This is a genomic window from Amaricoccus sp. (assembly GCF_017993425.1).
GTDB lineage: Bacteria > Pseudomonadota > Alphaproteobacteria > Rhodobacterales > Rhodobacteraceae > Amaricoccus.
The window spans coordinates 56412-113232 of the sequence record NZ_JAGOMQ010000009.1 but is presented as its reverse complement, the minus strand read 5'-3'; the positions used below and the strand labels follow the sequence as shown (position 1 = coordinate 113232).

The 56821-nt window shown below is 72.5% G+C and carries 50 protein-coding genes and 1 tRNA gene (2 of these 51 only partly in view); 35 read left to right on the top strand and 16 right to left on the bottom strand.

Annotation, left to right across the window (positions count from 1 at the left end; genetic code table 11):
• Positions 1-482: the beginning of an NAD(+) diphosphatase gene (nudC, locus tag KBB57_RS06395; protein ID WP_290747726.1), read on the bottom strand. Its footprint begins 487 nt before the window's first position; 482 of the gene's 969 nt are visible here — the first part of the coding sequence; the start codon lies at positions 480-482; the stop codon falls past the left edge of the window.
• A 214-nt stretch (positions 483-696) separates the two neighbouring features.
• Here nudC and KBB57_RS06390 point away from each other — a divergent pair, with 214 nt between their 5' ends.
• A complete protein-coding gene (locus KBB57_RS06390; protein ID WP_290747725.1) occupies positions 697-1791 on the top strand; it encodes an FAD-binding oxidoreductase in 1095 nt (364 codons plus the stop codon).
• Between the two features lie 239 nt (positions 1792-2030).
• On the opposite strand, the gene KBB57_RS06385 is transcribed toward KBB57_RS06390, so the two are convergent.
• Together KBB57_RS06385 and KBB57_RS06380 are read right to left on the bottom strand one after the other, a co-directional pair.
• Entirely contained in the window at positions 2031-2666 is a 636-nt protein-coding gene (locus KBB57_RS06385; protein ID WP_290747723.1) for a DUF1109 domain-containing protein, read from the bottom strand.
• A complete protein-coding gene (locus KBB57_RS06380; RefSeq protein WP_290747721.1) occupies positions 2663-3211 on the bottom strand; it encodes a sigma-70 family RNA polymerase sigma factor in 549 nt (182 codons plus the stop codon). The genes KBB57_RS06385 and KBB57_RS06380 overlap by 4 nt, the downstream gene beginning before the upstream one ends.
• Positions 3212-3409: 198 nt before the next feature.
• Between KBB57_RS06380 and KBB57_RS06375 the strand changes: the two genes are divergently transcribed.
• Both KBB57_RS06375 and KBB57_RS06370 read left to right on the top strand, forming a co-directional pair.
• A complete protein-coding gene (locus KBB57_RS06375; protein ID WP_290747719.1) occupies positions 3410-4210 on the top strand; it encodes a YiiX/YebB-like N1pC/P60 family cysteine hydrolase in 801 nt (266 codons plus the stop codon).
• Between the two features lie 167 nt (positions 4211-4377).
• Positions 4378-4698 carry a DUF6280 family protein gene (locus KBB57_RS06370; RefSeq protein WP_290747717.1) on the top strand — a complete coding sequence of 107 codons (321 nt, stop codon included), beginning with the start codon at positions 4378-4380 and terminating at the stop codon, positions 4696-4698.
• Between the two features lie 554 nt (positions 4699-5252).
• Here KBB57_RS06370 and KBB57_RS06365 read toward each other — a convergent pair.
• From KBB57_RS06365 to KBB57_RS06355, 3 genes are all read right to left on the bottom strand, one after another.
• Positions 5253-6116 (bottom strand): MaoC family dehydratase N-terminal domain-containing protein, encoded by an 864-nt coding sequence (locus tag KBB57_RS06365; protein ID WP_290747715.1) that lies wholly within the window; start codon positions 6114-6116, stop codon positions 5253-5255.
• A 75-nt stretch (positions 6117-6191) separates the two neighbouring features.
• Entirely contained in the window at positions 6192-6845 is a 654-nt protein-coding gene (locus KBB57_RS06360) for a molecular chaperone DnaJ (protein ID WP_290747713.1), read from the bottom strand.
• Entirely contained in the window at positions 6842-7540 is a 699-nt protein-coding gene (locus KBB57_RS06355; RefSeq protein ID WP_290747700.1) for a VWA domain-containing protein, read from the bottom strand. The genes KBB57_RS06360 and KBB57_RS06355 overlap by 4 nt, the downstream gene beginning before the upstream one ends.
• 98 nt (positions 7541-7638) lie before the next feature.
• Between KBB57_RS06355 and KBB57_RS06350 the strand changes: the two genes are divergently transcribed.
• Positions 7639-7713: transfer RNA gene (locus KBB57_RS06350), tRNA-Asn, on the top strand.
• A gap of 59 nt (positions 7714-7772) precedes the next feature.
• Positions 7773-8669: a LysR family transcriptional regulator gene (locus tag KBB57_RS06345; RefSeq protein ID WP_290747699.1), complete on the top strand. Its 897-nt coding sequence runs from the start codon at positions 7773-7775 to the stop codon at positions 8667-8669.
• Positions 8670-8676: 7 nt separating this feature from the next.
• Here the strand turns inward: KBB57_RS06345 and KBB57_RS06340 are convergent, their stop codons facing one another.
• Entirely contained in the window at positions 8677-9228 is a 552-nt protein-coding gene (locus tag KBB57_RS06340) for a Uma2 family endonuclease (protein ID WP_290747698.1), read from the bottom strand.
• 203 nt (positions 9229-9431) lie between these two features.
• On the opposite strand from KBB57_RS06340, the gene KBB57_RS06335 reads away from it, so the two are divergent.
• The 5 genes from KBB57_RS06335 to KBB57_RS06315 are packed head-to-tail and all read left to right on the top strand — an operon-like array spanning position 9432 to position 15410.
• Positions 9432-9923 carry a formate dehydrogenase subunit gamma gene (locus KBB57_RS06335; protein ID WP_290747697.1) on the top strand — a complete coding sequence of 164 codons (492 nt, stop codon included), beginning with the start codon at positions 9432-9434 and terminating at the stop codon, positions 9921-9923.
• A complete protein-coding gene (locus tag KBB57_RS06330; protein WP_290747696.1) occupies positions 9920-11452 on the top strand; it encodes an NADH-quinone oxidoreductase subunit NuoF in 1533 nt (510 codons plus the stop codon). The genes KBB57_RS06335 and KBB57_RS06330 overlap by 4 nt, the downstream gene beginning before the upstream one ends.
• On the top strand, positions 11449-14379 hold the full coding sequence (fdhF, locus tag KBB57_RS06325; RefSeq protein ID WP_290747695.1) for a formate dehydrogenase subunit alpha: 2931 nt from the start codon (positions 11449-11451) through the stop codon (positions 14377-14379). The genes KBB57_RS06330 and fdhF overlap by 4 nt, the downstream gene beginning before the upstream one ends.
• A 1-nt stretch (position 14380) precedes the next feature.
• Positions 14381-15205, top strand: a complete 825-nt coding sequence (gene fdhD, locus KBB57_RS06320) for a formate dehydrogenase accessory sulfurtransferase FdhD (RefSeq protein ID WP_290747694.1) — start codon at positions 14381-14383, stop codon at positions 15203-15205.
• Positions 15195-15410, top strand: coding sequence for a formate dehydrogenase subunit delta (locus tag KBB57_RS06315; protein ID WP_290747693.1), 216 nt, complete (start codon positions 15195-15197; stop codon positions 15408-15410). The genes fdhD and KBB57_RS06315 overlap by 11 nt, the downstream gene beginning before the upstream one ends.
• Positions 15411-15706: 296 nt before the next feature.
• On the opposite strand, the gene KBB57_RS06310 is transcribed toward KBB57_RS06315, so the two are convergent.
• Both KBB57_RS06310 and KBB57_RS06305 read right to left on the bottom strand, forming a co-directional pair.
• On the bottom strand, positions 15707-16729 hold the full coding sequence (locus tag KBB57_RS06310; RefSeq protein WP_290747692.1) for a YncE family protein: 1023 nt from the start codon (positions 16727-16729) through the stop codon (positions 15707-15709).
• Positions 16726-17253: an SRPBCC family protein gene (locus KBB57_RS06305; protein WP_290747691.1), complete on the bottom strand. Its 528-nt coding sequence runs from the start codon at positions 17251-17253 to the stop codon at positions 16726-16728. Before KBB57_RS06305 ends, KBB57_RS06310 begins: the two co-directional genes overlap by 4 nt.
• A 225-nt stretch (positions 17254-17478) precedes the next feature.
• Between KBB57_RS06305 and KBB57_RS06300 the strand changes: the two genes are divergently transcribed.
• The 18 genes from KBB57_RS06300 to KBB57_RS06215 all read left to right on the top strand — a co-directional run bounded on the left by KBB57_RS06300 (position 17479) and on the right by KBB57_RS06215 (position 41277).
• Positions 17479-18615 (top strand): ABC transporter substrate-binding protein, encoded by a 1137-nt coding sequence (locus tag KBB57_RS06300; protein WP_290747736.1) that lies wholly within the window; start codon positions 17479-17481, stop codon positions 18613-18615.
• A gap of 11 nt (positions 18616-18626) precedes the next feature.
• Complete coding sequence (locus KBB57_RS06295; RefSeq protein ID WP_290747690.1) at positions 18627-19595, top strand: YVTN family beta-propeller repeat protein; 969 nt, start codon at positions 18627-18629, stop codon at positions 19593-19595.
• A gap of 23 nt (positions 19596-19618) precedes the next feature.
• Entirely contained in the window at positions 19619-20089 is a 471-nt protein-coding gene (locus tag KBB57_RS06290; RefSeq protein ID WP_290747689.1) for a hypothetical protein, read from the top strand.
• A gap of 14 nt (positions 20090-20103) precedes the next feature.
• The gene (locus tag KBB57_RS06285) at positions 20104-20358 is read left to right on the top strand and encodes a PepSY domain-containing protein (protein WP_290747688.1); all 255 of its coding nucleotides are present in this window, start codon (positions 20104-20106) and stop codon (positions 20356-20358) included.
• 123 nt (positions 20359-20481) lie between these two features.
• Positions 20482-21225, top strand: coding sequence for an ATP-binding cassette domain-containing protein (locus KBB57_RS06280; RefSeq protein WP_290747687.1), 744 nt, complete (start codon positions 20482-20484; stop codon positions 21223-21225).
• A complete protein-coding gene (locus KBB57_RS06275) occupies positions 21222-22028 on the top strand; it encodes an ABC transporter permease (protein ID WP_290747686.1) in 807 nt (268 codons plus the stop codon). Before KBB57_RS06280 ends, KBB57_RS06275 begins: the two co-directional genes overlap by 4 nt.
• The gene (locus KBB57_RS06270; RefSeq protein WP_290747685.1) at positions 22025-22624 is read left to right on the top strand and encodes a hypothetical protein; all 600 of its coding nucleotides are present in this window, start codon (positions 22025-22027) and stop codon (positions 22622-22624) included. The genes KBB57_RS06275 and KBB57_RS06270 overlap by 4 nt, the downstream gene beginning before the upstream one ends.
• Positions 22625-23171: 547 nt before the next feature.
• The gene (locus KBB57_RS06265; RefSeq protein ID WP_290747684.1) at positions 23172-23870 is read left to right on the top strand and encodes a response regulator transcription factor; all 699 of its coding nucleotides are present in this window, start codon (positions 23172-23174) and stop codon (positions 23868-23870) included.
• A gap of 14 nt (positions 23871-23884) precedes the next feature.
• On the top strand, positions 23885-25051 hold the full coding sequence (locus KBB57_RS06260; RefSeq protein WP_290747683.1) for an FIST N-terminal domain-containing protein: 1167 nt from the start codon (positions 23885-23887) through the stop codon (positions 25049-25051).
• Positions 25035-26423, top strand: coding sequence for a hybrid sensor histidine kinase/response regulator (locus tag KBB57_RS06255; RefSeq protein WP_290747682.1), 1389 nt, complete (start codon positions 25035-25037; stop codon positions 26421-26423). Before KBB57_RS06260 ends, KBB57_RS06255 begins: the two co-directional genes overlap by 17 nt.
• A gap of 64 nt (positions 26424-26487) precedes the next feature.
• Positions 26488-27948 (top strand): sensor histidine kinase KdpD, encoded by a 1461-nt coding sequence (locus KBB57_RS06250; RefSeq protein ID WP_290747681.1) that lies wholly within the window; start codon positions 26488-26490, stop codon positions 27946-27948.
• 2 nt (positions 27949-27950) lie between these two features.
• Positions 27951-28634 carry a response regulator transcription factor gene (locus KBB57_RS06245; protein ID WP_290747680.1) on the top strand — a complete coding sequence of 228 codons (684 nt, stop codon included), beginning with the start codon at positions 27951-27953 and terminating at the stop codon, positions 28632-28634.
• Positions 28631-29242: a hypothetical protein gene (locus KBB57_RS06240; protein WP_290747679.1), complete on the top strand. Its 612-nt coding sequence runs from the start codon at positions 28631-28633 to the stop codon at positions 29240-29242. Before KBB57_RS06245 ends, KBB57_RS06240 begins: the two co-directional genes overlap by 4 nt.
• Positions 29243-29279: 37 nt before the next feature.
• Positions 29280-29612 carry a hypothetical protein gene (locus KBB57_RS06235; RefSeq protein ID WP_290747734.1) on the top strand — a complete coding sequence of 111 codons (333 nt, stop codon included), beginning with the start codon at positions 29280-29282 and terminating at the stop codon, positions 29610-29612.
• 133 nt (positions 29613-29745) lie between these two features.
• Entirely contained in the window at positions 29746-30486 is a 741-nt protein-coding gene (locus KBB57_RS06230) for an ATP-binding cassette domain-containing protein (RefSeq protein WP_290747678.1), read from the top strand.
• Positions 30476-31573, top strand: coding sequence for an ABC transporter permease (locus KBB57_RS06225; protein ID WP_290747677.1), 1098 nt, complete (start codon positions 30476-30478; stop codon positions 31571-31573). Before KBB57_RS06230 ends, KBB57_RS06225 begins: the two co-directional genes overlap by 11 nt.
• 47 nt (positions 31574-31620) lie before the next feature.
• The gene (locus tag KBB57_RS06220; protein ID WP_290747676.1) at positions 31621-32625 is read left to right on the top strand and encodes a substrate-binding domain-containing protein; all 1005 of its coding nucleotides are present in this window, start codon (positions 31621-31623) and stop codon (positions 32623-32625) included.
• Between the two features lie 252 nt (positions 32626-32877).
• Positions 32878-41277: a glucoamylase family protein gene (locus KBB57_RS06215; protein WP_290747675.1), complete on the top strand. Its 8400-nt coding sequence runs from the start codon at positions 32878-32880 to the stop codon at positions 41275-41277.
• A 572-nt stretch (positions 41278-41849) separates the two neighbouring features.
• Here KBB57_RS06215 and fabI read toward each other — a convergent pair.
• The 7 genes from fabI to KBB57_RS06180 all read right to left on the bottom strand — a co-directional run bounded on the left by fabI (position 41850) and on the right by KBB57_RS06180 (position 49317).
• Positions 41850-42635, bottom strand: a complete 786-nt coding sequence (fabI, locus tag KBB57_RS06210) for an enoyl-ACP reductase FabI (RefSeq protein ID WP_290747674.1) — start codon at positions 42633-42635, stop codon at positions 41850-41852.
• Between the two features lie 17 nt (positions 42636-42652).
• On the bottom strand, positions 42653-43825 hold the full coding sequence (locus KBB57_RS06205; RefSeq protein WP_290747673.1) for an acetate/propionate family kinase: 1173 nt from the start codon (positions 43823-43825) through the stop codon (positions 42653-42655).
• 7 nt (positions 43826-43832) lie between these two features.
• Positions 43833-46022: a DUF3141 domain-containing protein gene (locus KBB57_RS06200; protein ID WP_290747672.1), complete on the bottom strand. Its 2190-nt coding sequence runs from the start codon at positions 46020-46022 to the stop codon at positions 43833-43835.
• Between the two features lie 357 nt (positions 46023-46379).
• Positions 46380-47030, bottom strand: a complete 651-nt coding sequence (locus tag KBB57_RS06195; protein ID WP_290747671.1) for a 3-oxoacid CoA-transferase subunit B — start codon at positions 47028-47030, stop codon at positions 46380-46382.
• A complete protein-coding gene (locus KBB57_RS06190) occupies positions 47030-47683 on the bottom strand; it encodes a CoA transferase subunit A (RefSeq protein ID WP_290747670.1) in 654 nt (217 codons plus the stop codon). Before KBB57_RS06190 ends, KBB57_RS06195 begins: the two co-directional genes overlap by 1 nt.
• A 144-nt stretch (positions 47684-47827) precedes the next feature.
• A complete protein-coding gene (locus KBB57_RS06185; RefSeq protein WP_290747669.1) occupies positions 47828-48103 on the bottom strand; it encodes a DUF2277 domain-containing protein in 276 nt (91 codons plus the stop codon).
• Positions 48104-48177: 74 nt separating this feature from the next.
• A complete protein-coding gene (locus KBB57_RS06180; protein ID WP_290747668.1) occupies positions 48178-49317 on the bottom strand; it encodes an aminotransferase class I/II-fold pyridoxal phosphate-dependent enzyme in 1140 nt (379 codons plus the stop codon).
• A 108-nt stretch (positions 49318-49425) separates the two neighbouring features.
• Between KBB57_RS06180 and KBB57_RS06175 the strand changes: the two genes are divergently transcribed.
• The 7 genes from KBB57_RS06175 to KBB57_RS06145 all read left to right on the top strand — a co-directional run.
• Complete coding sequence (locus KBB57_RS06175; protein WP_290747667.1) at positions 49426-50802, top strand: M48 family metalloprotease; 1377 nt, start codon at positions 49426-49428, stop codon at positions 50800-50802.
• 257 nt (positions 50803-51059) lie between these two features.
• A complete protein-coding gene (locus KBB57_RS06170) occupies positions 51060-51806 on the top strand; it encodes a DsbA family protein (protein ID WP_290747666.1) in 747 nt (248 codons plus the stop codon).
• Positions 51807-51935: 129 nt separating this feature from the next.
• The gene (gene accB / locus KBB57_RS06165) at positions 51936-52433 is read left to right on the top strand and encodes an acetyl-CoA carboxylase biotin carboxyl carrier protein (protein ID WP_290747665.1); all 498 of its coding nucleotides are present in this window, start codon (positions 51936-51938) and stop codon (positions 52431-52433) included.
• 23 nt (positions 52434-52456) lie between these two features.
• Positions 52457-53803: an acetyl-CoA carboxylase biotin carboxylase subunit gene (accC, locus tag KBB57_RS06160; RefSeq protein ID WP_290747664.1), complete on the top strand. Its 1347-nt coding sequence runs from the start codon at positions 52457-52459 to the stop codon at positions 53801-53803.
• Positions 53804-54037: 234 nt separating this feature from the next.
• Positions 54038-54910, top strand: a complete 873-nt coding sequence (locus KBB57_RS06155; protein ID WP_290747663.1) for a calcium-binding protein — start codon at positions 54038-54040, stop codon at positions 54908-54910.
• Between the two features lie 166 nt (positions 54911-55076).
• Positions 55077-56357, top strand: coding sequence for a hypothetical protein (locus KBB57_RS06150; protein ID WP_290747662.1), 1281 nt, complete (start codon positions 55077-55079; stop codon positions 56355-56357).
• Between the two features lie 84 nt (positions 56358-56441).
• Positions 56442-56821, top strand: the start of a protein-coding gene (locus KBB57_RS06145) for a hypothetical protein (protein ID WP_290747661.1). The gene runs 763 nt beyond the window's last position; only the first 380 of its 1143 coding nucleotides appear in the window; it begins with the start codon at positions 56442-56444; the stop codon falls past the right edge of the window.

The following is a 56821-nucleotide window of genomic DNA, read 5'->3' as shown; positions in this document are numbered from 1 at the left end:
GCGCCGCAGGCGGCGCAGAAGCGGTGGCTGGCGTGCCAGGCAAGGATGCCCTTGGCGGCGGCGGCGACGCCGGCGTCCTCGGCGCCGAGGCCGCCCATGACGGCGCGGAGGTCGGCGAAGACCTGGCCCGGGGGCAGCGCGGGATGGGGGGTGCGGCTGTCGTCGAGGAAGCCGCCGGCCCCGGGCGCGCCGCCCTCCGGCCCCGGCCAGGAGGCGAGGTCGCGGGCGAAGCGCGGCCGGTCGCCGAGGAGGCCGAGGAACACGCTCTCGCCGGTCTCGCCGGCGAAGACCGGGTGGCCCGGTGGGGCCCAGGCGAGGCGCATCTCCGCGGAGACGTCGAAGAGCGGCCGCCCGCGCCAGACCGGCAGCGCCAGCGCCGCCGGGTCGGCGGCGAGCGCCGCCTGCGCCGCGGGGTCGCCGCGCAGGTGCGCGGCGCGGTCGAGCGCGGCGGCGGCGAAGGTGACGGCCTCGGCGTTGCGCATGGGGTCTCGCGGTTCTTCGGGAGGCGACCTTGCCGCAGCCGCGCGGCGGGGGCAATCTGCCGCGCGCAGCCGCGCGGCGGGGGCAATCTGCCGCGCGCAGCCGCGCGGCGGGGGCAATCTGCCGCGCGCAGCCGCGCGGCGAGGGCGATCCGCCGCGCCGCCGCGCGGGCGGGGGCGGTCTGCCCTGCGCGGGAGGCGGGAGCGGGGGAGAGACATGCCGAAGGCGGTCGTGGTGGGCGCGGGGATCAACGGGCTCTGCGCCGCGCGGGCGTTGCTGCGGCGGGGCTGGGAGGTGGAGGTCGTCGACAAGGGGCCGATCCCAAACCCGGAGGCGGCCTCGTTCGACCGGCACCGGCTGATCCGCGGCCAGTACGGCGACCCCGGCTACGCGGCGCGGCTGCCGGCGGCCTTCGCGGCCTGGGAGGAGCTGTGGGACGACCTCGGGGCGCGCCACTATGTCGAGACCGGGGTGCTGGCGCTGAGCCGCGTCGCCGGGGACTGGACCGACCGCGGGCGCGCCGGCGCAGCGGCGGCCGGGGCGGCGGCGGAGACGCTGGCGCCGGCGGAGGTCGCGGCGCGCTGGCCGATGCTGGAGACGGCGGGGGTGCGCTACGGGCTCTTCACCCGGACGGGGGGCGCGCTTCTCGCCGACCGCATCCTCGCCGGCCTCGCGGACTGGCTGGCGGCGCGCGGGGCGCGGCTGCGGCCGGAGGCGCCGGTCACGGCGCTCGACGCGGCGGCGGGGGTGGTCGAGGCCGGAGGGGCGCGGCTCGCGGGCGACGTCGTGCTGCTCGCCGCGGGGACGGGCCTGCCGCGGCTCGCGCCGGCGCTGGCGGGCGACCTGGCGCCGCGGCGCCCTGTCGTGGTCTATGCGCGGCCGCCGGCCGAATGGGCGGGGGCCTGGGAAGGGGGGCCGTGCTGGGTCGACCTCGGCGGCGAGGACGACCTCTGGGGCTTCCCGCCGGTGGCGGGGATCGCGATGAAGCTCGGCGCCGGCAGGCTGACCCGCCCGGGCGACCCGCTGACCGGGCGGGCGGCGGGGCCGGAGGAGGGGGAGGCGATCCTCGCCGCCTATCGCGGCCGGTTCCGCGACGCGGACGCCTACGTCGCCGCGGAGGTGGTCGCCAACTTCTACCTGATGGCGCCCGAGGAGCGCTTCGTGCTGCGGCGGTCCGGGCGCGCCGTGCTGGTCTCGGCCGATTCGGGCCACGGCTTCAAGTTCGGGCCGCTGACCGGCGAGGACGTCGCCGACGCGCTCGCCCCGGGCGGCTTCGAGGCGGCGGCGAGGCGGCTGGCCGGGCGGGGCTGAGCCGCCGGCCCGCGAGGACGTGGCCGACGTGGCCCGCCCGCAGGTCCGTCGTGGCCGAGCTGCCAGCGCCGGGCGCGCCGGCCGATCAGCCGCCCGGGGCGAGTACGGCGGCGTGCCGGACGCCCCCCGGCATCGGGCTGTCGTCGGCGCAGCGGAGCGCAAGGACGCAGGCCCGCGAGGCGCCCGCCGACCGCGCCGGCGCGCCGTTCCCGGCGGGGATCCGGCAGGGCGCGGCCGAGCTACCAGCGCAGGACGCGGCGGCCGATCAGCCAGCCGAGGCCGGTCATCGCGAGGAGGGCGGCGGCGTACCAGACGCCCCAGAACATCGGGCTGTCGTCGGTGCAGTAGAGCGCGTAGACGCAGGCCCCCGCCGAGCCGGCGAGGAGCCCGGCGACGGCCCCCGCAAGGCCGGGCCGCGCCGGGGCGCCGCGGCGCAGCGCCCAGAGCGCGGCGGCGAGGATCGGCAGGCCGTTCGCGGCGATGCCGGCGAAGCAGGGCAGCACCCCGTGGCCGGCGATCCGCGTCGGCCACAGCGCCGGCGGGGTGGCGAGGGCGGTGGCCCAGAAGGCGGCGACCGCGATCGCCGGGGCGAGGAGCAGCGCCCAGCCGCGGCGGCCGAGCCCCGCCTCCGGCCGCGCCAGCCGCAGGCTCGCCCCGAGGGCGGCGCCGGCGGAGACGAGGACGAAGAGCTGCTTCAGGCCCGAATCGGCGCGCAGGAGCGCCGCCCCGAGGTCGGGCCGCGGCCCCGCCGCCAGCAGGAAGAGCCCGCCCGCGACGGCCCCGGCGAGCAGGATCGCCGCCGGCAGCAGCCGGCGCAGCGGCGGCCCGGGGCGGGCGTCGGCGGCCATGGCGCGGATGAGGTCCTCGGTCCTCATTCCACCATCCCCCCGCGCAGCGCGGCGAGGCGGCGCAGCGCGCGGTGCAGGGCGACGCGCACCGCGCCCTCGCTCATGCCGAGCGCGGCGCCGACCTCGGGCACGCTCGCGCCGTCGAGGCCGATCGCCCGCACGATGCGGGCCGAGCGCGGGTCGAGCCGGCCGATCATCCGCTCGGCGTCGCGACGCTCGGTCGGATCGGGGCCGGGCTCGGCCGGGAGCGCGTCGGCGAAGTCGGCGATGTCGACATGGACGCGGCGGCCGCGGGCCCGGAAGGCGTCGACGACCTTGTGGCGCACGATGGCGAAGAGCCACGGCCGCACCGGGGCGTCCTCGCGCCAGGTGCGGCGCTTGTCGTGAAGGGCGAGCAGGGTCTCCTGCACCACGTCCTCGCAAGTCTCGGGGCCGAGCGCGCCGCCGCGCGCCCGCGCCACGGCGCGGATCATCGGCGCCACCGCCGCCAGGAAGGCGGCGTAGGCGCGCGCGTCGCCGCGGTTGGCGGCGCGCAGCAGATCCTCGAGCGGCGGGTCGGTCTCCCGGCCCATGTCGTCTCCGTTTCGGCGCGGCGCCCGGTTTCGTTACGCCGCGGTGACCACCACCATGATACTGGACCGCTGGCGGGCCGGCGGAAAGCGGTCGCGCGGGGCCTTGCGTCGCCGGCGACGGGAGAGCCCGGACGGGAGAGCCCGGACGGGAGAGCGCAGACGGGCGGCGCAGGTGGCAGGGAAGGCGACGGAGCGGGGATGACGGCGGCGCAGGAGAGCCTCAAGGACCGGGTCGGGCGATACCTCGTCGCGAAGCTCGAGCGGCCCTCGCCGGGGTTCAAGCCCTATGCCTACGGCGACCCCGAGGCGCTGCGCCGGACGCTGCGGCCGGGCGACGTGCTGCTGGTCGAGGGCTCGACCCGGGTCTCGATCGCGATCAAGTACCTCACCCAGTCGACCTGGTCGCATTCCGCGCTCTATGTCGGCGACGTCTTCGGCGACGGCGGCGCGGATCCGCGCTGCCTCGTCGAGGCGAACCTCGGCGAGGGCGTGGTGGCGGCGCGGCTCGGCAAGTACGACCACGCCCATGTGCGCATCTGCCGCGCCAGGAACCTGACGGCGGCGGACCGCGACCGGGTGGTCGGCTTCATGCTGGCGAGCATCGGCAAGCGCTACGACGTCAAGAACGTCGCCGACCTGCTGCGCTACTTCCTGCCGACGCCGCCGGTGCCGATTCGCTGGCGGCGGCGGATGCTGGCGCTCGGCGCCGGCGATCCGACCCGGGCGATCTGCTCGACGCTGATCGCCGAGGCCTTCGCGCAGGTGCGCTATCCGATCCTGCCGCGGATCACCCGCGAGCTGCGCCACGCCGAGAGCGCCCAGTTCCAGCGCCGCGAGATCCTGCACATCCGGCACCATTCGCTCTACGCGCCCCGGGACTTCGACATCTCGCCCTATTTCGAGATCGTGAAGCCGACGCTGGCGGAGGGGTTCGATTACCGCCGGCTGCACTGGTCCGACGCGAGCGAGGATGGAACTTCTCGCGCGGAAGGGAATTGATCCAACGGCGGGCGAACACTATGTGACGGTCTCCGGAGCGGATCTCCGCGGGCCATTCGGCCAGCGCATGGCCGCCATGAGGAATTGGCAGACCCCGATCCGTCACGCAGCCGTCATAGTGCGCGCGCCGAAAAAGGGTGAAGGGCAAGGGAAAGAGGACGGGCGGAGTGTTCGACTACGTGGATGAGGTGGCGTTCACCAACGACCAGGGCGCGCGCGCCCAGAAGCTGTTCGCGGCGGTGGTCCTGGCGGCGCTCGACGATGCCATCGCCGACGACAAGAAGTACGGCAACGGTCCGGACGTGATCGCCCGCTGGGCGCGCTCGCGCGACGGGCGCGAGGTGCTGATGTGCGCGGGGATCGACCCGAACGAGCGCACGGTGAAGGGCATGATGGATTTCGTGCGCCGCGGCGTGCGCACCTCGGTGGCGCTGAGCCGCGAGGAGAGCGAGCGGCAGCACGCCCGCAACGAGGCCGAGGCGGCCTGACGCTTTTTCCCCCGAGCCTTCGGCGGGATGCAGGAAGCCCTCCCCTTCGGGGAGGGCTTTTGCGTTTGGGGCGTCGGTTCTCACGCGGCATGTCAGGCGCACACGCAGACTGCACGACAGTGGAGAGAAACCCCGGTCGGGAGAGTGCGGGACGGTGACGCCAGACGGATTTGACCCGTGGCAAATCCGTCCGCGATCGCCCCTCGGGGGGCGAGCGCGATTCCGCGCTCGCCGGGGCAATCACGGACGGATTGCGCGCGACGGAGAAATCTTCACCCCTGACGACCTCCGCGCCAACGCGCTCCGGTCGTCGGCGCGGCGAAAGCAATGCTTTCGCTTGTCGCGCCGCAGCCTCGCGGGCAGAGCCCGCTTCGGTCGGGGGGAGCGACGCGGCCTCGGGCGGCGACCGGCTCCTGTCGTGCAGTGTGGCGCACACGCCGCGGTAATCTCTGGTTAACCCGGAAATCAGTGGGTTAGCGAATTTTCACGCGTGAACACGGCGTGGGGTTCACACCGGGCGCCCCGCCTCCCGGCAGCCGGGGGAGCGCCGGCGGTCACGCCTCCCAGGTGATCCGCGCCTGCAGGCAGAGGCCGCCCTCGGCGTCGAGGGTGGCGGCGTCCTGCCCGCCGCCGGACTCGGGGCCGGCGACGAGGCGGGCCGGGGCGCCGGCGACGAGGGGGCGCAGGCCGCGGAAGGCGAAGGCGGCGGGCCAGGCCCCGCCGCGCCGGCGGCGCGCCGCCTCGAGGAGCAGGATCGCCTGTAGCCGTCCCTGCGCCAGCAGCCCCGGATAGCCGGCCGCGTCGCGGGCGTAGGCGAGGTCGTAGTGCAGGCGCTGGGCGTCGAAGGTGGCGGCCGCGAAGCGGAAGAGCAGGGCGCCGTCGAGCTCCATCGGCTCGGACCAGTCGGGACTCGCCGGGGGGGCGTCGACGGCGAGGGGCGGAAAGCGTCCCGGGCGGGGCAGGAGGAGCAGCTCCTGCGTCTCGCTGACCGCGAGGCCGCGCGCGGTGGAGATCTCGTGGGCGACCGAGACGAGGGTCGCGTCGCCCTCTGGCCCGGCGCGCCCGGCGACCGCGAGGATCTCGGAGCGGCGGTGCAGGGTCTCGCCGATCAGCAGCTCGCCGTGGAGCCGCAGCCGCGCTCCGGCCAGCACCCGCCTTGCGTGCGGCGCCGGGGGCAGCAGCTCGCCCTGCGCCTCGCGGCCGTCGGGGGCGAGCGCCGCCATCGGCGCTTCGGGCAGGAAGGCGAGCCAGTGCCAGAGCGGCGGCAGCCGGCCCTCGGGGGCGATCTCGGCGGCGGCGCGCGCCGCGGCGTCCATGCCGAGCGCCGCCGCGAGGGCCCGCGCCGTCTGCGCCGGAACGCTGTCCTCGCCCTCGACAACCCGGCCGACCCAGTCGGCGTAGGGGCTCCCGTCCGTCATGCCCGCCCTCCCCGCTGCGTCCGTGCTTGCCCCTCCCGCCGCCCGGCGTCAATCCGAGGCGTTCGCGGACGTCGGTCAGGGGTCGAGGCAGGCCTTCGCCGCGTTGATCATCGCGGCCAGCGCGTCGGAGCCGCCGAGGTCGGGGTGGACCCGCTTCATCAGCCGGCGGTGCGCGGCGCGGATCTCGTCGAGGCTCGCGCCGGGGGCGAGGCCGAGGATGCGGAGCGCCTCGGCCCGCGTCATCGGCCCCTCGGCCGCGGGGGCCTCCGTGCCGGCGCCGCCGCCGCGGCGGCGGTCGAGATAGGCGAGGAGGAGGCCGAGGCTGTCGGGGTCGTCCTCCAGCGCCTGCGCCAGCGCCTGAAGCTCGTCGGCGCTCATCTGCGAGAGCATCCGGCCGCTGAACCGGCCGGCGAGCACCTCGCCGTCCATCTCGCCGGTGTCGTGGTCGAGGCTCATCGCCAGCGCGTCGGTGCGCGCCTCCGAGGTCTGGCCCGGCGTCGGCGTCGCCCGCGCGGCCGCCGCGGCGGCGCGCAGGAAGCCGAAGGCGGCCGCCGCGGCGGGGGCGGCGAGCGCGAACTGCCGCGCCAGCGCGAGGCCGCCGGCGATGACGAGGAGCGCCCATCCCGCCGTGGCCCGCCACGGAAGCCGCGCCGGCGCGCCGCGCCCGCCGGCGAAGGCGAGCGCCAGCGCCAGTCCGGCGACGAGGCCGGCGAGGAGCGCCAGCGTCACGGCCGGAGATCGGCGAGGAGCCGCCGCGCCGCCCCGGTCCGCGCCGCCTCGAGCGCCGCCCGGCCGCCGGCCGCGTAGGTCGCCACCGCGCCGAGCAGCGCGCGCAGCTCGTCCGCGGCGCCGCGGTCGAAGGGCAGGAGCGCGCCGCCGGTGATGCGGGCGATCTCGCCGAAACCGCGCCGCGCCGCCGGGTCGGCGCCCTCGAGGAACATGAACGCCCGCACCCCGCGCAGCGCCAGCGGCCCGGCCCCGGCGGCGAGGACGTCGATCTCCTCCTCCATCGCGTCGCCGACATAGGCGAGCGCCGCGACGGGGGCGCGGGCGGCGGCGCGGCCGACATGGTCGAGCACCCGGCCGATCTGGGTGAGCCCGCCGCGGCAGGCGATGCCGGACATCGCCCGGCCGAGCGCGCCGGCGTCGCGGACCCAGGGCGAGGCGCGGGCCTCGCCGAGGCCGCGGAAGTAGACGAGTTGCACCTCGAGCCCGCCGGCGCGGCGGGCGGCGTCGAACATCTCGCCCTGCAGCGTGCAGGCGAGGTCCCAGGTGGGCTGGCGGCTGAGGGTGGCGTCGAGCGCGAAGACGAGGCGGCCGCCGGTCCCGGCCTGCGGCGGCGCGACGCGGCGGGCCTGGTCGAGGAACGCGGCGACGTCGGCCCGGCCGGACCCGTCGCGTCGGTCGATCTCGCTGCCGGACATGGACGCCTCCCGGGGAAGAGTTTGTTCGCGGGGGACGGATTTGCAAGCCTGCGGGCTGGACGCCCGGAATCGGCTTTGCTATAGGCCGGCCCGGGCGGTCCGGCGTAGCTCAGCGGTAGAGCAGTTGACTGTTAATCAATTGGTCGTAGGTTCGATCCCTACCGCCGGAGCCAATCTTTCCTTAACCGCGGGAATACAATAGGTTGACGGGGACCTGCCCGGAGGCGGCCCCGTGATCGACAAGCTCGAGATGTTCATCGCGCTGGCGCGGGAGCAGCATTTCGGCAAGGCGGCGGACAGTCTCGGGATCACGCAGCCGACGCTTTCGGCCGGCATCCGGCAGCTCGAGGGGCAGCTCGGGGTGATGCTGGTCTGGCGGTCGTCGCGCTTCGGCGGGCTGACGCCGGAGGGGCAGCGGGTGCTGCACTGGGCGCGGCGGATCGTCGGCGACACGCGCACGCTCAAGGAGGAGATGCGGGCGGCAAGGCACGGGCTTTCCGGGGATTTGCGGCTCGCGGTGATCCCGACGGCGCTGACGGTGGCGGCGGGGCTGACGGTGCGGTTCAGCCGGGCGCATCCGAACGTGCGCTTCACGGTGCGGTCGCAGACCTCGATCGAGATTCTGGAGATGATCGAGAACCTTCAGGTGGATGCGGGGATTTCCTATCTCGACAACGAGCCCCTGGGGCACGTGACGGCGGTGCCGCTCTATCGGGAGCAGTACCGCTGGGTCTGCCACGAGAGCCATCCGCTGGCGGGGCGGGCCGAGGTGGGGTGGGAGGAGCTGGCGGGGGTGCCGCTCTGCCTGCTGACGCCGGACATGCAGAACCGGCGGATCGTGAACCAGAACCTCTACGAGGCGGGCATCCCGGCGGATTCGGCGATCCAGTCCAACTCGACCGTGGTGCTGATGGCGCATGTCGAGGCCGGGGACTGGGGGACGATCCTGCCGCGGCAGCAGGCGGAGTTCCTCGCCGCGGGGCGGGCGATCCGGGTGATCCCGATGAAGGCGATCCGGCCGCCGCATGCGGTGGGGCTGATCGCGCCGTATCGCGAGCCGCATACGCCCATTCTGGAGGCGCTGGTGCAGATGAGCCGGACGATGGGGGAGGAGCCGCCGGGCCGATGAGGCTCCGTCAGGACTCGCCGAGCACGTCCTTGACCGCGATCGTCAGCCCCGGCGGATCCGGCGTCAACGGGCCGTCGCGCAGCATCCGGACGGCGATCTGGCCCTCCTCGTCGCGCCGGTGATGGATGACGACGCGCTTGTCGGCGTCGACGATCAGGTAGTGCCGCACGCCCGGCGACGAGAAATAGCTCGCGAGCTTCGAGCCGGCGTCGATGCCGCGGCTGGACGGCGAGACGACCTCGACCAGACGATCGGATCGGGGACCTCGATCGCGTCTCCAGGCGGCGGCGGGCCGCAGCGGACCAGCGCGTCGGGCTCGTAGACCGTGCGGTCGTCGATCCTGACCGTGGCGCCGTCGGGATGCGCCTCGCAGCCGAGGCCGCGCGATGGCCGCCTCCAGCGCCCGCAGGGTCCGGTTCTTCGCGCGGCCATGGCCGATCCGCTCGGGCGCCATGGCCACGATGGCGCCGTTGTCGAGCTCGAAGCGTTCCTCGGGCCGCTCGAGCGCCCGGGCGATGAACTCGTCGGCCGTGAGCCGGGTCCGTTTCGGCGGCTCCATCCGGGTTGCGCTCCTGTCGCGGGAGGAGGATGCTGCCACCGCCACGCGTCGCATGCGACACTGCGCCGGCCGCCGTTCCGCGACCGACGGGGGGGAAGTTCGTCGATAGGAAGGGCCTATCGATCCACGAATCATTCATATTGAGATTCGCATGGATCGGGCCCAGATAAGGAACAAAGAAGGAGCCACCGGGAGGGTCGTGCGTGCGACCGCATCAGGCAGCAGCGCCGGCGGCGGAGGAGATCGCCGCCGTAATCGAGGAGCATGTCGGCCGGGAAGGTCCGCTCCTGCCCATGCTCCACGCCATGCAGGAGACGTTCGGCCACGTGCCGCAGGCGGCGATCCCGATGATCGCGGCGGCGCTGAACCAGACGCGGGCCGAGATCCACGGGGTGGTGTCGTTCTACCATGATTTCCGCGAGGCGCCGGCGGGGCGGCACGTGCTGCGCATCTGCCGGGCCGAGGCCTGCCAGTCGGTGGGCGGCGAGGCGGCGGCGGCGGAGACGCTGGCGCGGCTCGGCGTCGACTGGCACGGGACGACGGCCGACGGCGCGGTGACGGTGGAGCCGGTCTATTGCCTCGGGCTCTGCGCCTGCGGGCCGGCGGCGCAGCTCGACGCGGCGCTGATCGGGCGGGCGGGGCCGGAGCGGATCGCCGCGGCGCTGGCCGAGGCAGGCGCGGGGGCGGGCGCATGAGGATCTACGTTCCCCGCGACGCGGCGGCGAAGGCGCTGGGCGCCGAGGCGGTGGCGCGGGCGGCGGCCGCCGAAGCGGCGCGGCGCGGCATGGTCGTCGAGATCGTGCGCAACGGCTCGCGCGGGATGGTCTGGCTGGAGCCGCTGGTCGAGGTGGAGACCGCGGCCGGGCGGACGGCCTTCGGGCCGGTGGCGGCCGGCGACGTGGCGGGGCTCTTCGACGCGGGCTTCGGGGCGCATCCGCTGGCGCTGGGGCCGGTCGAGGCGATCCCGTTCTTCGCGAAGCAGACGCGGCTGACCTTCGCGCGCTGCGGGCTGATCGATCCGCTGTCGCTCGCGGAATACGAGGCGCATGGCGGGCTAGCCGGGCTGCGCCGGGCGCTGGCGATGGACGGAAAGGCGATCGTCGACGAGGTGACCGCGAGCGGGCTGCGCGGGCGCGGCGGCGCGGGTTTCCCGACCGGGATCAAGTGGGGCACGGTGCTGGCGGCCGCGGGCGCGCAGAAATACGTCGTCTGCAACGCCGACGAGGGCGACAGCGGCACCTTCGCCGACCGGATGATCATGGAGGGCGATCCCTTCGTGCTGGTCGAGGGGATGGCGATCTGCGGGATCGGCGTCGGGGCGACGCAGGGCTATGTCTACATCCGCTCGGAATATCCCGACGCCATCGAGCAGATGCGCGCGGCCATCGCCATCGCGCGGCGCGCGGGCGTGCTCGGGGCCTCGGTGCTCGGCTCCGGGCGGGCCTTCGACATGGAGGTGCGGGTCGGCGCCGGGGCCTATGTCTGCGGCGAGGAGACGAGCCTCCTCAACTCGCTGGAGGGCAAGCGGGCGGTGGTGCGGGCGAAGCCGCCGCTGCCGGCGATCGCGGGGCTGTTCGGCAAGCCGACGGTGATCAACAACGTGATCTCGCTCGCCTCCGTGCCGGCGATCTTCGAGAAGGGCGCGGAATTCTACAAGGATTTCGGGCTCGGGCGGTCGCGGGGGACGATCCCGTTGCAGATCGCCGGGAACGTGAGGTTCGGCGGGCTGTTCGAGACGGCCTTCGGCATGACGCTCGGCGAGATCGTCGAGGGGATCGGCGGCGGCACGGCGTCGGGGCGGCCGGTGAAGGCGGTGCAGGTCGGCGGGCCGCTCGGGGCCTATATGCCGGTCGAGAAGTTCGACACGCCGTTCGGCTACGAGGAGTTCGACGGGCAGGGCGGGCTGATCGGTCATGCCGGGCTCGTGGTGTTCGACGATACGGTCGACATGCTCGGAATGGCGCGCTTCGCCATGGAGTTCTGCGCGGTGGAGAGCTGCGGGAAATGCACGCCCTGCCGGATCGGGGCGGTGCGGGGGGTGGAGACCATCGACCGGATCGCGCGCGGCGACGCGGCGGCGGTCGAGATCCTGACCGACCTCTGCGACACGATGCGGGACGGCTCGCTCTGCGCGCTGGGGGGCTTCACGCCCTTCCCGGTGATGTCGGCGCTGACGCATTTCCCCGAGGACTTCGCCGCCCGGAAGCTGGAGGCAGCAGAATGAAGGACTTCGTCATTCCCTACGAGGACGACCGCGACCTCGGCACGCCGGCGGCGCGGTCGGGCAGGACGGTCCGGCTCACCATCGACGGGTTCGAGGTGGTGGCGCCGGAGGGCACCAGCATCATGCGCGCGGCCGCGATGGCCGGGATCAAGGTGCCGAAGCTCTGCGCCACGGATTCGGTCGAGGCCTTCGGGTCGTGCCGGCTCTGCGTGGTGGAGATCGAGGGGCGGCGGGGGACGCCGGCCTCCTGCACGACGCCGGTCGCCGAGGGGATCGTCGTCCACACCCAGTCGGACAAGGCGCGCAAGGTGCGCAAGGGGGTGATGGAGCTCTACATCTCCGACCACCCGCTCGACTGCCTGACCTGCTCGGCCAACGGCGACTGCGAGTTGCAGGACATGGCCGGGATGGTCGGCCTGCGGAACGTCCGCTACGAGGCGGGAGCGAACCACTACGATCCGTCGGGCAAGGGCTCGCTGGCGCAGGGCGACGCGCGGGCGCGGGCGGTTCCGGGCGATCTGGGCAATCCGCTGTTCATTCCGCGCGACGACAGCAACCCGTATTTCAGCTACGATCCGCAGAAATGCATCGTCTGCTCGCGCTGCGTGCGGGCCTGCGAGGAGGTGCAGGGGACCTTCGCGCTGACCATCCAGGGGCGCGGCTTCGACAGCCGGGTGTCGGCGGGGATGGCGGGGGACACGTTCCTGTCGTCGGATTGCGTGAGCTGCGGCGCCTGCGTGCAGGCCTGCCCGACGGCGACCTTGCAGGAGAAGTCGATCGCCGAGCTCGGCACGCCGACGCGGTCGGTGGTGACGACCTGCGCCTATTGCGGGGTGGGCTGCTCCTTCAAGGCGGAGATGAATGGCGACCGGCTGGTGCGCATGGTCCCCTACAAGAACGGCAAGGCCAACCGCGGGCATTCCTGCGTGAAGGGGCGCTTCGCCTACGGCTATGCGGCGCACAAGGACCGCATCCTGAACCCGATGATCCGCGACAAGATCGACGAGCCGTGGCGCGAGGTGAGCTGGGAGGAGGCGCTCGGCTTCGCCGCGGGGCGGATGCGGGCGATCCAGGAGGCTTACGGGCGGAAGTCGATCGGGGTCATCACCTCGAGCCGCTGCACCAACGAGGAGACCTATCTGGTGCAGAAGCTCGCGCGGGCGGTCTTCGGCAACAACAACACCGACACCTGCGCGCGGGTGTGTCATTCGCCGACGGGCTACGGGCTGGGGCAGACCTTCGGGACCTCGGCGGGGACGCAGGACTTCGACAGCGTCGAGCAGGCGGACGTGGTGGTCATCATCGGGGCGAACCCGACGGACGGGCATCCGGTCTTCGCCAGCCGGCTGAAGAAGCGGCTGCGGCAGGGGGCGAAGCTGATCGTGGTCGATCCGCGGCGGATCGACCTGGTGCGGCAGCCGCATGTCGAGGCGGCGCATCACCTGCCGCTGCGGCCGGGGACGAACGTGGCGGTGGTCTCGGCGATGGCGCATGTCATCGTGACCGAGGGGCTGGTGAACGAGGCCTTCGTTCGCGAGCGCTGCGACTGGGACGAGTTCCAGGACTATGCCGAGTTCATCGCCGAGGAGCGGCACTCGCCCGAGGCGACGGCGGCGATGACCGGGGTCGACCCGGCGGAGTTGCGCGCGGCGGCGCGGCTCTATGCGACCGGGGGGAACGGGGCGATCTACTACGGGCTGGGGGTGACGGAGCACAGCCAGGGCTCGACCACGGTGATGGGGATCGCCAACCTCGCCATGCTGACCGGCAATATCGGCCGCGAGGGCGTGGGGGTGAACCCGCTCCGGGGCCAGAACAACGTGCAGGGGTCGTGCGACATGGGCTCGTTCCCGCACGAGCTGCCGGGCTACCGCCACGTGAAGGGCGCCGAGGTGCGGGCGATCTACGAGGATCTCTGGGGGGTCGAGATCGACCCGGAGCCGGGGCTGCGCATCCCGAACATGCTCGACGCCGCGGTGGCGGGGACGTTCCGGGGGCTCTACTGCCAAGGGGAGGACATTCTGCAGTCGGACCCGGACACGCATCACGTGGCGGCGGGACTGGCGGCGATGGACTGCGTGATCGTCCATGACCTGTTCCTGAACGAGACGGCGAACTACGCGCATGTGTTCCTGCCGGGGTCGTCGTTCCTGGAGAAGGACGGGACCTTCACCAACGCCGAGCGGCGGATCAACCGGGTGCGCAAGGTGATGGCGCCCAGGAACGGCTACGAGGACTGGGAGGTCACGCAGCTGCTGGCGAACGCCATGGGGGCGGCGTGGAGCTATACCCATCCGGCGCAGATCATGGGCGAGATCGCCGCGACGACGCCGAGCTTCGCGGGGGTGACCTATGAGTTGCTGGAGGAGAAGGGCTCGGTGCAGTGGCCCTGCAACGCCGAGCATCCCGAGGGGACGCCGACGATGCATGTCGACGGCTTCGTGCGGGGCAGGGGGCGGTTCATCGTCACGGAATATGTCGCGACCGACGAGCGAACCGGGCCGCGTTTCCCGCTCCTGCTGACCACGGGGCGGATCCTCAGCCAGTACAACGTCGGCGCGCAGACGCGGCGGACGGAGAACGTGGTCTGGCATGGCGAGGACGTGCTGGAGATCCATCCCCACGACGCCGAGACGCGCGGGATCAAGGACGGCGACTGGGTGCGGCTCGCCTCGCGGGCGGGGGAGACGACGCTCCGGGCGAAGATCACCGACCGGGTGGCGCCGGGGGTGGTCTACACGACGTTCCACCATCCGGGGACGCAGGCCAACGTCATCACCACCGACTTCTCGGACTGGGCGACGAACTGCCCAGAATACAAGGTGACGGCGGTGCAGGTCGCGCCCTCGAACGGGCCGAGCGAGTGGCAGGAGGACTACGCCGCGCAGGCCGAGCGGTCGCGGCGCATCCTGACGGCGGCGGAGTAGCATGGAGCCGGTCGTCCGGGTTCCCGGCCTCGCCGTGCGCGGCGGCGAGGCGCGCCCTATCACGCGGGCGCTGCCGGAGGAGGCGGCGGTCGCCATGGTCTATGACGGCTCGACCCAGGCGGTGCTGATGGCGACGCCGCGCGACCTCGAGGATTTCGGCGTCGGGTTCAGCCTGACCGAGGGGATCGTGAGCGCGCCGGACGAGATCGACAGCCTCGAGGTGGTCGAGCAGGGGCCGGGGATCGAGGTGCGGATGTGGCTCGCCGGCGACCGCGGGGCGGCGCTCGCGGGGCGGCGGCGGTTCATGGCCGGGCCGGTCGGCTGCGGCCTGTGCGGGCTCGACAGCCTCGGGGCGGCGCTGCGGCCCGTGCCGCCGGTGGCGGGCGAGGCGCGGCTGTCGGCCGCGGACGTCGAGGCGGCGGTGGCGGCGCTGCGCTCGTTCCAGCCGCTCCACGACGAGACGCGGGCGGTCCATGCCGCGGCGTTCTGGCGGCCGGGGGCCGGGATCGTCGCGGCCTTCGAGGACGTGGGCCGGCACAATGCCCTCGACAAGCTGGTCGGGGCGCTGGCGCGGCGCGGCGAGGCTGCGGCGGGGGGCGCGGTGGTGCTGACCAGCCGGATCTCGATCGACATGGTCCAGAAGGCGGCGGTGGCCGGGGCGGGGGTGGTCGTGGCGGTCTCGGCCCCGACGGCGCACGCGGTGCGGCTGGCCGGCGAGGCGGGGATGACGCTGGTGGCGCTGGCGCGGGAGGACGGGTTCTGCGTCTTCACCCATCCGGGCCGCATCGGGACGCGGAACGAGACGGAGCGCCGGGATGTCGCATGACCGGACGGTGATGATGGCGAACCAGATCGCCACCTTCTTCGCCACGCAGCGCCGGGAGGACCAGGCGGGCCGGGTGGCGGGGCACCTGCGCGACTTCTGGGCCCCGGAGATGCGGGCGGCCTTGCTGGCGAAGATCGCCGCCGGCGAGCCGGGGCTGCATCCCTTGGTGCTGGAGGCGGCGGAGCAGCTGCGGGAGCGGGCCTGAGGCGCGGGCGGCCGGCCTCGCCGGGGGCGGTTGAGCCTTGGCCGGCGACATCTCGAGCGAGCATCGGCGGGGCCTGCCTTGGCGGGCGCGAAGCGCCTGCCGGGGGGCAGGGTGGGCGCTGCCGATGCCGGAGCATCGGCGGGGTCCGGGTGGTCGGCGCGCCCGGCTGGCGACGGTGCGAGCGCGGGCGACGGCGAGATGTCCACGCGTGAACAGGGGTCAAGTCATTGAAATGTCGTCGGTGACTGCACGAATCTGCACGATCTTGCACGTTTGTGCCGGGTTTGGATCCGCCGCTAGCGGCCGCCGATGAAGGCGCCGAAGGCGCGGGGGCCTTCCGGCAGATCGGTGGTGGCGGTGACCGCGAGGGCGATGGGGTCGAGGGCGACGACGACGTCGTCGAACCAGCAGGCGACGAGGAGGCGGCCGTCGGCGGCGGCGGCGATGCCTTCGGGGTATTCGCCGACGGGGATCTCGGCGAGGACGGCGAGGGTGGCGGCGTCGAAGGCGGTGACGCTCGCGCCGTACTGGTTGGTGACGAAGCCGCGCCCGGCGGCGAAGGCGACGGCGTAGGGGCGCGCGCCGACCGGGATCGTGGCGACCCGCTCGGCGCGGGCGAGGTCGACGACGCTCACCGTGTCGTCGAGGACGTCGGCGGCGAAGGCGCGGCCGGCCTGGACGGTGACGCCGAAGGGGTGATGGCCGACCGGGACCGTGGCGCGGACCTCGAAGGTGGCGAGATCGACGAGGGAGAGGCTGTCGGCGTCGCGGTCGGCGGTGACGGCGAGGCGGTCGTCGGGCGTGACCGCGACGCCGGAGGGCACGGCGCCGACGGCGACGCTGCGCAGGACCGCGCCGGTCGCGGGGTCGACCTCGTGGAGGCGGCCTTCCCAGTCGGTGACGAGGGCCGTCCCGGCGGCGGGGCGGACGGCGACGCCGAAGGGCGCGCCGGGCAGGGGGTGGGCGGCGAGAGGGCGGCCGTCGAGGTCGAGGACGTGGAGGCGCGCGGTTTCCACCGCGACGACGAGGATGCGGCCGCGGGCGGCGTCCACGGCGACGGCGGCGGGCTTGCCGGGCAGCGGCGCCGTCGCGACCGTGGCGAGCGTCGCGGGATCGAGCAGGGTGAGGGCGCCGGCGTTCTGCGAGGTGATCGCGGCGATCTCCCCCGCGCCGGCGGGGCCGGCGGCGAGGAGGAGCGCGGCGGCGAGGAGCCGGCGGATAGCCTTGGCGCCCGCGGGTTCGGGCGCGGGCTGGAATGGGGTGGAGAGGTGGCGCGGCGGAGGCGGCTCCGGGCGGGGGCGCGGAGCAGGGGGGATCACTGCACGATGCCGAAGCGGGCGACGAGGGCGTCGATGCCCGTTTGATGAAGCGCGGTGATGGCGGCGATCGCGGCGTCGTCGTTCTGCGCGGGCGGCGGGTCGTTGAGCGGGAAGGCGCGGTAGAAGGCGCCCTTCCATTCGAGCCTCGCCTTGCCGGCGTCGTCGCCGACGACGATGTGCGAGGCGTATTGCGTGGCCGGGATCGCCGCGACGTTGTCCTCGGTGACGCGGACGGAGATGGCGCGCCTGGCCGGGTCGAGCTTGGTCAGCTCCTCGGTCACGCTCTGGCCGTCGGCCATGGTGACGACGCGGGTGGCGCCCTTCTCCGCGCCGGTGGCGGCGACCGAGGCGACGCCGGGGAACCAGGACATGTCGGCGAAGTCGCCGACCACGGCCCAGACCTCGTCGGGGGTGGCGTCGAGCGTCACGCCCTGGTCGGTCTTGAGCCGCGAGGGCCCGTGCGCGGCGACCGGTCCCGCGGCCAGCCACAGGCCGGCGGCGAGGGCTGCGGCGAGTTTCAGCATCGCGACCTCCAGTTCATTCGGGCAATGGATCGCGGCGGACCATACGGGCGGCAAGGTGCGCGACAATCAGCCATAAGTATGGTCCGCGACTGAATTTCTGTCCTTATCAGATTCTTATGACGATATTTTCCTTAACCCCCGGCGGGGCGCGTGTCTGAATGGCCCGAGGGAGGAAACAAAGTGAAAACCAGCGGATGGCTCCTCGCCGCCGCCGCGCTTGTCGCGTTGGCGACGGGGGCCGCGGCCGAGACGGAGTACCGGGCGGCCGTGCTGCGCGTGGACGTGCCGAACCGGCCCCTGCCGATCTCGCGCCTCGACGAGCCGCCGGCGGACCTGGGCTTCGCGGGGGCGGCGCTCGGCACGGCGGACAACGCCACCACCGGCAGCTTCATGAAGCAGAAGTTCGCGACCGAGACGGTGGTCGCCACGCCGGAGACGGCGGAGGCGGAGATGCGGAAGCTCATCGACGCCGGGGTCTGGTGGATCGTGACGATGGCGGACGCCGACACCACGGTGCGGCTCGCCGACATGGCCGGCGACAAGGCGATGGTGATCAACGCGGCGGCGACGGACGACATGCTGCGCGCCGAGGGGTGCCGGGCGAACCTGCTGCATGTCGCGCCCTCGGACGCGATGCTGGCGGACGCGCTGGCGCAGTATCTCGTCTGGAAGAAATGGGACGACTGGTTCCTGATCGAGGGCAGCCACCCGGAGGACAAGGCGCTGGCCGAGGCCTACAAGCGGGCGGGGACGAAGTTCGGGGCGACGATCGTCGAGGAGCGGGTCTTCGAGGACACCGGCGGCGCGCGGCGGTCGGATTCCGGGACGGTGCAGGTGCAGGGGCAGATGCCGGCCTTCACCCAGCGGGCGCCGGAGCACGACGTGGTGGTGGCGGCGGACCGCTCGGACGTCTTCGCGGTGCATCTGCCCTATCACACCTGGGAGCCGCGGCCGGTGGTGGGCTCGGCGGGGTTGACGCCGTCGAGCTGGCACCCCTCGCACGAGGCCTGGGGGGCGACGCAGTTCCAGACGCGGTTCGAGAAGCAGGCCGGGCGCTTCGCGCAGGACGAGGATTACCAGGCCTGGATGGCGATGCGCGTGCTCGGCGAGGCGGCGACGCGGACAAAAGGCGGTGATTTCGCCACGATTCACGACTTCGTGCTGTCGGATCAGTTCGATCTCGCGGCATTCAAGGGCCAGAAGCTGACATTCCGGGACTGGGACGGCCAGCTGCGGCAGCCGATCCTGCTCGCCTACGACAAGGTGGTGGTGTCGGTCTCGCCGCAGGCGGAGTTCCTGCACCAGACGAGCCAGCTCGACACGCTCGGGATCGACCGTCCCGAGACGCAATGCAAGAAATGACGGGAGGGAACATGCGCTCAGCGCGATTTGGCGTCCTGCTCGCCTCGGCGGCCTTCGCGGCCGGGCCGGCGCTGGCCGAGAAGATCTTCGTCTCGAACGAGAAGGGCAACACGGTCAGCGTGCTCGACGGGGAGACGCTGGAGATCATCCACACCATCGAGGGGATGCAGCGGCCGCGGGGGATCACCGCCTCGCCGGACGGCAAGCACATCTATGTCTGCGCCTCGGACGACAACCTGGTGCGGGTCTACGACAGCGAGACCTACGAGGAGCTGCCGAGCCTGCCCTCGGGGCCGGACCCGGAGCTCTTCGTGCTGCATCCGAGCGGCAACCCGCTCTACATCGCCAACGAGGACGACAACATCGTCACCGTGGTGGACGTGAACACGCGGCAGGTGCTGGCGGAGGTGCCGGTGGGCGTCGAGCCGGAGGGGATGGGCGTGAGCCCGGACGGCAGGATCGTGGTCAACACCTCCGAGACCACGAACATGGCGCATCTCATCGATACGACGAGCTTCGAGATCGTCGAGAACGTGCTGGTCGACAGCCGGCCGCGGTTCGCGCAGTACACGCCGGACGGGAAGTTCCTGCTGGTCTCGGCGGAGATCGGCGGCACGGTGAGCGTGATCGACCCGGAGAAGCAGGAGGTCGTCCACCGGATCACCTTCGAGGTGCCCGGGGTGCTGCCCGAGGCGTTGCAGCCGGTGGGCGTACGGGTGACGGCGGACGGCAAGAAGGCCTATGTGGCGCTCGGGCCGGCGAACCGGGTGGCGGTGGTCGACACCGCGACCTGGGAGGTGACGGACTATCTGCTGGTCGGGCAGCGGGTGTGGCAGCTCGGGTTCTCGCCGGACGAGAGGTTCCTCTACACGACGAACGGCAATTCCAACGACATCTCGGTGATCGACGTGGCGAGCGACAAGGTCGTGAAGTCGGTGCAGGTCGGCCAACAGCCATGGGGGGTGGTCGCGGTCCCGTGAAGAACAGGAGAGGGAGGGGAGAGATGAGGACGATCGCAGCCTTGGGGGCGTTGCTGGCGCTGGCGGCGCCGGCATTGGCGCAGGATGCGGCGAAGGTCGAGGTTCCCGTGCCGAAGGGGCAGCACGACTTCGGCGTTGCCGGGCTGATGGCGCGGGACAACCGCGCGGACTTGCCGCCGCTGACGCTGGCTTCGGGGAAGCCGGTGGCGGAGGGGGTGTATAACCTGAAGTCGGGGACGTATTATCGGATCGACATCGTGGCGGACGGATCGGCGGAGCTGGCGTTGTCGGGGGGCGACTTCTTCCGGGCGATCTGGATCAACGAGATCGTGGTGAACGACATCGAGATCCGGCCCATGGGGGTGCATTCGATCGAGTTCGACAGCGCCGGCACGGCGCAGATCAGCTTCATCCCGATTGTGCCCGGCACCTACAAGCTGTCGATTCCGGGCTCGCACAGCGAGACGCAATCGGCTACGTTCGTGATACAATGACGGGAGGGAAGTCCATGAAAGGCTTGCTGATTCTTGCGGCGCTCGCGTTTGCGCCGATGGCGGCGTCGGCGGAGGAGTCGATGACGGCGACCGCCGAGCAGATGGCGCAGATCGACCATACGCTGAAGGGGCGGTCCTGCGAGGTCGATCCGGTGAACGTGGTCGTGGAGGGGGGCGTGTTCGACCTCGACGACGTGATGTGCGCGGACGGGCAGTACGACATGAAGCTCGACGCGGGCTATCAGATCATCGAGGAGCGCAAGGAGTGACCGCACGGCCGCGGAGGCGATGAACCGGCCGGGAAGGCTCGGAGAATCCGGGCTGGAACGCGGCTGGAATCCGGCTGGAATCCGGCTTGCCGCTTTTTCATCTCCCGTTGACGGACGGCGCCGGTGAGCGACGCCCCGGCGCTGGCCGTCGAGGGGGTGAGCCACCGCTTCGGCCGGGTCGAGGCGCTGCGCGACGTGAGCTTCACGGTGCCGCGCGGCGCCTTCGCGGCGCTGCTGGGGGTGAACGGCGCGGGCAAGACCACGCTCTTCTCGCTGATCACCCGGCTCTACGACTCGACCTCGGGGCGGATCGAGGTGGCGGGGTTCGACGCGCGCCGCCAGCCGGGCGAGGCGCTGGCGCGGCTCGGGGTCGTGTTCCAGAGCCGGGCGCTCGACGGGGACCTGACGCTGGGGCAGAACCTGACCTATCATTCGGCGCTGCACGGGATCGGCGGGCGGGCGGCGAAGGCGCGCATCGCCGAGGTGCTGCGGCTCGTCGGGCTCGCCGACCGGGGCGGGCTGAAGGCGAACGCGCTCTCGGGCGGGCAGCAGCGGCGGGCGGAGATCGCGCGGGCGCTGCTGCACGGGCCGGAGCTTCTGCTGCTCGACGAGGCGACGGCCGGGCTCGACCTGCGGTCGCGGGCCGAGGTGCAGGCGCTGGTGCGGCGGCTGATCGCCGAGGAGGGCGTCTCGACGCTCTGGGCGACGCATGTCTTCGACGAGGTCGAGGCCGGCGACGAGGTGGTGATCCTGCACAAGGGCGCGGTGCTCGCCGTCGGCACCGCCGCGGAGGTCGCCGGCGGCGAGACGCTGGCCGGGCGCTTCCTCGCGATGACGGGCGAGGACATGGAGGCGGCGGCGGGATGAGGCCGGGCTGGGGCACGGCGTTCGCGGGGATCACCCGGCGCGAGGCGCTGCGCTTCGCCAACCAGCGCGAGCGGTTCCTCGCGGCGCTGGTGCGGCCGCTCGTCTGGCTCTTCATCTTCGCCGCCGGGTTCCGCTCGGTGCTGGGGCTGTCGATCACGCCGCCCTACCAGACCTATGTGCTCTACGAGGTCTACGTGACGCCGGGGCTCGCGGGGATGATCCTGCTCTTCTCCGGGATGCAGTCGTCGCTCTCGATGGTCTACGACCGCGAGACCGGGGCGATGCGGACGCTGCTGGTCAGCCCTTATCCGCGCTGGTTCCTGCTCGGCTCGAAGCTCGTCGCCAACGTGCTCGTCTCGGTGCTCCAGGTCTATGCGTTTCTGCTGATCGCCTGGTTCTGGGGGGTGGAGGCGCCGCTCCTCGGCTATGTCACCGTGCTGCCGGCGCTGATCCTCGCCGGGATCATGCTCGGCTCGCTCGGGCTGCTGATCTCGTCGGCGATCCGGCAGCTCGAGAACTTCGCCGGGGTGATGAACTTCGTGATCTTCCCGATGTTCTTCGCCTCGACGGCGCTCTATCCGCTGTGGCGGATGCGGGATTCGAGCGTGCTGCTCCACGACATCTGCGCGGCGAACCCGTTCAGCCATGCGGTGGAGCTGATCCGCTTCGCGCTCTACGGCCAGTTCAATCCGCTCGCGTTCGCGGTGACGCTCGGCTGCACCCTCGTCTTCTTCGGGGGGACGATCTTCATGTATGATCCGGCCAAGGGCCTCTGGCGAGGCCGGATGGGAGGAAAGGCATGATCCGCGCCACGCTTCTCGGCCTTCTCGTCGCCGCCCCGGCCTGGGCGGCGGGGCCGCCCGACCCGGACTGGCCGTGCATCCAGCGCCGCCAGCCGCATCTGTCGCTGGCGCAGGTCTGGGGCGGGCCGGTCCCGGACGCGGCGGTGACGGAGCTGGCGGCGAGCCCCGAGGTGCAGAAGCTGGCGCAGGCGCTGGCGCTGCGGCGCACGCCGCTGGAGACGGCGGAGGCGGAGATCGCCGCCTTCGCCGCGGACCACGACGCCGGGGCGCTGACGGCGCTCTTCGTCGCGACCTTCGAGCACATCAACCTGGCGCGCGACCGGGTGATGGACGGGATCACCCGCTACGCGCACAAGCAGGAGGGGCTGGAGACGCGGATCGAGGATCTGCGGCGTCAGTTCACGGCGCTGGAGGCGGCGGAGCCGAAGGACTTCGACCGGATGGACGCGGTGGAGAAGGATCTCGACTGGTCGATGCGCATCTTCCAGGACCGCCAGCAGTCGCTGACCTATGTCTGCGAGACCCCGGTGATCCTCGAGCAGCGCGCCTTCGCGCTGGGGCGGGCGGTGGAGGCGCTGCTGCCGAAGGCGGAGTGAGGTCGGCAAGTGGTCGAGGAGCGGCGCCGTCTCGCCTCGCGACGGCTCCTGCAGGTTGACAGGCGCATGTCAACCTGCTCGACGCGGAGCGGTTGGGGCGGAGAAGGCGCCAGTTCGAAGTGAGTCGAACGGCGCCGCGAAATGCGGCGCTGATGATTATGCAATGATTTTCACCGTTTATATTCAAAATATTTGCAAATATATTTCAAAATATATTTGCGCGCAAACAAGCATGGCCGAGATGTCGCTCGCTCGCATCTGTCCGAGCTCGTCAAGCATCGCGGGCGATTGGTCATGAGGGTGCGCCCCCCTCGTGTCGTGCAGTATGATTTCGTTGGACTGGCGGGATCGGCAGGTCGAGCCGGGAGACCTGCGCACGTCTCCCAACGGCGCTTTCGAGGAAGGACCTTGCCGCTCCGCCGGGACGGAGCGCGGGCGATCGTAAGAAGATCGTGAGGAAAAAGGCGTGGGAATCCCCCGCCCGACGCACTAGTATCCCTTCCAGCAGCGCAGGCGCAGAATCCTGCCGCCATAAGGGAGCGAAGTCTTGGAACATGGTCCCGTCCGAGCCGTCGCCGGCGACTTGACCCAGGGAGAGGACGACGCGGTCGCCGACGTTCTGGTCGTCGACGATCATCCGCTGATGTGCGACGCGCTCTCCGCGACGGTCGCCTTCGCCTTCGGCCTGCGCAAGGTGCGCGTGGCGTCGAGCATCGCCGCCGCGCTCGCCAGCGTGCATGACGAGGGCGCGCCGGATGCGGTGGTGCTCGACCTCAACCTGCCGGACGCCGAGGGCGTGGCCGGGGTTATCGCGCTGCGGCGGGCGGTCGGCGCCGCGCCGATCGCGGTGATCTCGGCGGATCTGGAGCCCGAGGTGGTCTCGGCGGCGATGGGCGCGGGGGCGAGCGGCTATGTCGGCAAGCTGTTGCCGCGGGCCAAGATGATCGACGCCTTCGGGCGGATCTGGGCGGGCGAGACGGTGGTGCCGGAGGGGGTCGAGGTCGAGGCGGCCGGGGCCGGCGAGGCGGCGGCGCTGGCGCGCGGCTTCGCCTCGCTGACGCCGCAGCAGATGAAGATCCTGCGGCTGATCTGCCAGGGGCGGCCGAACAAGATCATCTCCTACGAGCTCTCGATCGCCGAGGCGACGGTGAAGACCCACATCGCCGCCATCATGACCAAGATCAACGTGCGGAACCGGACCCAGGCGGCGCTGCTCGCCAGCAAGGCCCGCCTGTTCACGCACTGAGCGGGCGGCGGGCCGTGGCTGCGCGGGCGCGGGAGCTGTCGGGCCCGCGGCTGCGCCCGCGGGTGGTGTCGGTGCCGGGCGAGCCGCGGGCCGCGGCGGCGGAGCTGCGCGCGGCGCTGGGGGGCGTGGCGCCGGCTCTGGTGCTGGTCTTCGTCGCCGAGGGCGCGACGCTGGCGCAGATCACCGGGGAGTTGCGCGAGGCGCTGGGGCCGGGGGCGCGGGTGCTGGGGTGCTCGTCGGCGGGCGGCTTCGCGTTCGGGGGCTATCGCGACGACCGGGTGGTGGCGATCGCCTTTCCGGCGGCGTCGTTCCGCGCCGAGGCGGTGTGGCTGCGCGACCTGCGCCAGCACATGGCGCTCGACTGGATCCGGGCGCTGAGGAAGATGGCGGGCGGGTTCGGGCCGGTGGCGCCGGGGTGGTCGCGGTTCGGGCTGCTGATGATCGACGGGCTGTCGCGGCGCGAGGAGGTGGTGGCGGCGACGGTCGATGCGGCGCTCGGCGACCTGCCGGTGCTCGGGGGCTCGGCGGGGGACGGGCTGAGGTTCGGGCGGACGCATCTGGCGCTCGACGGCGAGAGCCATGCCGAGAGCGCGATCTTCTGCCTCGTGGCCAGCGCCTTTCCGGTCGAGGAGGTGGTGTTCGACCATTTCACCCCGGCGAGCGGGCGGATGGTGGTGACGGAGGCGCTGCCCGAGGAGCGGGTGATCCTGACGATCAACGCCGAGCCGGCGGCGGAGGAGTATGCGCGGCTGATCGGGGTGGCGGAGGCGGAGCTGGGGCCGCGGGCGTTCGCGGCGCATCCCTTGCTGACGCGGATGGGCGGGCGGCATGCGGTGCGGGCGATCCAGGCGGTGACGCCGGAGCGGGGGCTGAGCCTGATGTCCTCGGTGGAGACCGGGACGACGATGACGCTGGGGCGCGCCGGCAGCATGACGGAGGGGCTGGAGGCGCGGATGGCGGGGCTGGGGCCGGCGGCGCTGATCCTCGGCTTCGACTGCGTGCTGCGGCGGATCGCGCTGGAGCAGGCGGGGCTCGGGCAGGCGGTGGGGCGGATCTACCGGCAGCACCGGGTGGCGGGGTTCAACACCTATGGCGAGCAGCATGGCGGGCTGCACGTCAACCAGACCTTCGTGGGGCTCGCCTTCCTGGAGCCGGGCGGGATCCATGCTGCGGGCGACTGACGACGAGGCGCGGCGGATCGAGAAGCTGACGCGGATCAACGACGCGCTGATCCAGCGGCTGGAGCGCATGGACGACGTGCGCGGCTCGTCGTGGTCGCTGACGCGGACGGCGGCGATGCTGGAGCGCGAGATCGTCGAGCGGAACGCCGATCTGGAGCGGGCGCTGGCGGAGCTGGGCGCGCGGAACGCGGAGCTTGCGGCGGCGCGGGAGACGGCGGACGAGGCGAACCGGGCGAAGTCGCGGTTCCTGCGGGCGGCGAGCCACGACCTGTTGCAGCCGCTGAGCGCGGGGCGGCTGTTCCTGGGGCAGCTCGAGGATCTGGCGGGCGATACGGTGCAGGCGGATCTCATCGGGCGGGTGATCGCGAGCTTCGAGAGCGCGGAGGAGCTGATCCGGGCCTTGCTGGACATTGCGCGGCTGGACAGCGCGGCGTTCGAGGCCAATCCCGGGCCGGTGGCGATCAGCCGGCTGTTCCAGCGGCTGGCGATCGACCTGCAGCCGCTGGCGGCGGCGCGGGGGATCGACCTGCGCTTCGTGCCGTCGACGGAGACGGTGCTGAGCGACCCGGTGCTGCTGCGGCAGATCGCGCAGAACCTGATCATCAACGCGCTGAAGTACTCGACCGGGCCGAAGGTGGTGGTCGGGCTGAAGCGGGACGGTCCGGGGGCGTGGCTGACGGTGCAGGACGGAGGCCCGGGGATCGGGCCGGCGGATCACGACCGCATCTTCAACGAGTTCGAGCGGCTGTCGCGGACCGACGCGCCGGGGAGCGGGCTCGGGCTCTCGATCGTGCGGCGGGCCTGCCAGCAGCTCGGGCACGAGGTGGCGCTGGTGAGCGCGGTGGGGCGGGGGTCGCGGTTCCGGGTGCGGCTGCCGCTGATGCGCGGGGTCTGCCTCGCGCCGGAGGAGAGCGTCCCCGCCGGCGGGGCGGCGGCGGGGGCGGATGCGCTGGCGGGGCGGCGGGCGCTGATCGTCGAGAACGACCGGGGGATGCGCGAGGCCTTCGGGATGCTGCTCGGGAGCTGGGGGATGGAGGTGGCGGACGCGGGCAGCATCGCCGAGGCGCGCGCCGTGGTCGCCGCAGGCTGGGAGCCCGACGTGGTGCTGACCGACTTTCGCCTCGACGGCGAGGAGACCGGGGTGCAGGCGATCGAGGCGGTGCGGCGCCGGCTGGGGCGGGCGGCGCCGGCGCTGGTGGTGAGCGCCGAGGGCGGGCCGGAGATCCGGGCGCTGGCCGCGCCGTTCGGCGCGCCGCTGCTCGAGAAGCCGGTGGGCGAGGGCGAGCTGCGCCGGGCGCTCGCCGCGCTGCTCGGCGCGCCGCCGGCGGCCGCGGCTCCGGCGTCCCGCGAGCGGCGTCGCGGCGGGGCCTGAGGCGGTGCGGCGCCTTTGGGGCGGAGGCGGCGCGCGCTGCCGCGCGGGGCTCCGCGCGCGGCTGATGCTGGGCGCGCTGGCGCTCGCCGCGCTCGCCGTCGCCGGGGCGGGGCTGGCGGTTTATGGCCTCGCGCGGACGCAGGCGCTCGCCGCCGAGGCGCTGGCGGCGCAGCGGCGGATCGAGGCCTATGGCGCGCTGTCGTCGCGGATGAACGAGTGGATGCTCGGCTGGCTCGCGCCGAACGGCCCGACGCCCGACCCGTCGCAGCTGCGCGCGGCGATCGAGGCGATCGAGGCGCTGGTCGCGTCCGACGTGGCGGCGGCGCCCAGCGAGACCGAGGCGGAGATGCGGGTGCGCGGCGCGGTGACCCCGGCGCGGATCCGGGCGCTGGTCGACCGGCTGGAGGAGCAGCTCGCCGGCAAGCGGCCGGGTAGCCCGGAATGGGACATGGCGGCCTACAACGCCGCGCAGGTGCCGGCGCTCGCCGCGGCGCAGGCGGGGCAGGAGACCCGCCGCCGCGACGAGGCGATGGCGGCGATGGACGTGCTGCGCCGCCGGCTGCACCGGCTCGCCATCGCCGTCGGGCTCGCCGCGCCGCTGGCGCTGGCGGGGTTGTGGCTCTGGACGCTGCGGCCGCTGTTCCGGCGGCTGACCTCGGCGACCGCGGCGGCCGAGGCGCTCGCCGCCGGCGCGCCGGGGCTGCGCGGGCATGACGAGCTCGGCCTGCTGCTGGCGCGGGTCCGGCTGGCGGCGGCGCGGGTCGCGCGCGACCGGGCGCGGCTCAACGCCACGGTGGCGGAGCGCACGGCGGAGCTGAGCCGGGCGAACCTGCGGCTCTCGCGCGCCGACGCCGAGCGGCGGCGGTTCTTCGCGGACGTCGGCCACGAGCTGCGCACGCCGCTGACCGTCATCCTCGGCGAGGCGGAGCTCGGGGCGCGCCATTCCGACCCGGCGTTGCAGGCGAGCTTCGCCACCATCCGCGGCCGGGCGCTGCGGCTGACGCGGCGGATCGAGGACCTGCTGCGGGTGGCGCGGTCCGAGAGCGGGCAGCTGGAGCTGGAGCGCGCGGCGCTCGACCTCGCCGTGGCGGCGGACGCGGCGCTGGCCGATGCGGCGCCGCTCCTGGCGCGGGCGGGGGTGACGGCGCGGCGGGCGGAGATGCCGGAGCTGCCGGTGACGGGCGACGCGGAATGGCTGCGGCAGGTGATCGGCGGGATCCTCGAGAACGCCACCAAGTACGCGGGGCGCGGCGCGACGGTGACGATCGCCGGGCGCGCCGGGGGCGGGCGCGCGGTGGTCGAGATCGCGGACGACGGGCCGGGGATGCCGGCGGCGCGGCTCGGGGCGGCGTTCGACCGCTTCGCGCGCGGGGAGGGCGCGGCGGCGCCGGGGTTCGGCGTGGGGCTTGCGCTCGCCCGGTGGGTGGTCGAGGCTCACGGCGGCGACCTCCGGGCGGAGGCGCCGGCGGCGGGCGGGCTGCGGCTCGTGATGACGCTGCCGCTCGCGGGGACGGAGGCGGCCTGAGGATGGTCTGCGTGCTGGTGGTCGAGGACGATCCCGACATCGCGTCGCTCCTGCGCCGCGGCCTCGGGGCCGCCGGCTATGACGTCGACTGGGCGGAGACCGGCGAGGCGGCGCTTGCGCGGGCCGGCGCGGGCGGCGTCGACGCGGCGATCGTCGACATGATGCTCGGGGCGGAGAGCGGGGCCGCGACGCTCGCCGAGATGCGGCGGCGCGGCTTCCGGGCCCCGGCGCTGATGCTGAGCGCGCTGGCGCGGGTCGAGGACCGCGCCGAGGGGCTGGACGCCGGGGCGCAGGACTACGTGGTGAAGCCCTTCCAGCTCTCGGAGCTGCTCGCGCGGCTGGAGGTGCAGCTCCGCCGCGCCGCGCCGCGGCAGGAGCCGATGCGGCTCGCGGGGCTGGTCTACGACCCGGCGACGCGGATGGTGACGGGGGGGCCGCGGCCGGTGCCGCTGACCGAGCGGGAGGGCGAGCTGCTCGCCTGGCTGATCGCGCGGGGCGGCGAGGTGGCGACGCGGGGCGAGATCTTCGATGCGCTCTGGGCCCCGCACGGCGGCGCCACGGAGAACGTGGTCGACGTCTATGTCGGCTACCTGCGGCGCAAGCTCGGGGCGCTGGCGGATTACGGGCTCACGCTGCGCACCCTGCGCGGGCGGGGCTTCCAGCTGACGATGAAGGATGTGGAATGAGACATGCTGTGCTGGCCCTGGCCTGCCTCGCCGCCGCGCCAGCGGGGGCCGCGGCGCTGAGCGACCTGCTGATGGCCCCGCGGCTCTTCGCCGGCGCCGAGGTGGGAAGCGCCGTGGTCTATGCCGAGACGCGCGACGTGCCCGAGGCCGAGGGCATGACGGTGACGGACGTCGCGGACGGGCGGATCCGGCTCGAGGTCGTGAGCCCGGACGAGCTGCGGCTGGTGCGTGAGACGGGCGACGGGGCGGCGCAGCCGGTCGGCACGTTCGGCCCCGGCACGGCCAACCCGTTCCTGCTCTATTTCCTCGAGAACAACGTGCGGGCGATGGCCGAGGCGACCGGCGGCAGCCCGTTCTACATCCGCAACCGCATCCGCGAGGCGCTGGTCGCCGCCGATCTCGGCGCGGCGGACGGGGCGGTGCGGGAGGTCGAGCTGGCGCCCTTCGCCGGCAACCCGAACCGCGGCCGGATGGGGCCCTTTGCCGATCTCGTGATCCGGCTGCGCTTCGATCCCGCCGATCCGGCGCGTATCCTCGAGCTTTCCGCCGATACCGCGGACGGCGAGGGCGGATATCATGAGCGGATGACGCTGGTGGCGGAGGAGTGAGATGCGGCTTCGTGGTCTCGGGCCTTTCGGCGCGCTGATGGCGGCGCTCGCCGGGGGGGCGGCGGCGCAGACGGTTCCCGTGGCGCCGGCGGTCAACGACTATCCGACCTCGGCGCGGGCGGAGTACGTCTTCGCCTGCATGGCGACGAACGGGCAGACCCAGGACGCGCTGACGCGTTGCTCCTGCTCGATCGACCAGATCGCCGGGATCGTCTCCTACGACGACTACGTGGAGGCGGAGACGGTGCTCCGGATGCGGCTCGCCCCGGGCGAGCGCGGGGCGATGTTCCGCGGCGGCGCGCCGGTGGTGCGCGAGATCACCGCGGAGCTGCGCCGGGCGCAGGCGGAGGCGGAGATGCTCTGCTTCTGACGGGGCGGCGGGGTTTTCCGTCGCGCGGAAACCTTTGCGCGCCATGCGGCTTGATTTGGCGGCCGGCCGCATGGCAGAAATGGCCGCCAGGGCCCAGCGCGCGACAGACGCGACCGGCCCGAGGGAGGATGCGATGCCGGTGCTGCAGCTGCACGGCGTGACCAAGAGCTTCGGCGCGATTCACGCGCTGAACGGCGTCGACATGCGGGTGGACCACGGCGAGGCCGTGGGGCTCATGGGCGACAACGGCGCCGGCAAGTCGACGCTGATGAAGATCATCGCCGGCAACTTCCCGCCCACCTCGGGGGAGATCGCCATCGACGGCGCCCCCGTCACCTTCGCCCGGCCGGTCGAGGCGCGGGAGAAGGGGATCGAGATCGTCTATCAGGACCTCGCGCTCTGCGACAACCTGACGGCGGCGGAGAACGTCTTTCTCGGGCGGGAGCTGCGCAAGGGCGCCTGGCCCTTCGACACGCTCGACAAGCAGGCCATGATCGACCGCTCGGCGCAGCTCTTCGAGGAGCTGAAGTCGGAGACGCGGCCGCGCGATCTCGTGCGCAAGATGTCGGGCGGGCAGCGGCAGGCGGTGGCGATCGCGCGGACGCGGCTCTCGAACGCGAAGCTCGTGCTGATGGACGAGCCGACGGCGGCGATCTCGGTGCGGCAGGTCGCCGAGGTGCTGGCGCTCATCCGGCGGATGAAGTCGCAGGGCGTCGCGGTGGTCCTGATCAGCCACCGCATGCCGGACGTCTTCGAGATCTGCGATCGCATCATTGTCCTGCGGCGCGGCAAGAAGGTCGCCGACAAGCGCACCGTCGAGACGACGCCGGAGGAGATCACCGGCCTGATCACGGGAGCGATCCATGCCGCCTGAGACCGCACGGACCTCCGCCGATCACGCGCGCATCTCCGACGTCACCGGCATCTCCGAGCGCACGCTGCGCCAGAAGCTCTTCGCCAGCCAGGCGTTCTGGGTGACGCTGGCGCTCATCGCGCTGTCGGTGGTGATCGGGCTCTACCAGCCCTCGTTCATGACGGCGCAGAACATCTCCAACATCACCCGGAACTTCGCGCCGTTCGGGATCATGGCGCTGGGGATGACCTGCGTGATCGTCACCGGGGGCATCGACCTGTCGGTCGGCTCGATCATGGGGCTCGTCGCCATCGTCGCGGGGCTGTTCCTGACCTGGGAATACCCGTGGTACGTCGCGTTCGCCATGGGCATGGTCGCCGGCCTCGCCTGCGGCGCGGTCAACGGCTTCTTCGTGGCCTATGTCGGCATGTCGTCCTTCGTGGTGACGCTCGGCATGATGTCGATCGCCCGCTCGCTCGCGGTGGTGTTCTCCGGCAACCAGATGCTCTACAAGTTCGGGCCGGACGCGCCGATCGTGAAGGCGATCGGGCAGGCGAAGTTCCCGTCCGGCCATCCCGACAGCATCTTTCCGCACTGGATCCCGGCGTTCTCGTCGCATTTCTGGGTGATGGTCCTGCTGGCGCTGATCGTCGGCTACGTCTTCATCTACAAGCCCTGGGGCAAGCATCTCTTCGCCATCGGCGGCAACGAGCAGGCGGCGCGGATGACCGGCGTCAACGTCGACCGGATCAAGTTCCAGACCTATGTGTTCTCGGCGTTCTGCGCCTCGGTGGCCTCGCTGCTGATCCTCGGCTACGCCGGATCGGCGATCAACGCGCTCGGGCAGAGCTATGAGCTGCGCGTCATCGCCGCGACGGTTATCGGCGGGGCGAACCTGATGGGCGGCGTCGGCACCGCCTATGGCGCCATCGTCGGCTCGGCGCTCCTCGAGGTGATCCGCAACGCGCTGCTGATGGCGGGGATCGACTCGAACTGGCAGGGCGCGTTCGTCGGCGCCTTCATCATTCTCGCGGTCCTGATCGGCATGGAGACCCGCGGCTTCAGCCTCACGGCGCTGCTGCGCTCCATGTTCCGCAAGGGCGGCTAGATAACCCGCCGCGGGCGAAACCGCGGCGTCAACCTGGGAGGAAGACCTTGAAACGACTGCTTGCGACCTCGGCCATCGTGCTCTCCGCGGCGACCTTCGGGTCGGCGGCGATGGCGCAGAACATCTTCGCGCTCGTGCCGAAGAACATGAACAACCCGTTCTTCGACCAGGCCCGCGACGGCTGCATGAAGGCCGAGGCGGAGTCCGGCGGCAAGTTCAAGTGCGAGTACATCGGCCCCGGCGAGCACGGCGGCGGCGACGAGCAGGTGCAGATCGTGCAGGACCTCGTCGCCCGCGGCGACGTGAAGGGCATCGGCGTCTCGCCGGCGAACGCGGCCGCCATGGCGGTGGCGCTGCAGGCGGCCAAGGACGCCGGGATCCCGGTCATCACCTGGGACTCGGACCTGCTGCCGGAGAACCAGGACCTGCGCGTCGCCTATATCGGCACGCACAACTACGACATCGGCGTGAACATCGCCAAGCTCGTGCAGGAGATCAAGCCGAACGGCGGCACGATCTGCATCCAGTCGGGCGGCGCGGCGGCGGCCAACCACAACGAGCGCATGCAGGGCATCCGCGACACGCTCGGCGGCAAGACCGGCACGACCTCGCCGGGCGAGGCGCTGGCCGGCGAGAACGGCTGGACCGAGGCGCAGGGCTGCCCGCTCTACACCGACGACGACTTCCCGAAGTCGGTGCAGCAGTTCGAGGACTTCATGGCCGCGAACCCGGACGTCGACGCGTTCACGCCGACGGGCGGATTCCCGCAGTTCATCCCGGACGCCAACCGCGCCGCCGTCGAGCCCTACAAGGGCAAGATCGCCGACGGCTCGCTGGCGCTCGTCGTCGCCGACACCCTGCCGATCCAGATCGACCAGATGAAGGAAGGCTTCTCGGCCGGCCAGGTCGGCCAGCGGCCCTTCGAGATGGGCTACAAGGTGATGCTCGCCTTCGAGCAGATGGCCGAGGGCGGCGCCGCGCCGGAGGATCCGACCTATACCGGCCTCGACGTCTGCACGCCGAAGAACGTCGACACCTGCATCGCGCAGTAACCGCGCGAGCGGATTGAGAAAGTCGGGCGCGCGCGGGTGACCCCCGCGCGCGCCCGACGCGTTTCAGGACGGGCTGCGGCCCGCGCCTGCGCCCGGCCTGTCGCCCGCGCTTCTGCCGCGGCGCGTTGAAGCGGCCGATCGCCAGCCTAGGTTGTGTTGCAACTGCTTCGTCCGGGGTGGCTGCCGCGCGTCGGGCGGACCGTATTCCGGTCCGGGACGGCGAGAGGGAGCCGGTGTGAAAGGTCGCGCCGCGTGTTCATCCGACCGATCGTCGACGGGTTCACGGCGGAGGAATACGCCGCCATCGACGCCGACTACCTGTCCGAGGAAGAGCTCCGGGAGCGGGGCGCGCAACTCGCGGAGGAGGAGCCGGCCACGCTGCCGGGCTTTTCCGCCATGCAGTTCGAGGCGCGCCGCAACGAGAACATCGCGGCCATCTCCGACGCCTACCTCGCGACGCTGCGCAGCGCCGAGGCGGGCGAGCTGATCACCCCCGCGGCGGAGTGGCTGATCGACAACTTCTACCGCGTCGAGGAGACGGCGCGGCAGGTGAAGCGCGACCTGCCCCGCCGCTACTTCCGCAGCCTGCCGGTCATCCCGGTTCGCGACGGCGGCCTCGTGCCGCGCGCGCTGGCGCTCGCCTGGGTCTATGTCTCGCATTCGCGCTGCGAGGTGACCGCGGAGCGGCTGACCGCGCTGGTGGAGGGCTCCCAGCAGCGGCAGGGACTGCGGATCGGCGAGCTGTGGTCGGTGCCGTCGCTCCTGCGCTTCGTGCTGCTCGACGACCTTGCGCGGCTGGCGCGCCGGATCGACCGGGCCCGGGAGATGCGCGACCGGGCCAACGCCGTCGCGGACAAGCTGCTGGCCGCGCCGTCTCCGGAGGCGCGGCTGGCGCTGCTCCGGGCGTCGGAGGCCGAGGCGGACAACAACACCTTCGCCAGCCAGCTCCTCTACCGTCTGAGCGACGAGGGCGCCGCTGACGCGATCGCCTGGATCGAGGCGCGACTGGAGGCGCGCGAGAGCGACGCCGACGAGGTGCAGATCGTCGAGCAGAACCGCATGTCGGCCGGCAACGCCCGCATCGGCAACATCATCCGCAGCCTGCGCGCCATCGACGACATCGACTGGAAGGAGTGGTTCGTCTCGCTGGCCCGCGTCGATGCGGTGCTGCGCGCGGGGTCGAACTTCGACGCGCTCGACTTCACCTCGCAGGACCAGTACCGCGGCGCCGTCGAGCAGCTGGCGCGCTGGTCCTCGGGCGAGGAGGAGGCCGTCGCGGGGCGGGCGCTCGACATGGCCGGGGCCGCCGGCGCCGATGTCGGCGAGACGCTGGTGGGGGCGCGCCGGCCCGAGCTCGAGGCGGCGCTCGGCTGCCGGCTGCCGGTGCGGGTCCGGCTCGCCCGGGCCTGGCGGCGGCTGGGCTGGGTGGGGATCGCCGTCCCGGTCGTTGGCCTGACGCTCGCCCTGCTGGCGGCGCTGCTCCTGGCGTTGCAGGCCGCCGGCGTGGCGCCCGGGGTCGCCGTCCTGCTGACGCTGCTCGCGGCGCTGCCGGCGAGCGAGGCGGCGGTGGCGGTGTTCAACAGCGTGGTCACCGCCATCGTCCGGCCGTCGCGGCTGGTCGGCTTCGCCTTCGAGGACGGGGTGCCGGCGGAATGCCGGACGCTGGTGGTCATCCCCTGCCTGCTCGACTCCCACGACACCATCGACGACCTGACCCGGGCGCTGGAGGTGCATTACCTGTCGCAGACACGGGGCGAGCTCTGCTTCGCGCTGCTCAGCGACTGGCCCGATGCTCCTGCCGCGCGCGACGGGCGCGACGACGAGCTGCTGGACCACGCCCGCGCCGAGATCGCGCGGCTGGCCGAGCTCTACGCCTATGACGGCAGGACACGGTTCTTCCTGCTGCATCGCCGCCGGCTGCTCAACGAGGCGGAGGGCGCGTGGATGGGCTGGGAGCGCAAGCGCGGCAAGCTCCTCGAGCTCTGCGACGCGCTGCGCGGCGAGATCGAGCACACCACCTTCCTGCCGCCCGACGTGCCGCTGCCCGAGGGCATCCGCTACGTGATGACGCTCGACGCCGACACGCGGCTGACCCGCGATGCGGTGACGAAGCTCGTCGGCAAGCTCGCGCATCCGATGAACCGCCCGGTGGTGGACGAGCGCGCCGGGCGGGTGGTCGAGGGCTATGCGATCCTGCAGCCGCGGGTCACGCCGTCGCTGACCGCGGGGGCCGAAGCCTCGGCGTTCCAGCGCATCTTCTCGGCGAACCGGGGGCTTGACCCTTACGTGTTCACCGTGTCGGACGTCTATCAGGATCTGACCGGCGAGGGGAGCTTCACCGGCAAGGGCCTGTTCGACGTCGACGCCTTCGAGCAGGTGCTGGGCGGGGTCCTTCCCGACAACGCGATCCTCAGCCACGACCTCCTGGAGGGGACGCTGGCGCGCGCCGCGCTGGTGACGGACGTCGAGGTGGTCGAGGACTTTCCGGTCCGCTACGAGGTCGAGGCGTCGCGGCAGCATCGCTGGGCGCGGGGCGACTGGCAGCTCGCGCCGTTCCTGTTCTTCCACGGCGTGACCAATCTCGGCCGCTGGAAGATGCTCGACAACCTGCGGCGCTCGCTGGCGCCGATCGCTTGGGTGGCGGCCTCGGCGCTCGGCTGGGCGCTGCTCTCGCCGGGGGTTGCGGTGGGGTGGCAGGCGGCGCTGGTGCTGAGCCTCTTCGTCGCGCCGATCCTCGGGCTGCTGCGCCAGCTCCGGCCGCTCGGCGGCGACGTGGTGCTGAAGGCGGAGGTCTTCGGCTGGTCGCGCGACGCCGCCTCGGCGCTCGCGCAGGGCGGGTTGCAGCTCGCGTTCATGGCCGACAGCGCGGCGCTGATGGCCGACGCGATCCTGCGCACGCTCTACCGGATGCTGGCGAGCCGGCGGCATCTGCTGCAATGGCGCAGCGCGGCGCGCGTCGCGGCGCAGGGGCGCGGCGCCCCGCTCGACTACGCCCGCGCCATGGCCCCGTCGATCGGGATCGGCGCGGGCGGGATCCTGCTCGCCTGGGCGACCGGTGGCGCGGTCGGGGTCGCGGTGCTGTTCGGCGGCCTCTGGATCGCCGCGCCGGCGATCGCCTGGTACGTGAGCCGGACGGCGGAGACGGAGGACCTGCTGCGCGTCAGCCCGGAGGAGGTCGCGGCGCTGCGCCGCGTCGCCCGGCGGAGCTGGGCCTACTACGAGGAGTTCGTGACGGCGGAGCACCACTGGCTGCCGCCGGACAATTTCCAGGAGATCCCGCATCCCGTCGTCGCCGGCCGCACCTCGCCCACCAACATCGGCTGCTACCTGCTGTCGGTGGTCTCGGCGCGCGACTTCGGCTGGATCGGGCTCGCCGCCACCGTGTCGCGGCTGGAGGACACGCTCGCCGCGGTGCAGGCCCTGCCGAAGCACAACGGCCATCTCTACAACTGGTACGACACCCGCCGGGCCATGGCGCTGGAGCCGCGCTACGTCTCGACGGTCGACAGCGGCAACCTCGCGGGGCACCTGATCTGCCTCAGCGCCGCCTGCCGCGACTGGGCGGAGGCGACCTTCGCGACGCTGCTCTCCGACCCGGCCGGGATCGGCGACGTGATCGGCGTACTGACCGAGGAACTGGCGAGCGTCCCGAACGAGCGGCGCGCCCACCGGCCGCTGCGCCGGCGGCTGGAGGAATGCCTCGCCGACCTCGACCGCTCGCTGCGCGCGCTGGACGAGCAGGCGGAGTTCCCCTCGGCGCGCATCCTCAACCTCTCGATGCTGGCGAACGAGTTCGACAAGCTGGCGCGGGAATACGACCGCGAGCTCGGGTCGGAGCGGACCCGCTCGGTGGTGCGCTGGGCCGGGCGGCTGCGGCAGACCTGCGAGGCGAGCTTCGCCGACGCTACGCTGGAGGCGGAGGCGGCCACCGACCTGAGCCGGCGGCTGGCGAACCTCCGCGACGTGGCGCGCGGCCTCGCCTTCTCGATGCAGTTCGGCTTCCTGCTGAACGAGCGCCGGCAGCTGCTCTCGATCGGCTACCGCGCCGACCCGGGGCAGCTCGACGAGAACTGCTACGACCTGCTCGCCTCCGAGGCGCGGCTGACGAGCTTCTTCGGCATCGCCAAGGGCGACCTGCCGACGGAGCACTGGTTCCATCTCGGCCGGCCGCTGACCACGATCGACGCGCGGGGCGCGCTGCTCAGCTGGTCGGGGTCGATGTTCGAGTACCTGATGGCGCCGCTCGTCATGCAGGAGCGGCAGGGCGGCATCCTCAACCAGACCAACCGGCTGATCGTGCGCTGCCAGATCGGGTATGGCCGCCTGCGCGGCGTTCCGTGGGGGATCTCCGAGGCGGGGCTCAACGCCCGCGATCCCGAGATGACCTACCAGTACCGCAACTTCGGCGTGCCGGCGCTCGGGCTGAAGCGCGGGCTGGGGCGCGACCTCGTGATCGCGCCCTACGCCACGCTGCTCGCGGCCCAGATCGACCCCGCCGCGGCGCTGCGCAACCTCGCGACGCTGCGCGGGCTCGGCGCGCTCGGGGAGTTCGGCTACTACGAGTCGGTCGACTTCACGCCGGCGCGGCTGCCCAAGGGGGCCGACCATGCGATCGTGCGCAACTACATGGCCCACCATGTCGGGATGTCGATCCTCGCCGTGGCCAACGTGGCGTTCTGCGGCCTGCCGCGCGACCGGTTCCACAGCGATCCGGTGATCGAGGCCGCCGAACTGCTGCTTCAGGAGAGGGCCCCGCGCAGCGTGCCGGCGCTGGTCTCGCGCGACAGCGCCACGCCGGTGACGCATCGCGGCGAGGAGGAGACGACCGATCTCCGGGTGATCGACGATCCCCTGCGCGCCGACCGCGCCACGGCGCTGCTGTCGAACGGGCATTATGCGCTGATCCTGACCGCGGTCGGCTCGGGCCGGGCGAACTGGAACGGCCTCGCGGTGACGCGCTGGCGGCCCGATCCGACCGAGGACCGCTGGGGGTCCTTCGTCTTCCTGCGCGACGTGCAGACCGGAGACTGGTGGTCGACGACGGCGGAGCCCCGCCAGGCCGAGGGCGAGGTCGCGCGCACCGTGCTCTCCGACAGCAAGGTCGAGTTCCACAAGCAGGTCGGCCGCCTGCGCTCGCTGGTGGAGGTGGTGGTCGCGAGCGAGCACGACGCCGAGGGCAGGCGGCTGACGCTGACCAATGACGGGCCGCGGGACCGCGTGATCGAGGTCACCTCCTACGCCGAGCCGGTGCTCTACCGCGCCGAGGCCGACGCGGCGCATCCCGCCTTCGCCAAGATGTTCCTCAGGACCGAGGTCGATGCGGCCGCCGGCATGATCCATGTCGAGCGCCGGCCGCGCGGGCCGGGCGAGCCGGACATGAGCGTCGCCCACATCATCGTCGCCGGCGACGCGGCCGAGGGCGAGATAGAGGCGGAGACCGACCGGCGCGCCTTCATCGGGCGCGGCCGCACGCTCGCCGCGGCGGCCGCGTTCGACCGCGGCGCAAGGCTGAGCGGCGCCGACGGGTTCACGCTGGACCCGATCCTGAGCCTGCGGCGGCGGGTCCGCGTTCCGGCGGGCAAGTCGACGACGGTGATCTTCTGGACCATCGCCGCCCCGAGGCGCGCCGAGGTCGATGCGGCGATCGCCTACCTCGCCCACCCGGAGGCCTTCGAGCACGCCGCCATGCAGAGCTGGACGCGCTCGCAGATCCAGCAATACCATTTCGGCATGGGCGCCGAGGAATCCTCGGTGTTCCAGAAGCTCGCGCGCTATCTGATCTATCCGGACGCCGCGCTGCGCGCCGAGATGCCGCCGGGCGCCGCCGCGCCGCAATCGGCGCTGTGGTCGCTCGGCATCTCGGGGGACTTCCCGATCTTCCTGCTGCGCATCGACGCGGAGGCGGACCTGCCGATCGCCCGAAAGGCGCTGCGGGCGCAGCAGTATTTCCGCGCGCGCGGCCTGCACGCCGACCTGGTGCTGATGAACGAGCACGCGACCTCGTATTCGCAGGATCTGCAGAACGCGCTGGAATCGATGTCCGAGAACGCCCGGCTGCGGGCGTTGAGCCATGGCGGGCCGCCGGAGCATATCTTCGCTTTGCGCCGCGACCTGATGGACCCGGCCACCTATGCGGCGCTCGTCGCCGCGGCGCGCGTCGCCTTCCATGCGCGAAACGGCAAGCTCTCCACCCAGATCGAGCGCGCCGAGGCCATTGCGGCGCAGGCGGCCGCCCCGGTGGCGCCGCGGCCGGCGCCGCGCGGCCCGGTGCGGCGCCTGGTTGCGGCGGGGCCGGCGGCGTCGGGAGACCTCGTGCGCTGGAACGGGTTCGGGGGCTTCGACGCGGACGGCCGCGAGTACGTGCTGCGCCGGGCGGCGGACCGGCCGACGCCGCAGCCGTGGATCAACGTGGTCTCGAACGGCGCCTTCGGCTTTCATGTCGCGGCCGAGGGCGGGGGGTTCACCTGGAGCGTCAACTCCCGGGACTACCAGCTCACGCCGTGGAGCAACGACGCCGTCGTCGATGCGCCGGGGGAGGGGTTCTTCGTCGTCGACCGGGACAGCGGCGCGGTGGCGACGCCGTTCTCGGCGATGGCGACGCATTCCGGGGCGGTGTTCGAGACGCGCCACGGCATGGGCTACTCGGAGTTCCGCTGCGAGGACGACGGGCTGGAGATCCGGCTGACCCAGACGGTGCATGCCGCCGACCCGGTGAAGCTGTCGCGTCTGCGGATCGTCAACCGTGGCGCGGTGGCGCGGCGGTTGCGGGTCTATGGCTATGTCGAGTGGGTGCTCGGCAACAGCCGGGAGCGGACGGCGCCGTTCGTGGTCACCACGCGCGATCCCGCGACCGGCGCGCTGGTCGCCCGCAACACCTACGGGATCGAGTATCGCGGCCGGGCGGCGGTCTTTCACTGCGACGCCGCGGCGACCACGTTCACGGCGAGCCGCGCGGAGTTCGTCGGGGACGGATCGACGCGCCGACCGGAGGCGGCGATGGCGGCGAGGGCGCTGTCGGGGGAACTTGCCGCGACGGGGGATCCGTGCGCGGCCATCGCGGCGGACGTGGCGCTGGGGCCCGGGGAGACGGCGGAGCTCGTGTTCACGCTGGGCGACGCCGCGGGCGAGGCGGAGGCGCGGGGGCTTGCCGTCCGGAGGGACTTCGAGGGGGTGCTGGCCGATGTCCGGGCGGGGTGGGGCGACTTCCTCGACGTGCTGCAGGTGGAGACGCCGGATCCGGCGTTCGACCTGATGGTGAACGCCTGGCTGCCCTACCAGACGCTGGCCTGCCGGTTGCGGGCGCGATCGGCGTTCTATCAGGCGAGCGGGGCGTTCGGGTTCCGCGACCAGCTCCAGGATTCGCTGGCGCTGATGCTGCATGATCCGGGGCTGGCGCGCGCGCAGATCCTCAATGCGGCGGGTCGGCAGTTCGAGGAGGGCGACGTCCAGCACTGGTGGTTGCCGGCGACCGGCGCGGGGGTGCGGACGATGATCTCGGACGACGTGGTGTGGCTCGCCTATGCGGTGCTGCTCTATGTCGCGACGACGGGGGAGAGCGGGATCCTCGACACGCCGCTGCGCTTCCTCCGCGGGGCGGAGCTGGCGCCCGGGCAGCATGACGCCTTCTTCGCGCCGGACGTATCGGACGAGACGGGGTCGCTCTACGAGCACTGCGCGCGCGCGCTCGACCTTGCGGTGGCGCGGACCGGGGCGAACGGGCTGAGCCTGATCCTCGGGGGCGACTGGAACGACGGGATGGACCGGGTCGGGGTCGAGGGGCGGGGGGAGAGCGTCTGGCTGAGCTGGTTCCTCGCGGCGGCCCTCGACGGGTTCGCGCCGGTCGCCGAGGCGCGGGGCGAGGCGGAGCGGGCGGGGCGCTACCGCGGGCATCTGGAGGCGCTGCGGGCGGCGATCGAGACGGCGGGCTGGGACGGGGAGGCGTATCGGCGGGGGTACTACGACGACGGGGCGCCGCTCGGGTCGGTCGAGAGCGACGAGTGCCGGCTCGACTCGATCGCGCAGTCCTGGGCGGTGCTGTCGGGGCAGGGGCCGGCGGATCGCGCGAACCGGGCGCTCGACCGGGTGCTGGACGTGCTGGTGGACCGCGAGGCGCGGCTGGTGCGGCTGTTCACGCCGCCCTTCGCGCACACGCCGCGGGACCCGGGCTATATCAAGGGCTATCCGCCCGGGGTGCGGGAGAATGGCGGGCAGTACACCCATGCGGCGACGTGGGTGGTCTATGCGCTCGCGCGGCTCGGGCGGGCGGATGAGGCGTATCGGCTGTTCTCGATGCTGAACCCGATCGGGCATTCGAGCGATCCGGCGTCCGCGGAGACCTATCGGGTGGAGCCCTATGTGGTGGCGGCGGACATCTACTCGGTCGGCGAGAAGCGCGGCCGCGGGGGGTGGACGTGGTACACGGGGTCCTCGGGGTGGATGTACCGCACGGCGGTGGAGGCGATCCTCGGGGTGACCCGGCGGGGCGACCGGCTGCATGTCCGGCCGGCGCTGCCGGGCGACTGGCCGGGATACGACCTGCGCCTGCGGATCGGGGGCAGGCTGCGGCGGATCGAGGTTCGCCGCGAGGGCGAGGGGTACCGCGTCACCGTCGACGGCGAGGCGGTCACGGAGAGGGAGGGCGTCGCGCTGTGAGGCCGGGCGCACACTGCACGACACCTGTCTGCTCTGCTGGATCCACGGGGGGCGCGCGCGAGCGCCGACCGACCGAAGCGGGCTTGCCCGCGAGGCCCGGCGCGACAGGCGAAAGCACGGCTTTCGCCGCGCCGACGGCTGGAGCGCGTTGGCGCGGAAGCCGTGAGGGGCGCCGATTTCTCCGGAAGCGCGCCATCCGTCCGTGATCGCCCCGGCGAGCGCGGCAACGCGCTCGCCCCCCGCAGGGGCGATCGCGGACGGATTTGCCGCGGGTCAAATCCGTCTGGCGTCGGCGTCGCGGCCAGCCTCGGGCCGGGCTTCCTCTCCATCGTCGTGCAGTGTGGGCCGGGCGAGCCGCCGGAGAAAATGTCCCACAGCGGGACAGGGGTCGAGGTTCCGCCGTCCCCGCCCGGCCGCTCCGCGTCGGGCCGGGAGACATGCGCATGTCTCCCGGCGGGCGCCGCCGCGGGGCCGGCCTTGCCGCTCGCGAACCCGGTGTCGCCGGGCGCAGCCGCCGACGCCGACGCGGAAGGTCGGGCGCGGCGGCCGTCCGAGGCGACCCGGAGACGGGCTCAGTCGATGATGTTGTATCCGCCGTCGATGTAGAGGGTCTGGCCGGTGATCAGGCGGGCGGCGTCGTGGGCGAGGAAGGCGCAGGCGGCGCCGACGTCGTCGATGTCGACGAGGGCGCGCGCCGGGGATTTCACCTTGGCCTTCTCGAGCAGCTCGTCGAACTCGGGGATGCCAGAGGCGGCGCGGGTGGCCAGCGGCCCGGGGGAGATGGCGTGGACGCGGATGCCCTTGGGGCCGAGCTCGGCGGCGACGTAGCGCACGGCGGATTCGAGGGCGGCCTTGGCGACGCCCATGATGTTGTAGTTCTCCACCACCTTCTCGGAGCCGTAGTAGGTCATGGTGAAGAGCGCGCCGCCCTCCGTCATCAGCGGCTCGGCGAGATGGGCCATGCGCAGGAAGGACCAGACCGAGACGTCCATCGTCGTGGCGAAGCCGTCGCGCGGGCAGTCAGTGACGCGGCCGCCGAGGGCCTCCTTCGTCGAGAAGGCGATCGAGTGGACCACGAAGTCGAGCCGGCCCCACTCGGCGCGGATGCGCTCGAACACCGCCTCGAGCTGGCCCTCGGCCATCACGTCCATCGGCAGGAAGATCGGGGCCTCGACCTCGCGGGCCAGCGGCTCGACATGGGGCTTCGCCCGGTCGTTGAGATAGGTGACGGCGAGCTCGGCGCCGAAGGCGCGGAACGCCCGGGCGCAGCCCCAGGCGATCGAGCTGTCGTTGGCGATGCCGACGACCAGCCCGCGCTTGCCGTCGAGGAACTTCGCCTTGGCGGCGGGAATCGACATTCGCGTCTCCTCGTGACTCAGCCGACCAGCGCCAGGGTGTGGCGGGCGATCATCAGCTCCTCGTCGGTCGGCACGACGAGGAGCGCGACCCGGCTCTCCGGGGTCGAGATGCGGAGCGCGCCGGCCTCGTTCGCGGCCGCGTCGAGGGTCGCCCCGAGCCAGCCGAGCCGGCCGGCGATGCGGGCGCGGATCTCGGGCGAATGCTCGCCGATCCCGGCGGTGAAGACGAAGGCGTCGAGGCCCTGCAGCGCCGCGGCGAGCTGCCCGGCGAGGAGGCCGCAGCGATGGGTGAAATGCTCGATGGCGAAGGCGGCGCCGGGCGCGTCGCTGGCGAGGAGGTCGCGCATGTCGTTGGAGACGCCGGAGAGGCCCTTGAGGCCGGAGGCGTTGTAGAGGAGCCGGGTGACCTCGGCCGGCGCCATCCCCTTCTCCTCGATGAGGTGCAGCACCACGCCGGGGTCGAGCTGGCCGGGGCGCGTCCCCATCGGCAGGCCGTCGAGGGCGGTGAAGCCCATCGTGCTCTCGACGCTGCGCCCCTGCGCCAGCGCGCACATCGAGGCGCCGCTGCCGAGATGGGCGACGATCACCCGGCCGTCGGCGACCTCGGGGGCGACCTCGCGCAGGCGCTCGGCGACGTATTCGTAGCTGAGGCCGTGGAAGCCGTAGCGGCGCACGCCCTCGTCGTAGAGCGCGCGGGGGATCGCGTAGCAGTCGGTGTAGTCGGCATGGCCGCGGTGGAAGGCGGTGTCGAAGCAGGCGACCTGCGGGACCTCGGGCGCGATCTCCATCGCGAGCCGGATCGGCGCGAGGTTGTTCGGCTGGTGCAGCGGCGCGAGGGTCTGGAACCGCGCCAGCCGCTCGAGGATGGCCTCGTCGATCCGCACCGGCCGGTCGAAGTCGGGGCCGCCGTGCACGACGCGGTGGCCTATCGCTTGCAGCTCGAAGCCGCCGAGGCTCGCGAGCCATTCGCGCGTCGCCCCGATCGCCGCGGGGAGGTCGGGGATCTCGGCCGGCGCCTGGGCGCGGTCGATCAGCACGACGCCGGCGGCGTCGGCGGCGCGCAGCCGCGGGCGCACCCCGATCCCGTCGACCTGCCCGCGGACCCGGCGCTCGAGCGCGCCGGCGCGGACGCCGAAGATCTGGAACTTCAGGCTCGACGAGCCGGCGTTGACGACGAGGATGGCGTCCATGCCGCGATCAGGAGGCCCGGCGTCCCGGCAGGCGGACCACCTCCGGCGCCACGCCGAAGAGGGTGGCGATCTGCCTGAGCCGCGCCGCCGGCGCGTCGCCGGGCGCGCCGCTCGCCTCGATGACCTCGCGCACCACGGCGAGGCCGGCGCGCCGCTCCTCCATCGATTCCGGCAGCAGGCCGGGCAGGGCGGCCAGCGCGGCGTCCTCGTCGATCAGCAGCATCAGATACTGCTCGCGGATCAGCTGCTTGAAGTCGGCGAGCGTCATGCGGCGGTGCTGCGGCGTCGCGTCGCGCATCCGCACGATCGCGGCGAAGCTCCGCTCGTCGACCGACTTGCGCGGCATTGCGACATAGATGAGCGCGCGGGCCAGCGCCGCGGCCATGCCGCCCTGCGGGATGGCCGCGCGCAGCTCCTCGATGCGGCGGGCGGTCAGCGCCTTGTGGAGCGCGCTCCGCGCCGCCTTGCGCGGCGGTTCGGCGTCGGCCTCGACCCCGAGCGCGGCCTGCACGGCGGGCGCGCCGTAGAAGGCGTGGAAGGCTTCCTCCGACACCTTCTCGGCGCAGCGCCGCCAGGCGTCGAGGCCGTCGACGATCTGGCGCGAGATCGCGTCCTGCGCCGCGACGAGCGGGTTGTCGGGCCGCACGGCGCGGCGGTGGTCGCGCACCCGCGCCGCAAGCTCGCCGATCCGGCTCAGCCAGGGATTGCGCGGGCCGAACACCTCGTAGGACATGCGCAGCGGATGCATCCGCCGCATGGCCTCGGCCGCGGGCGGCGAGGCCAGGGCGCGGACGGCGGGCTGGGCGAAGGCGCGGTAGAGCGCGAGGTTGATCTCGGAGAGCCGGGCGGCGGCCTCGAACTTGCGCTCGTCGGCGAGGTCGTTGCAGCCGAGCGCCCGGATGTCGTCGAGGGTGCGCGCCTCGCAGCGCATCACCCATTCTCCGGTCACGAGGTCGGGATTGGCGACCGCCTCGCCCTTGGGCGTCAGCACCGCCTCGTAGAGGCCGGGGGGCAGGCAGTCGATCAGGTCGATGTTGGAGGCGAACTCGTCGTGCTCCTTCCGGGCCACGCCGCCGGAGACGAAGATGCCGAGATGCCCGACCTGGTCGTGGATGGTGTAGACGATGGTCTGGCCCCAGGCGCGGATGTCGTCGACGTTGTCGTAGAGGTCGAGGATCCAGTCGAGCGCCTGCTGGGGAGGCGTGATGTTGTCGCCTTTCGAGCAGAAGACCACGATGGGCGAGCGGATCGAGCGCAGGTCGATCGCCGTCCCGTCCGTGTCGCGGATGTCGCCGGCGGCGAGGTGGTTGCCGACGAAGAGGTTGTCGACGATCCACTGCATCTCGGCGGCGTTCAGCGTGACGTGGGCGTTCCACCACTTCTCGAACTCGAGGTAGCGCTCGGGCTCGGTGTCGATCCTGGACCAGAGGTTGTACTGCTTGGTCCAGAGCGTGTTGGCCGGGTTCTGGTTCTCGAAGTTCTGCACCAGCGCCGCGCCGTCGAAGACGCCCGCGCCGAGATCGCCCGCGAGCGCCGTCAGCCACGAGCCGCCGAGGAGGCCGCCCGAGTAGCGCATCGGGTTCTCGCCGCGCACGCCGGCCCAGTAGGAGAGCGGCGCGCCGGCGACGATGATCGGCCCGAACAGCTCCGGCCGCAGCGCGGCGAGCAGCATGACCGCCCAGCCGGCTTGGCAGTTGCCGATGACGCAGGGCTTGCCGTCGGCCTCGGGGTGGCGCGCGATCACGGTCTCGAGGAAGACGGCCTCGACGGCGGCGACGTCGAGGATGGTCTGGCCGGGGACCGGATCGGGCAGGAAGCCGATGAAGTAGGCCGGGTGGCCGGCGCGCATCGCCACGCCGATCTCGCTGTCGGCCTTGAAGCCGCCGATGCCCGGCCCATGGCCGGCGCGCGGGTCGACGATGACGAAGGGGCGCTTCCTCGGGTCGATCTCGACGCCCTCGGGCGGCGTGATCCGGGCGAGGAGGTAGTTGGCGGGCCGCTCCAGCCGCCGGCCGTCGAGGACGAGCTCGGCGTCGTAGGAGAGGACGTTCGGGGCCGCCTCGGCGGCGTGCGCCTCGTACTGGACGGCGCGCTGGCGCATCACGTCGAGAAAGAGGACCGAGCGCTGCCACGCGTCCATCCAGTATTCCGCGACGGCCATCGGGTTCGGCGCGGTCGGCGGCGGGGTCGGGGCCATCCGCTCTACTCCTTCGTGATGCCACGGGCGGGCCTTTGTCGGCGCGGCGCGGGCCGGGGTCAAGGGACCGCGGGCCCCGCCCGGGTCATTTTCGCGCGAACGGCGAAAGCCGGCCGTTTTGGTCGGAATTTCAAGGCGCTTTGGGGCGAAGTTTGCAGCGGGGGCTCAGAGAGAACCCTGCAAACCCCGCGTCCTGAAGGTTTCCGGCGCCTCAACCTTTCTTGCCATCGGATGAACAGGAATCGGAACATCAATATATTCCAGTGTGTTGATCCTGATAACACGCGTGTTGGCCGCGCGCCCCCGCATCCTCGCCCGCTTCGGTCCGCTCCGCGTCAGGCCTTTCGCTGAGGCCTCTCAGAGGCGCATCTCCGGCACCTCGTCGCCGACGATCAGCCGGGCAGCGGTGGCGGCGAGGATGTCGGCGACGGCGACCCCGGGGCCGCGCTCGCGCAGCACGAGGCCGGCGTCGGTGGGCTCGATCACCGCCATCTCGGTGACGATGAGGCTGACCCGCCGCGCCGCGGTCAGCGGCAGCGCGCAGGCGGGCACGATCTTAGCCTCGCCCCTGGCGCTGTGGACCATCGCCACCACGACGCGCTTTGCGCCCGCGACGAGGTCCATCGCGCCGCCCATGCCGGGGACCATCCGGCCCGGCACCATCCAGTTGGCGAGATAGCCGCGCTCGTCGACCTGGAGCCCGCCGAGGACCGTCATGTCGAGGTGCCCGCCGCGGATCAGCCCGAAGCTGATGGCGCTGTCGATCGAGGCCGCGCCCGGCAGCGCGGTGACGAAGCCGCCGCCGGCGTCGGTCAGGTCGGGCTCCTCCATCCCCTCCGGCGGCCGGGCGCCGAGGCCGATCACCCCGTTCTCGGCCTGGAAGTAGACGTCGCGCTCGCGGGGGACGTAGTTGGCGACGAGGCTCGGCAGGCCGATGCCGAGGTTGACGAGCATCCCCGGCCGGATCTCCGCCGCCACCCGCCGCGCGATCAGCTCCTTGGCGTCCATCACGCCGCCCTCCCGACGAGATGGTCGATCAGCACCCCCGGCGTCCTCACAGCGTCGGGGGTGATCATGCCGACCGGCAGGATGTGGGTCGGCTCGGCGATCACCACGTCCGCCGCCATCGCCATCACCGGATTGAAGTTCTGCGCCGTCAGCAGGTAGCTGATGTTGCCGGCGTAGTCGGCCTGGTGGCAGCCGATCAGCGCGACGTCGGCGCGGATCGGCGTCTCGAGCAGGAAGCGCCGGCCCTCGACCTCGACGACCTGCTTGCCGTCCTCGACCGGCGTCCCGAGCCCGGTCGGGGTCAGCACGCCGCCGAGCCCGACGCCGCCGGCGCGGATGCGCTCGACGAGCGTGCCCTGCGGGACCAGCTCGACCTCGATCTCGCCGGCGATCATCTGCTTCTGCGTCTCGGGATTGAGCCCGATATGCGAGGCGATCACCTCGCGGAGGGCCCGCGCCGTGACGAGCTTGGCGACGCCGACGCCCGGCATCGCCGTGTCGTTGCAGATGAGCGTCAGCCCCTTCGCCCCGCGCGCGACCAGCGCGTCGATGACCCGGTGCGGCGAGCCGACCCCCATGAAGCCGCCCACCAGCACGCGGGCGCCGTCCGGCACCAGCTCCGCCGCCTCCTCCGGTCTGATCGCCCTCTTCATGCCGCCTCCTCGTGCGCCCCGCGAGTCGCCCGGCACGATGGCGCCTGTCGCGGCGCAAATCCACCGGTCCGGAGGGCCTGCGGCCGTCGGGCCGGCGCGCGAAGCGCAACCGCGCCAGAGTCCAGCCTCGTGCGTCGGCGCTCCTCAGGCCTCGCGGGCGAAGCGGAGGCGCGAGCGCTCGCGGGCCCGCGCGGCCTCGACGTCGCGGTCGCGGGGGGCGGCGGCGGTGGTCAGGCCGGCGAGGAGGCGGCGCGACGCGCCGGCCACCTCGTCGACGGCGCGGGCGAACGCCGCCTCGTTGGCGCGCGAGGGCGCGGTGAACCCGCTGATCTTGCGCACGAACTGCAAGGCCGCCGCCCGGATCTCGTCATCCGTCGCCGGCGGCTCGAAGTTGTGGAGCGGGCGAATGTTGCGGCACATGGCGCTCTCCCCGGTTGGCCTCTGCGCCCGAACATGGGCGCGGCCGGCGCGGTTGTCGACCCGGGCCGCCCCCCTCAGCCGGCCGACCAGGCCGCCAGCCGCCGCAGCCCCTCGGCGACGTCCGCCGTCGGCCCCGCATAGGAGAAGCGCAGCGTGCGCCGCCCGCGGCCGGGGTCGAAGTCGAGCCCCGGGGTCGCCGCCACGCCCGCCTCGACGAGGAGCCGCCGCGCCAGCGCCGCGCTGTCGTCCGTCAGGTCCGAGACGTCGGCGTAGATGTAGAACGCCCCGTCCGGCGGCGCGAAGCGCGGGAACCCCGCGGCGCCGAGCCCCTCGACCAGCAGCGCCCGGTTCGCCCGGTAGACGCCGACATTGGCCTCGAGCTCGTCCACGGCGTCGAGCGCCGCCAGCGCCGTCACCTGGCTGGCATGGGGCGGGCAGATGAAGAGGTTCTGCGCCAGCCGCTCGACCCGGCGGACGTGCGTCTCGGGGACGACCAGCCAGCCGACGCGCCAGCCGGTCATCGAGAAGTACTTGGAGAACGAGTTGACGACGTAGACGTCGTCGTCGATCTCCAGCGCCGACACCGCCCGCGCGCCGTACTGGATGCCGTGGTAGATCTCGTCCGAGACGAAGGCGAGGCCGCGCTCCCGGACGGCTCCGATCAGGGCCGCGAGCGCCGCCCGGTCGAGCATCGAGCCGGTCGGATTGGCGGGGCTCGCGACAAGGAGGCCGGCGAGTCCGTCGGGCAGGCTGGCGGGGGTCGGCTGGAAGCGGTCCCCGGCGTGGGCCGGCACGCCGACGGGGACGACGTCGAGCGCGCGCAGGATGTTGCGGTAGCTCGGATAGCCCGGCTCCGCGATGGCCACCCGGTCGCCGGCGTCGAAGAGGCTGGTGAAGGCCAGCACGAAGCCCGCGGAGGATCCGGCCGTCACCACCACCCGGCCCGGATCGAGGTCGATCCCGTACCAGTCGCGGTAGAGCCGGGCGATGCGCGCCCGGAGCTCCGGCAGGCCCAGCGCCACGGTGTAGCCGAGCGGGCCCGCCGCCATCGCGCGGGCCAGCGCCGCGCGCGCCGCGCGCGGCGCCGGCGTCCCCGGCTGGCCGACCTCCATATGGATCACCGACCGCCCCCGCGCCTCCTCGCGCCGGGCCGCCTCCATGACGTCCATGACGATGAAGGGGTCGACCTCGCCCCGCCGGGATATCCTGGTCATCCGCTTCCGCCCCTCGCCCGCGCGCCGGCGCCGCCATCACAATCCGGGGATCGATCGCGGCTCGCCTTGAGTTCGGCGCCGCGCGCCTCCAAGCTTCGTTCCGAAGCGTTGAGGCAGAAAACGCGCGAAGGCGCAACCCGAGGGAAGATCGAGCTGGCGCCCGCACGCATCCTGATCGCCGCGGTCCTCGTGGCGCTCGCCGCCCTCGCGGCGCCCGCGGCGACGGCGCAATCGCTGATCCGTGACGCCGAGATCGAGGCGACGCTGAAGCGGCTCGCCTATCCGATGATCCGCGCCGCCGGGCTCAATCCCGCGACGGTGCGCATCTACATCATCAACGACCGCGAGCCGAACGCCTTTGTCGCCGGCGGGTCGAACCTCTTCATCAACACCGGCCTCGTGACCAGGCTGAAGACCGTGGACCAGCTGCGCGCCGTCATGGCCCACGAGATCGGCCACATCGCCGGCGGTCATCTCGCCCGCCGCGATGCGGCGCTCGGCGGGGCCCGCGGCATCGCTGCGGTCGGCGCCGCCGTGGCGGCGGCCGCGGCGCTCGCCGGCTCGCCGCAGGCCGGCCTCGCCATCATCGCCGGCAGCCAGAACGCCGCGCTACGCACCGCGCTCGCCCACAGCCGCGCCGAGGAGGCCGCCGCGGACCAAGCCGGCATCCGCTACCTCTCCGCCGCCGGGGGCGACCCCGAGGCGGCGCTCGACGTGCTGCGGCTGTTCCGCGGGCAGGAGGCGCTGCTCGCCGGAAGCCAGGACGCCTATACGCTCACGCATCCGCTCTGGTCGGAGCGCATCGCGCTCCTGGAGGAGCGGGTGGCGAAGCTGCCGCCGCCGCCGGAGCCCGACCCGGAGGACGTCTACTGGCACGCCCGGATGGTGGCGAAGTTCAAGGGCTTCCTCAACACGCCGGGGCAGACGCTGAAGGCCTATCCGGCGTCGGACGCCTCGGAGCCGGCGATGCTGGCGCGGGCCGTCGCCTATTACCGCGAGCCGAGCCTCCGGCGGGCGCTCGCGAGCGTGGATGCGCTGATCGCGGTCCGGCCGGACGATCCGTACTATCACGACCTCAAGGGGCAGTTCCTGCTGGAGGCCGGGCAGGCGGGGGCGGCGGCGCAGGAATATCGCCGGGCCGTGGGGCTTGCGCCGAAGGACCCGCTGATCCTCGGCGGCCTTGGCCGGGCGCTCCTCAACGTCGACGACCCTGCGGCCACCCGGGAGGCGGCGGAGATCCTGCGCCGCGCCGAGGCGGCGGACCGGGCCAACCCGGAGGTGCTGCGCGACCTCGCGCTGGCCGAGGCGCGGCTCGGCAACGAGGGGCAGGCCGCGCTCGCCACCGCCGAGCGGTTCACGCTCGAGGGTCGCCCCAACGACGCCTACCGCCTCGCGACGCGCGCCAGCGCGTTGTTGCCGACCGGCTCGCCCGGCTGGAACCGGGCGCAGGACGTGCTTACCATGGCGCGCCGCGCCGTGGACTGACCCGCGGCGCCGCAGACGGAACCTCGGCGCCGGCGCGTTGAATGAGCCAGCGGCGCCCGGACGCCGGGACCGAACCGGCGGCGCAGGAGGCGCCGCGGACGGAAGATGCGGCGCCACGCGCCGCGGACTGTAGATGCGGCGCTACAAGACGCCGCCGACCGAAGATGCGGCGCGTAAGGCGCCGTGGACCGAAGATGCGGCGCCTAGGCGTCGCGAGCCGAACCCGGCGCGCCCGCGCCGCGAAACAAGGGACCGCCATGTCGAGCCGCCGCCTCGCCCTTCCAGCCCTCCTGCTCAGCGCCTGCCTGCCCGGATCGGGCTGGGCCGACATGACCGCGGACGAGCGCTCCGAGTTCCGCGAGGAGGTGCGCGCCTATCTCCTCGAGAACCCCGATGTGCTGAACGAGATGGTGGCGATCCTCGACGCCCGCGAGCGCGACGCCGCGGCGGCGCGCGACGACAAGGTGCTCGCCGACAAGGCCGCCGAGATCTTCGACGACGGCTTCTCCTACGTCCGCGGCAATCCCGAGGGCGACGTCACCGTGGTCGCGTTCCTCGACTACCAGTGCACCTACTGCAAGCGGGCGCATCCCGAGGTGATGGATCTCCTCGACGGCGATTCCGGGCTGAAGGTGGTGGTGAAGGAGCTGCCGATCCTCGGCCCGACCTCCGAGTACGCCTCGCGCGCCGCGATCGCGACGCTGATCGTCGCCGGGCCCGAGGCGTATGGCGCCCTCAACGACCGGCTCCTGCGCCACAAGGGCCAGCTTTCCGAGGCGATCATCGACGAGGAGGTGGCGGAAACGGGCGCCGACCTCGCCGCGGTGCGCGCGGCGATGGGCACGCCCGAGGTGACCCGGCGCATCGAGGCCACCCGCGCCGTCGCCGGCGACCTCGCGATCGAGGGCACCCCCACCTTCGTCGTCGGCGACCGGCTGGTCCGCGGCTACGCGCCCCTCGCGGCGATGCGCGACATGGTCGCCGATGCGCGCGCCGGCGGCTGAGCCGGCGGCCGGGGCCGCCCCGGCGCCCGGCGCTTTCCGCCTTCCCAAGCCACGGACTTGCCGTGTATGGAGAGGGCCCGCCGCGGGCCCCGCCCGCGCCGGGGCCGGGGGAGGGCGTCGGGGCGCATCATGAACAAGCGGCCGCACGAGTCGGATGTCGACTTCATCAGGGCGTTGGCGGAGCTGATCCGCGAGAACGACCTCACCGAGATCGAGGTCAAGCGCGAGTTCGGCGAGGACGATGCGCTGACCGTCCGCGTCGCCCGCCAGCCCATCCCCGTCGCCGCCGCGCCGGCCCCGATCCACTACGCCGCCGCCGCGCCGGTGCCAGCCGCGGCTTCCGCCGGTCCCGCCGCGCCCGCGGCCGCCGCCGGCGGCGATCCGGCCGACGATCCCGGGGTCGTGAAGTCGCCGATGGTCGGGACCGCCTACCTCCAGGCCGAGCCGACGGCGCCGCCCTTCGTCAAGATCGGCGACACGGTGGCCGAGGGACAGACCATCCTGATCATCGAGGCGATGAAGACGATGAACCAGATCCCGGCGCCGCGCGCCGGGCGGGTGAAACGGATCCTGGTCGACGACGGGTCGCCGGTCGAGTTCGGCGCGCCGCTCATCATCCTCGAATGAGCCCCGCGAGAGGGGAGGCCCCGATGTTCAAGAAGGTCCTGATCGCCAACCGCGGCGAGATCGCGCTGCGCGTTCACCGGGCCTGCAAGGAGATGGGCATCTCCACGGTGGCCATCCACTCGACCGCCGATTCCAATGCGATGCACGTGCGGATGGCCGACGAGAGCGTCTGCATCGGGCCGCCGCCGGCCGCCCAGAGCTATCTCTCGGTCCCGAACATCATCGCCGCCTGCGAGATCACCGGCGCGGAGGCGATCCATCCGGGCTACGGCTTCCTCTCCGAGAACGCCAACTTCGTCCAGATCGTCCAGGACCACGGCATCGCCTTCATCGGCCCCACCGCCGAGCACATCCGGCTGATGGGCGACAAGATCACCGCCAAGGACACGATGAGGAAGCTCGGGGTGCCCTGCGTCCCCGGCTCGGACGGCGCCGTCCCCACGCTCGACGAGGCCCGCAAGGTCGCCGCCGAGATCGGCTATCCGGTCATCGTCAAGGCGACCGCGGGCGGCGGCGGGCGCGGCATGAAGCTCGCCCGCACGGAAGCGGACATCGAGGCGGCCTTCCAGACCGCCCGCGCCGAGGCCAAGGCCGCCTTCGGCAACGACGAGGTCTATCTGGAGAAATACCTCGACGCCCCGCGCCACATCGAGATCCAGGTGTTCGGCGACGGGCGCGGCAAGGCCGTCCATCTCGGCGAGCGCGACTGCTCGCTGCAGCGTCGCCACCAGAAGGTGCTCGAGGAGGCGCCCTCTCCGGTCATCGACGCGAAGACCCGCGCCCGTATCGGCGAGATCTGCGCCGACGCCGTGGCGCGGATCGACTACGCCGGCGCCGGCACCATCGAGTTCCTCTACGAGAAGGGCGAGTTCTACTTCATCGAGATGAACACCCGCCTCCAGGTCGAGCACCCGGTGACCGAGGCGATCTACGACGTCGACCTCGTGCAGGAGCAGATCCGTGTCGCCGCCGGCCTGCCGATGTCGTTCACGCAGCGGGATCTCGTGCCCAGCGGCCACGCCATCGAGTGCCGGATCAACGCCGAGAGCCTGCCGGACTTCCGTCCCTCGCCGGGCAGGATCAACACCTACTATGCCCCCGGGGGGCTCGGGGTGCGCATGGACAGCGCCATCTATGGCGGCTACGCCATCCCGCCCTACTACGACAGCCTGATCGGCAAGCTGATCGTCCATGCCCGCAACCGCGAGCTGGCGCTGGCGCGCCTGCGCCGCGCGCTCTCGGAGCTCGTGGTGGACGGCGTCGCGACCACCACGCCGCTCTTCCACGCGCTCCTCGACGAGCCGGACATCCAGGCCGGCCGCTACGACATCCACTGGCTCGAAGGCTTCCTCGCCCGCGAGGAGAGCTGAGCCCGCTGGGAGACCTCCTGGCCCGACGCAGCGACAGCGGTTCCGCCGGCCCCGCCCGCGCGGGCGCGCGCGCCGTCGGTCGCGCTTCGCGCCGGCCTGCCGGATCGACCTAACCCAACTGGGGGATGAGGGCGTCCGGGCGTCGCGCTATCGTTTTGCGATCATCGGGGAGCGCGCCATCGTCACGCCACAAGGCGAGCCTTCACGCCCCCGCTACGGGAAAGGGCGCCGGCAATGGTCTTCTTTGGCACAAGCAGAAGCGATGTTCTCAATGGAACTGGCGTCACGGATGTTATTTATGGCTACGCCGGACATGACCGCCTCAATGGCCTTGGCGGCTCGGACACCATGTACGGTGGAACGGGGAGCGATCGGCTGTATGGCGATACCGGCGACGACTTCCTCTATGGTGAGCTGGACAACGACATTATCGACGGCGGGGCCGGAAACGACCGGCTGAACGGCGGCGGCGGCGACGATATCCTCCTGGGCGGCGACGGAGTCGACACCTTCAACGGTGGCGATGGCTATGACGGAGTGGACTACACTTACAGCACCGGACCCTGGAGCATCGACTTGAGTCTGGGGACCGCCGAGAGCCTGTCCGGCAGCGCCGAGGAATCGCTCGTTTCAATCGAGAACATATATGCCGGCTCCGGGAATGATTTTCTGTACGGGTCCGGTCTCGACAACTATATTCAGGGCAACGCCGGCAATGATTATATCGTCGGTCGCCAGGGAGACGACAGACTGTACGGCAACGACGGAAACGACCGGATATATGGCGGAGCCCACGACAATGTGCTGAATGGCGGTGCTGGCGCCGACACCGTTGTTTCGCAGGGAGGCGACGACCAGCTCACGGGCGGCGGCGGAGCCGATGTGTTCGAGATCTGGCTTGGTGGCGACGCGACCGTGACCGTCGCCGATCTCCGTGCGAACGACCGAATCCGGCTCACTGATTTCGATAACTATGACTTGGATAGCGATGAATTCTATGATCGCCTGCAGACGAGCGGAAGCAGCTTGATCTATGCGGGAGATGGTGGCAATATTATTTTTGCTGGCATAAGCCAAATAGACTCCGGTCAGTTGATCTTCTTCTGATCTGTTCGTGCCCTGTTTTCTGCCCTCTCATCGCATACCCCGGTTGGGGGACGAGCGTCTCCAGGGATGGGGCTATCGTTCCGTGAGAACCAGCCCGCGCCAACCGGCCGCACCTTCCCGGCGCGCAGATGGAGCCTGAACGCTGGTCGGAAAAGGAGACCAAATCATGGCCGCGATCGCCTACGCAATAAGCAACGCCCCGCCTCCTCCGTCCGGCTTCGGCGCGCGGGACGTGTTCGCCGTCGGTGGAATCCCTGCCGACCGGTTCGATTTCGGCGGCGGCGTGGACGCGCTGGCCCCGGGCGAAAGCAGCGACCCGCTCGACCTGATCTGGGTCGTCGTGGGCGGCACGGTCGACGAGGCGACGCTCTGGACGTCCTCGCGATCGCTGGTGGCGCCGACCGCACCTGCGCTCGCCCCCTATTTCGTCCCGGGCGCGGTCGTGCGCGGCACGGCCGCCGACGACATCGTGCTCGTCGGCGCCCGCGCCACCGACGTTCGCGGCGGTAAAGGCAACGACATCCTCTACTGGGATCCCGACACCGGCGGCGCCCCGCGCATGGTGACGATGGACGGCCAGGCCGGCGCCGACACCTACATCATCGGCGCCACGACCGACGAGGCGACGGCGGCCGGGATGCCGGGATGCCTGATCACCGGTTTCCAGGGCCCCGGCGTCTCCAGCCGCGACAAGGCGCTCTTCGCCGGCCTCGACGCCGGAACCGTCACGGCGCAGGCCGAGGGTCGGCACATCCACTTCTTCGACGGCAGCGACCACCTCTATCTCGACTTCCGGGATCAGAACCACGATCGGCTGACTCGCGCGCAGATCGCATCCGTGGCCGAGTTCGGCCCCGACCGCATCCGGCTCGACGCGCAGAGCCTGTTCGGCTTCACACCTGGCGACCCCGGGGGCAGCGGACCCGCCGCTGCGCTGTCGCTGGTGACCCCGCTCGCAGCGTCGCTCTCGGCGTACAGCGTCGCCGGGCCGGTCGTGCGCGGCACGGAAGTCGCCGACCGCATCCACATCGGCAGCCGCGCCACGGACGTTCGCGGGGGCAAGGGCAACGACATCCTCTATTGGGATCCCGACACCGGCGGCGCGGCGCGCATGGTGAGGATGGACGGCCAGGGCGGCGCCGACACCTATGTCATCGGCGCCACGACCGACGAGGCGACGGCGGCGACGGCAGGAGGACAGATCCTCGACTTTGTCGGACCGGGCGTCGGCCGCCGCGACGAGGTCCTGCTCGGCGACCTCGACGCGGAGAAGGTGGCGGCGCAGGTCGAGGGCCGGTACATCCACTTCTTCGACGGGAGCTATCACCTCCGTCTCGAGTTCCTCGACCAGAACAACAATGCGCTGACCCACGAACGGATCGCCTCCATGGTCAGGTTCGGTCCCGAAAGCGTGGAGCTCGCGGCGGCGGACTTCTTCATTATTTGACGTCCCGCCCCCAAGAGGGCGGCTCCGCTTCCGTGATCGACCGAACTCGGGTACCCTCGCCCTGATGACGCCCGTGGAGGCGATATGGAGGCGGCGGACCTCGAGACGGCGCTGGCGATCACGCCCCGGTTCTATCCGGCGGCGCTCGACTTCGATCTGTGGCCGGACATCCTCAAGGACCTGAACGTCGTCTTCGGGGCGCGGGCGTCCAACCTGAACCTGGGCCACATCACCCGCAACGAGCTGATCGCTTCCGCGCAACACGGCGTGGATGACGGCGTCATGGCCCGGTTCCTCGGCATCGAGAACCACCTGGAGGCCGATCCGCGGCTTCAGAAGACGCTCCACCTTCCGAACCGGCCGCTCTTCGAGCGCCAGGTCATCTCGGAGGCGGAATGGCACGCGTCGCGGATGTACCGCGAGGTGATGCTGCCCGCCGGACTCGACAGCACCCTCGCGACGCA

What these genes read in the sequence shown, in the direction of transcription:
- KBB57_RS06390 (WP_290747725.1), top strand. Translation starts at nt 697, where the DNA reads ATGCCGAAGGCGGTCGTGGTGGGCGCGGGGATCAACGGGCTCTGCGCC.
- KBB57_RS06385 (WP_290747723.1), bottom strand. Translation starts at nt 2,666, where the DNA reads ATGAGGACCGAGGACCTCATCCGCGCCATGGCCGCCGACGCCCGCCCC.
- KBB57_RS06380 (WP_290747721.1), bottom strand. Translation starts at nt 3,211, where the DNA reads ATGGGCCGGGAGACCGACCCGCCGCTCGAGGATCTGCTGCGCGCCGCC.
- KBB57_RS06375 (WP_290747719.1), top strand. Translation starts at nt 3,410, where the DNA reads ATGACGGCGGCGCAGGAGAGCCTCAAGGACCGGGTCGGGCGATACCTC.
- KBB57_RS06365 (WP_290747715.1), bottom strand. Translation starts at nt 6,116, where the DNA reads ATGACGGACGGGAGCCCCTACGCCGACTGGGTCGGCCGGGTTGTCGAG.
- KBB57_RS06355 (WP_290747700.1), bottom strand. Translation starts at nt 7,540, where the DNA reads ATGTCCGGCAGCGAGATCGACCGACGCGACGGGTCCGGCCGGGCCGAC.
- KBB57_RS06340 (WP_290747698.1), bottom strand. Translation starts at nt 9,228, where the DNA reads ATGGAGCCGCCGAAACGGACCCGGCTCACGGCCGACGAGTTCATCGCC.
- KBB57_RS06330 (WP_290747696.1), top strand. Translation starts at nt 9,920, where the DNA reads ATGAGGATCTACGTTCCCCGCGACGCGGCGGCGAAGGCGCTGGGCGCC.
- fdhF (WP_290747695.1), top strand. Translation starts at nt 11,449, where the DNA reads ATGAAGGACTTCGTCATTCCCTACGAGGACGACCGCGACCTCGGCACG.
- fdhD (WP_290747694.1), top strand. Translation starts at nt 14,381, where the DNA reads ATGGAGCCGGTCGTCCGGGTTCCCGGCCTCGCCGTGCGCGGCGGCGAG.
- KBB57_RS06315 (WP_290747693.1), top strand. Translation starts at nt 15,195, where the DNA reads ATGTCGCATGACCGGACGGTGATGATGGCGAACCAGATCGCCACCTTC.
- KBB57_RS06305 (WP_290747691.1), bottom strand. Translation starts at nt 17,253, where the DNA reads ATGCTGAAACTCGCCGCAGCCCTCGCCGCCGGCCTGTGGCTGGCCGCG.
- KBB57_RS06295 (WP_290747690.1), top strand. Translation starts at nt 18,627, where the DNA reads ATGCGCTCAGCGCGATTTGGCGTCCTGCTCGCCTCGGCGGCCTTCGCG.
- KBB57_RS06290 (WP_290747689.1), top strand. Translation starts at nt 19,619, where the DNA reads ATGAGGACGATCGCAGCCTTGGGGGCGTTGCTGGCGCTGGCGGCGCCG.
- KBB57_RS06285 (WP_290747688.1), top strand. Translation starts at nt 20,104, where the DNA reads ATGAAAGGCTTGCTGATTCTTGCGGCGCTCGCGTTTGCGCCGATGGCG.
- KBB57_RS06275 (WP_290747686.1), top strand. Translation starts at nt 21,222, where the DNA reads ATGAGGCCGGGCTGGGGCACGGCGTTCGCGGGGATCACCCGGCGCGAG.
- KBB57_RS06270 (WP_290747685.1), top strand. Translation starts at nt 22,025, where the DNA reads ATGATCCGCGCCACGCTTCTCGGCCTTCTCGTCGCCGCCCCGGCCTGG.
- KBB57_RS06255 (WP_290747682.1), top strand. Translation starts at nt 25,035, where the DNA reads ATGCTGCGGGCGACTGACGACGAGGCGCGGCGGATCGAGAAGCTGACG.
- KBB57_RS06250 (WP_290747681.1), top strand. Translation starts at nt 26,488, where the DNA reads ATGCTGGGCGCGCTGGCGCTCGCCGCGCTCGCCGTCGCCGGGGCGGGG.
- KBB57_RS06245 (WP_290747680.1), top strand. Translation starts at nt 27,951, where the DNA reads ATGGTCTGCGTGCTGGTGGTCGAGGACGATCCCGACATCGCGTCGCTC.
- KBB57_RS06240 (WP_290747679.1), top strand. Translation starts at nt 28,631, where the DNA reads ATGAGACATGCTGTGCTGGCCCTGGCCTGCCTCGCCGCCGCGCCAGCG.
- KBB57_RS06235 (WP_290747734.1), top strand. Translation starts at nt 29,280, where the DNA reads ATGGCGGCGCTCGCCGGGGGGGCGGCGGCGCAGACGGTTCCCGTGGCG.
- KBB57_RS06230 (WP_290747678.1), top strand. Translation starts at nt 29,746, where the DNA reads ATGCCGGTGCTGCAGCTGCACGGCGTGACCAAGAGCTTCGGCGCGATT.
- KBB57_RS06225 (WP_290747677.1), top strand. Translation starts at nt 30,476, where the DNA reads ATGCCGCCTGAGACCGCACGGACCTCCGCCGATCACGCGCGCATCTCC.
- fabI (WP_290747674.1), bottom strand. Translation starts at nt 42,635, where the DNA reads ATGTCGATTCCCGCCGCCAAGGCGAAGTTCCTCGACGGCAAGCGCGGG.
- KBB57_RS06205 (WP_290747673.1), bottom strand. Translation starts at nt 43,825, where the DNA reads ATGGACGCCATCCTCGTCGTCAACGCCGGCTCGTCGAGCCTGAAGTTC.
- KBB57_RS06200 (WP_290747672.1), bottom strand. Translation starts at nt 46,022, where the DNA reads ATGGCCCCGACCCCGCCGCCGACCGCGCCGAACCCGATGGCCGTCGCG.
- KBB57_RS06195 (WP_290747671.1), bottom strand. Translation starts at nt 47,030, where the DNA reads ATGGACGCCAAGGAGCTGATCGCGCGGCGGGTGGCGGCGGAGATCCGG.
- KBB57_RS06190 (WP_290747670.1), bottom strand. Translation starts at nt 47,683, where the DNA reads ATGAAGAGGGCGATCAGACCGGAGGAGGCGGCGGAGCTGGTGCCGGAC.
- KBB57_RS06185 (WP_290747669.1), bottom strand. Translation starts at nt 48,103, where the DNA reads ATGTGCCGCAACATTCGCCCGCTCCACAACTTCGAGCCGCCGGCGACG.
- KBB57_RS06180 (WP_290747668.1), bottom strand. Translation starts at nt 49,317, where the DNA reads ATGACCAGGATATCCCGGCGGGGCGAGGTCGACCCCTTCATCGTCATG.
- KBB57_RS06170 (WP_290747666.1), top strand. Translation starts at nt 51,060, where the DNA reads ATGTCGAGCCGCCGCCTCGCCCTTCCAGCCCTCCTGCTCAGCGCCTGC.
- accB (WP_290747665.1), top strand. Translation starts at nt 51,936, where the DNA reads ATGAACAAGCGGCCGCACGAGTCGGATGTCGACTTCATCAGGGCGTTG.
- accC (WP_290747664.1), top strand. Translation starts at nt 52,457, where the DNA reads ATGTTCAAGAAGGTCCTGATCGCCAACCGCGGCGAGATCGCGCTGCGC.
- KBB57_RS06155 (WP_290747663.1), top strand. Translation starts at nt 54,038, where the DNA reads ATGGTCTTCTTTGGCACAAGCAGAAGCGATGTTCTCAATGGAACTGGC.
- KBB57_RS06150 (WP_290747662.1), top strand. Translation starts at nt 55,077, where the DNA reads ATGGCCGCGATCGCCTACGCAATAAGCAACGCCCCGCCTCCTCCGTCC.